Raw genomic sequence first — 56,493 nt, 5'->3', positions numbered from 1 at the left:
GTTCGATCTTCCACACATCGGCGCCCAGCGCCGCAAGGATCTGGCCGGCGAACGGCGCCGAGGCGCTGTCGCTCAGTTCCACGACCACCACGCCATCGAGGGGAAGGTCACGCATGGCTGCTTACTCCGGCTGATAGTTGAGTTCGGCGAAGAGGGCCTTCCAGACCGAGACCTCTTCGTTCAGTTGCTGGGCGAACGCGCCCGGCGACGACGCTACCATTCTGCCGCTCAGGCGCGACTCCACCAGGCTCTTGAATTGCTCATCTACCGTCAGCGCGCGAAGATCGCGCGCGATCCGGTCCACCACGGCCGGCGGCGTCGACTTCGGCACAAATATGCCAGACCACAGCAGCGGCAGGTAGCCCTTGTAGCCCACGGCCTCCGACAGCGTCGGCACGTTGGGCAGGTCCGCATACCGCTCGGCGCTGATGGCAGCCATCGGCCGCAGCTTGCCGGCCTCCATCTGCGACTTCATCGAGCTTGGCGTGTTCACGAGGAATTGCGCATCGTCTCGCATCACGGCCATGTTCATTGCCGTCACGCTGTTGAAGTCGAGCGGTGCGTATTTCATGCCCAGCGACTTGTTCAGCAGCGCCATCGTCAGGTTGAAGATCGACGTGCGGCCCGTTCCCGCAAAGAACAGGCCTCCCGGATCTCTCCGGCTCAGGTCGACCAGTCCGCGCATGGTCTTTGCCTTGCCGGCGGTGCCGTCATTGGTGGCCACCACCAACTGATAGTTGATGATCTTGTACACCGGGACCAGGTCGGTGGTCGGGTCGAACTTCAGGTTCTTGGTGGTGAACTTCGGCAGGATCGAGCTTTGCGTGCCCAGCAGCAACGTGTGCCCATCAGTGGCGTTGACCACGTACTCGGTGCCGATTACGCCGCCCGCGCCGGGCCGGTTCTCCACGATCACCGGCTGCTTCCACATGCCTTCGAGCCGTTGCGCCAGCAGGCGCGCGAGCACGTCGCCGCTGGAGCCGGCCGCCAGCGGAATGACGATGCGCACCGGGCGCGTCGGCCACGGCTCGGCCGCCGCCGGTGCCAGCCGCGGCAACAGCATCGCCGCACAGCCGGCCAGGCAGGCGGCACCAGCCTTGCGTAGCCAGCGCCGCCGGTGATCCCGTTCACGGGGGTCGGTCATGGGTCTCCTCCTTCTATCTCTTTATAGATGTCTTGCCGGATGCCTGGCGAGGGCGGCGAAGCGTCAGGCCGCGGCGAAGACCGGCAGGCGTTGCCCGCCCCGCTCGATCAGCCGCGCCGTCATGCGCACGCCAATGCGCAGCGTCTCGGCCGGTCCCTCGATCTGCGCAAACAGGTGGTAGCCCTCGTCCATCTCCACGAAGCCCACCGTGTAAGGGGCGATCGAGGCGAAGGCCGGCGTGGGCCCGCGCATCACGGTGCTGAACGAGTACAGCGTGCCGCTGCCTTTGGCCACCTGCCACACAAGTTCATCGGCATCGCAATGCGGGCAGAACGAATGTGCCGGCCAGACCGCTTCGCCGCAGCCAGTGCACCGCTGGTACTTCAACTGCCCCGCCGCCAGCCCTTCCCAGTAGGGTTGGGCGTCGAGCAGCGCGTAAGGCTGCGGCCAGCCGTCTTTCGTCTGGATCATGACTTGCTCCGTGCGAATCAGGTTGTCGAAGAAAGCAGCGTCACGCTGCCGGCCGCCAGCATGCCGCCCGCACCCTGCACGAGCGCGGTCTTGGGCCTGCGCTTCGGCGCGAGGCCCAGCGGCTGGCCGCGCAACTGGCGCACGGCCTCGACGAGGCTGTCCATGTTGCAGGAGATGCCGGGCTGGCCGAACGACAGCCAGCCGCCGTTGGTGTCGGTCGGCAGATCGCCATCGACGCCGGTGCGGCCCTCGCGGTACAGGTCGATCCCGCGGCCCTTCTTCGCGAAACCCAGGTCCTCCATGACGATGGGCCCCATGTGCGCGAAGTTCACGGAGATCTGCGCCAAGTCGATATCCCCGCGCGACAGTCCCGACATGCCGAATGCCTGGTTCGCCGCCGCGGCCGTGGCCGTGTGGGTCAGGTTGGGCATCGGACCCAGTTCAGGGAATTTGCACGATCGCATGTTCATGCGGTCCGTCAGGTATTCGTGCGTCGTGGCCGACCCGTAGCCGAGCAGGTAAATTGGATCAGCGTGCATCGCCCGCGCCCGTTCCGGCGACGTGACCACCAGCGCGCCGCCGGTGCCGCCACCCCACGTCGAGCACATCCAGCGCCGCAGCGGACTGGCGACGTAGGGCGACGCCAGCACCGTCTCGCGGTCCACTTCCCCGAAGCGCGCCTTGGCCGCGTGCGGATGGTGGACGCCCCAGCGCTGGTTCGACACCGCCACGTCAGCGAGGTCGGCCTCGGTCAGATCGTACTCGTGCAGATACCGGCAGGCGGCCTGCCCGTACAGTGCCGGGATGATGGGGCCGTACGGCACCTCGTACTGCGGGTCCGCGTCGGCTTCGGCGCCCATGGCGACGGCATCGACGAACAACTCCGTCGCATCGCTCTGCAGGCACAGCACGTACTCCGCCTGCCCCGCCGCGATCATCTCGGCAGCCACCGCCAGCGTCGCCGTGAGGCCGGCGCCGTGCATCGTGATCTCGGTGGTGCGCTTCACCGGCATCTGCATGTACGAAATGAAGATGTTGCTCCACTGCGAACGCTTGTCGGCCCAGGGCGAGCGGCCGGTGTAGACCGCATCGACCTGCTCCTTGCGGATGCCCGCGTCCCGCAGCGCGCGCCGCGTGGCTTCGGCGGCAAGCTGCAGAGGGTCCTTGCGATCCTGCCGGGAGGCGTAGGCATCCCCCATCCCGACGATCGCGGCGACTGGCTTGCTGGACATCGCCACGCCCCTCAGGCCGCCTTCAGTTCAGGCAGCGACGATGCGATCAGCGCGTCCAGGTCCTCACGCTTGCGCAGCATCAGCAGGCTCCATTCGCCCTGCTGGAGCAGGTCGCCATTCTGGTTGATCGCGCTGATGCGGAACTTGATCACGCCGTACTTCTCGTCCTTCTCCTTCTTGCCGATGACCTCGCATACCGCGTAGATGGTGTCGTTGATGTACACCGGGTTGCGAAAGCGCATGTTGTCGATACCGTAGTTGGCCTGGATGCCGAGGCCGAACTGGATCAGGCCGGTGACGATCGAGTACGTCAGCGAACCCTGCACCAGCCGCTGGCCGAAGCGCGTCTTCGAGGCGTAGTGCGTGTTGGAGTGGATCTCGATCCAGTTGCCCGTCAGCGCGCAGTAGTTGACCACGTCGGCCTCGGTGACGGTGCGCCCGCCCGAGCGGAAGACGTGGCCGACCTGGAGTTCGTCAAAGGTCTGGTCGATGCGGTTGTTGATGATGCGCTTGCTCGTGTCGCTCATGTCTGTGTCTCCGTGAATGTCGTCTGCTTCAGCCGAGCCGCATGGACTTGGCGATGATGGTCTTCTGGATCTGCGAGGTGCCGCCGCCAATGGTCGACTGCACGCTTTCGCGCAGGTAGCGCTCCATGTCGGCTTCAGGCAGGTTGGCGTAGCCGCCGAGCACCTGCATGCCGGTCAGCGCGCAGTGCTTGAGCGTTTCCGAGCCGTACAGCTTGGCCATCGACACCTCGCGGCTGCACGGCACGCCGGCTGCTGCCATCTGCGCGGCGCGGTAGCACAGCAGGCGCGCGGCATCGACTTGAGTCTGGCAATCGGCCAGCATGTGCTTGAGCACCTGGAAGTCCCACAGTTGCTTGCCGAACTGGATGCGCTCGTGGGCGTACTGCGTGGCCTTCGACACCGCCGTCTGCGCGTTGCCGACATAGGCGGCAGCCACGGCGCAGCGCTCCAGTTCGAGGTGCTTGGTGATGATTTCCCAGCCCTGGCCTTCCTCGCCCAGCAGGGCGTCGGCAGGGACGCGCACTTCGTCGAGGAAGATCTCGGTGGTGCCGGTGGCGTGGCGCGACAGCGTCGGCAGCTTGTTGATGACCAGCCCCGGCGTGGAGTTGGGGATCAGCAGCACCGAGAGGCCGCCGTGCTTGTTGTCGGCATCGGTGCGGACCAGCATGGCGATGACCGTGTCCTTCGCCGCCGCGCCGCTGCACCACAGCTTCTGGCCCGAGACGATCCAGTCGCCGTTCTCGTCGCGGCGGGCGCGGGTCTTGGTATTGGAGGCGTCGGAGCCGGCGTCGGGCTCGGAGATCGACACGGAGAAGCGGATCCTGCCGTCGATGAACGGCTGGATGTACCTGTCCTTCTGCGCGGCGGTGCCGTACTTGGCGATGTTCATCGCCGTGAAGGTCGGCACCAGCACCGCGGCCGCGAAGTCGAAGCCGAACTTGCCGAGACCCTCGGCCATCAGCGTGTAGTCGAAGATGTCGCCGCCAGCGCCGCCTTCTTCCTCGCTGAACAGCAGGCCCAGCCAGCCCTGTTTTGCGATCTTGTCGTAGGCCTCGTAAGGATAGTCGCGGTTCTGGTCGCATTTGCGCACGTACTCGACCGTCACCTCGTTGTCCATGAAGCGGTTCACGGTGTCGAGCCAGAGGGCCTGGGATTCGTTCAGGAAGTTCGGTTGCACTTCGTCTCTCCGTTGTTGGGTGGCGCCGGCTTGCATCGGTGCGGCGCGTGTTGGAAGAGTAGAGTCGCGCCACCGCGAGGCCAACTGGCCTTTTCTGAAGCGGCGCTTCGGTGCGATCGAAATGAAAAGGGCGGGCACGAATGCCCGCCCTGTCGGCGATCAGGGAAGCAGGAACGTCAGTCCTGCGCCGCCGCTGGCGCCTGTTCGCCGGGACGGTCGAGCAGTTGCTTCATCAGGGCGGCGGCGGCGGGACTCGGTACCCGTCCGCGTGGCGTGGCAATGTGGATACTGCGCACGGCCCACGGTTCGTCCAGCGGAATACAGCTCACGTCATCGAACAATTGATGGCTTACCAGGCACTCCGGCTGCACCGTCACGCCGAGTCCCGCCTGCACCAGGCTGATTGCCGTGCCTGCGCTGCGGACGCTGAACGCCGGCGCAAATTCCTTTCCCAGCCGCTTTGCCGCGACGCGAAAGGCGCCCAGCATCGCATCGACCGGAATCACGCGCTCGGGCAGCAGGTCGGCGAACGTGACGGTCTCATTCGCGCCCAGCGCATGGGACCGGGGCACTACGGCCACCAGCCGGTCGCGGCGGTATGGCGTGACGTCAACGCCGCCGAGCTCCAGTTCATGGGCCATGGCGAACACGCCGATGTCGGCATCGCTGCGCGACACCGCCTCCAGGATCTGGGCGTTTTCCACCTCGCGCACGGCCAGTTCCACCAGCGGAAAATCGCGGGCATAGTCGCCCAGTTCGCGGGCCAGGAACGGCGCAATGATCGAGCGCGCCGAGGCCACCACGACCTTGCCGCGCATCCCTTCGGTGAAGGCCGATATCTCGGAGCGCATGTCCTCCACGTTCTCGAAGATGCGGCGCGCGTAGTGGACCAGCACGGCGCCGGCCGGACTGGGCACCACGCCCTTCGGGCCGCGTTCAAGCAGCTTGACGCCCGCGATGTCCTCGAGGTCCTGGATGCGCTTGGTCGCTGTAGAGGCGGCGATATTTTCCCGCGCCGCAGCACGCTGAATCTGCTGCTCTTCAACGGCGGACAGGAACAGGCGCAGCGTGAACAGGTCGATTTGCCGGATCAGGTGCAGGCGGTTGAATGTGCCCATTTATGTACCCATTTTTGGGGTCGGGAGCGGTGCGGTGAGGCGGATATTATGCCTCGCCGCGGCACGCGCGTCGTTGCCGGGCCTACGCGCTTGCTGCCATACCTTTCCTGCAATGACAGCGCACCAGCCCACCGGAAATCCCGTTCGCGTCACAGGTAGCCGAGCGCGGCGTGCAAATCGGGCCACATCGCTGCCGGAATCCCGGCCGCCCCACGATATCGTGGTTACGCGGCGATGTGCGCGGGGGCTGAACGCCGCCAGTACGGTCAGTTCCCTTGCCAGCGGGCCAATTAGCGCGCCGGGCGTGCTGCGTTCGAGGCTTGCAGGCCGACAAAGCACCACCGGCCTCGGCTGCAGCGATGGCGCCAGCGGGGCTTGCACGGCTTGCAGCATCGCGGGTTTCCGTAGCGGACGGCACAGCGCGTTCGCTGCGTACGCATGCTTGGAATGCAAGGGGGCGGCCATGAATCCGAAGCGTAAAGCGTGCGGTCGCACAGGCCAACTGACCATTCTCGAAGCGGCGGTTCGTTGCGGTCGAAGCGAGCGCACGGCTCCCTGCTGCGGCCAAGGCAAGATGCGGTCGCGAACGGACGGCCGACCGCTCTAGCCCCCTGCCATCGCTTGCCGCCCACAAGTCGCCATTCTTCCGTATCGTCAGTCCAGTGCCTGGCGTCCATCCCAGGGCGTCACCCGAGCCGGAACGTCCGCACGACGCTGGCCAGCGTGGCCGCCTGCCCCTGCAGTGCCGCCGCGGCGGCCGTGGACTCTTCCACCAGCGCGGCGTTCTGCTGGACCATCTGATCGAGATGGGTGACGGCGAGATTCACTTCCTGAATGCCGCGCGTCTGCTCGCGGGCAGCCTGTGTGATCTCGGAAATGATCTGTGTCACGCGGCCGACGTTCCCGACAATCTCGTTCATCGTGTCGCCACTCAGCCGCACCTGGCCAGAACCGGTGCTTACGCTGCTGACAGTCGATTCGATCAGCGTCTTGATTTCCTTGGCGGCCTGCGAGCTGCGTTGCGCCAACGCGCGGACCTCGCCGGCCACCACGGCGAAGCCGCGGCCCTGCTCACCGGCGCGCGCCGCTTCCACGGCCGCGTTCAGTGCAAGGATGTTGGTCTGGAATGCGATGCCCTCGATTACGCCGATGATGTCGCATACCTTCACCGCCGCGCGCTCGATATCATTCATCGTCTCGATGGCGTTGGAGATTGCCGTCCCGCCGTCGGCAGCCACCTGCTGCGCCTGCACGGCAGTCTCGTCGGCCTGCCGGGCCGATGCCTCCGACTGGCCCACGGTGGCGGTGATCTCTTCCATCGATGCGGCGGTCTGTTCGAGGCTGGCGGCGGCCGACCCGGTCCGGCGCGACAGGTCGGCATTGCCTTCGGCAATCTCGCTGGCGGCCACGTGGACCGATTCGCTGGCATCGCGGATCTGCCGCATCACGTGTACGAGCTTGTCGGCAAAGGTGTTGAACGCGCGTGCGATCTGCGCAACTTCGTCGCGGCCCTGTTCAGGCAGGCGTCGCATCAGGTCGCCATCGCCGGAGCCGATCGCCACCATTGCATCGCGGATGTCCGACAGACGGCGGAACGAGACCGCCGTGACGCCGGCCATGATCGCAGCCGCTGCGCCGGCCACGAGCACGAGCGCGATCATCGAGGCAATCAGCACCGAACGCATGCCCGCCGTGGCTTCCGCCTTGTCCAGCGCGATCACCGCCAGCCAGTCGGTGCCGGGGATCTCGCGTCCGCGCAACAGTTTTTCCGCGCCGCCGACGTCCACTTGCATCGGCGTCGTGGCGCTGGCGAGCACGCCGAGTTGGTCGGCATCGAGCGCCGGCATCAGATCGGAGAGCGGCTTGAGCGTGAGCTTGTCGTCGAGGTGCGCAACGATCTTTCCGCTACGGGCCACCAGGACGCCAAAGCTCGCCGGTGTCGGGCGAATCGATCGGACATTGGCCACGACGCTGTCCATTGCCACGTCGCCGCCCACCACACCCTTGACGCTGCCGTCGCGCACGATCGGCACCGCGAACGTCACCACGAGCTTGCCACTGCTGGCCGCGATGTACGGAGGTGTCACGATGGGCTTGCCGGCTGCCACAGCCTGCTTGTACCAGGGACGTGCGGTCGGATCGTAGTCGGGCTTCAGGCCGGTGGCGTCAGAAAACCGATGGCTCTTGTCGGGATAGCCGACATAGGTCTTGATGAACCCCCCAGCAGCGGCAACGAGCTGGAGGGCGGGAACCGGGTCTTCCTGCAGGGCCACATCCTGCAGCGCGTTGACCATCTGCGTGTGGCTGGTCACCCATTCGGCGATGGCGTCGACATGGCCGATCTGCACAGCCGCGAGGTTATTGTCGATGGCTTCATTGTTATAGGTTCGTGCCACGAGGTGGTTGACGAGGGCATTGACGGCAAGCGCGGCAATGACGATGGCGACCGATAGGGCCACGATGCGCGCGCGGAACGAGGAAGGCATGTGCTTGACTCTTCTCATTGATTAACCCGGATAGGGCAAGGGGGTGCGAGCCCTTCTACGGCTTCCGGGCTGCCGCCCTTTATGGTGTCGCTTCAAAAAACGGAAAATATTCCGCGCCAGGCCACTGCGGGGCTTAGCTGCTGCGGCTGCCTGGCCCTCGAATGGAGCGAATGGACCGACTATCTCGGAGTTACGCGCTTTCCTTTCACGCGGCGCCAGGAGCGCTGAATGAGCGCGGTGACCATACTCCCGATCGAGTGGAAGTTGTGACGATATGTGCGGTGGCCAACATCCCGCGCGTTGCGGCGCCCGGAAGCCGGATTGTTGGCCGGCAGCGATATTGTTAGGCTGCATTGAAATGCCTGATCGAGGCTTATTTCATGTTCCGGAAGTCCGCCATGCGGCGCGCCATCGATGGGGAGAGCGAGATGGACAGCGAGAAGAAGCCCGAAGCCGCGCTGACTCGCCGCGATTTTCTTCGCGCCGCAGGCCTGGGCGTCGCGGCGTTGGGCCTTGGTGCGGGTGACAATGCGCAGGCTGCAACGCCCGGTACCGGCGGCGCCGCGACATCCACGGGCAGCCGCACGGCGGGCCCATATAACATCCTTCTTATCCTGGTTGATCAGGAGCGCTATTTCCGGCCGGGAGAACTACCAGCGGGATATAGCCTGCCTGCGCACGAGCGCCTGATGAAACGTGGCACGACGTTCGTGAACCATCAGATCAACTCGTGCGTCTGCACGCCATCGCGCTCCGTGCTCTATACGGGCCAACACATCCAGCATACGCGGATGTTCGACAACACGAATTTCCCCTGGATCACCAGCATGTCAACCGAAATACCGACGCTCGGTGACATGCTTCGCGACGCAGGCTACTACACCGCGTACAAAGGCAAATGGCATCTCACCAAGGAGTTCGAGACCGTCAACAAGCTTGGCACGCCAACCAAGATATTTACCGCGGAGATGGAAGCCTATGGCTTCTCCGATTACATCGGAATCGGCGATATCATTGCCCACACAAGCGGTGGCTACCTCCACGACGGAGTAATCGCCGCAATGGGCACGAGCTGGCTGCGCGGAACGGGTCGCAAGCTTGCGGCGGAGGGAAAACCGTGGTTCCTCGCAATGAACCTCGTCAACCCCCATGACGTGATGTTCTATGATACCGACGCTCCTGGCACCCCGGTCCAGGCAACGCGCGGCCTCGCGCAAGTCGCCCGGGATCCGGCCGACCCGCTGTACGCCAGGCAATGGAACTTCACGCTTCCCGCCAGCCACGCCCAGGCGCTCGACGCACCTGGGCGCCCGCCCGCTCACCGCGATTTCCTGCGCTCGCACGACGCGATGGTCGGCGCCATTCCCAACGAAGAGGCACGATGGCGCCGGCGGCACAACTATTATCTGAACTGCATGCGCGACGTCGACCGGAATATCGCATCCGTTCTGGCTGAACTCGACGCCGCGGGTCTGACCGACAAGACCATCGTCATCCTGACGTCCGACCACGGCGACATGGACGGCGCCCACCAGCTCCACGCCAAGGGCGCGGTCTCTTATCGCGAGCAAAACAACGTCCCCTTGATCATCGCTCACCCGGCCTATCAGGGCGGCAAGCAATGTCGCGCCGTCACGTCGCATCTGGACATCGCGCCGACACTGGTTGCCATGACTGGCGTGGGCGCCGACAAGCGTGCGCCCCTGGTCAAGGGCCTGGCAGGGAAGGACCTTTCGGGGCTGCTCAGCGCCCCGGATAAGGCAGACGCGAACGCCGTCCGCGACGGCGCGCTGTTCTGCTACAACATGCTCGCCTATATTGACGGCGACTTCCTTTACAAGGCCGTTGACTACCTGCAGAAGGGCGGCAAGCCAAACCAATTCAAAAGCACCGGCATCCGGCCCGACCTGATGAAGCGCGGCGCCGTTCGCTCGGTCTTCGATGGGCGCTACACCTTCGCCCGCTACTTTTCGCCCAAGCAGCATAACCGGCCCGGGACGCTGGAGGAGCTTAACCGGTTCAATGACGTGGAACTGTATGACCTGCAGACCGACCCGCTAGAGACGCATAACCTGGCGGCAAACAGCCGGCACCGCGAGCTTGTCGTCGCAATGAACGAGAAGCTGAACCGCCTGGTAGATGCCGAAGTCGGTGAAGACCGTGGGCAGATGCTTCCCGGCGGCATCGATGCAGGGTGGGAAGTCACGCCGGAGACCATGGCCGGCGCGTGATGCGTGAGTCGCCCCCATGCTGCATGGTCGGACGCCTACCGGCCAGTGGACTAAACCGCTCGCGCGGTAGGGGCTACGGCCATACCGCGTCGGTCAGGGAGAGGCCGGTCACACGGTTCTATGTTGGCGAATGAGGCAATCCGCCTCGTTCTTCAACAGGAGCCGAATCATGACCTCCTTACCGGCAAACGCCAGTCCTCTGCGCCAGCGTATGATCGACGACATGCGCATGCGCCAGCTCTCGCCGAAGACGCAGGACACTTATCTGCACATCGTGCGCGAATTTTCCCGGTTTCTCGGGCGCTCGCCTGACACCGCCACCGTCGAGGACCTGCGACGCTACCAACTGCATCTCGTCGATCTCGGCACATCACCTGTCTCACTGAACCACGCGATCACGGGCCTGAAGTTCTTCTTCGAGGTCACGATCGACAGGCCTGAGCTCATGGTCAGGATGCACCCAGTGCGCGTGCCCCGCACCTTGCCCGTCGTTCTCAGCCCCGATGAAGTGCGGCGGCTCATCGAGGCTGCCGGCAACCTCAAGCACCAGACCGCGCTCTCGGTCGCCTACGGCGCCGGTCTGCGCGCCAGCGAAGTGGTGGCCCTCAAGGTGACCGACATCGACAGCCAGCGCATGACGCTGCGCATCGAGCAGGGCAAGGGCCGCCGCGACCGCTACGCCATGCTTTCCCCAGTGCTGCTTGAGCGCCTGCGCGTCTGGTGGCACGTGGCCCGGGCCCAGGGCAAGATGCTGGATGGCGGGTGGCTGTTTCCCGGGCTCGATCCCGTCGACGCGCTCAGCTCTCGACAACTGAACCGCGCCATCCACGCCGCGGCCGAAGCTGCGCACATCGACAAGCGCGTATCCATGCACACCCTGCGGCATAGTTTTGCCACTCACCTGCTCGAACAGAAGGTGGACATCCGCGTCATCCAGGTGCTGCTCGGCCATGCGAAGCTCGAGAACACCGCGCTCTACGTGCAGGTGGCTACCGACCTGCTGCACGAAGTCACCAGCCCGCTGGACCGCCTGCCTCCCCAGTAAGCCCGCGCGCTGCAGCACCTCATGCTGGAGGTTGCGGACATCTTCCGCAGCCACGGGCCAGCGTGGCGAGCCACGACACCCCTGAGCCTGGGGCAGTTGAAGGTCATGTCGGCCATCGAACAGTGCCGCACGGCGGCGCTGGGCGGGCATGTGCTGCGCTGTTCAGGTTGCGAGCGCATCGAGGTCGCCTTCAACTCCTGCCGCAACCGCCATTGCACGAAGTGCCAGGCCAGTGCCGCCCACCGCTGGCTCGAGGCGCGCCAGGCCGACCTGCTGCCCGTTGAGTACTTCCACGTGGTGTTCACGCTGCCTGCACCGATCGGCGCAATCGCCTGGTACAACAAGACGGTGATCTACGGGCTGCTGTTCGACATTGCCGCCGAAACACTCCGCACCATCGCCGCGGATCCAAGGCACTTGGGTGCCCAGATTGGCGCCACGCTCGTGCTGCACACCTGGGGCTCGGCGCTTACGCATCATCCGCACGTGCACGGCATCATCCCAGGCGGGGGCCTGTCGCCTGATGGTGAGCGGTGGATCGCATGCCGGCCTGGCTTCTTCCTGCCCGTGCGCGTCCTGTCGCGTCTGTTCCGGCGCCGCTTCCTCGAAGCGCTCGCCTCCGCTCACCAGCGTGGCCAGTTGCAGTTCTTCGGCGAATACACCGAGCATTGCTAATGCGGCTACCTTTGCTCGCTGGCTGGCGCCGCTGCGCTCCTGTGAGTGGGTCGTCTACGCCAAGCGTCCCTTTGCCGGACCAGACACCGTACTCGAATACCTCTCACGCTACACGCACCGAGTAGCTATCTCCAACCAGCGCCTGGTCGCCTTCGATGAACGCCGTGTCACCTTCCGCTGGAAGGACTACCGCGCAAAGGGACGCACGCGCCACAAGATCATGACGCTCGAAACCGGCGAGTTCATACGCCGCTTCCTGCTCCATGTGCTGCCCTCCGGCTTCCATCGCATCCGTCACTACGGCTTGCTCGCCAATCCGGTGCGCCGCGCCAGTCTCGCGAAGGCACGTGAACTGCTGGACTTCATGCCCGAAGTCGACAACCAGCCCGACGATCCCGGGGTTGCTGCCCCTGCGGTCTTCGTCTGCCGGCACTGCGGAGCGCCGATGATCGTCATCGAGATCCTGGAACGCACTGCGCCCATTCGCGCACCACCCCAGCGGCGAGGCCAGACATGAGCACCACGCTTTCCGGACGTGCAACTCGACCGTCGGCTTTGCGGCAACGCGGTCTACGAGCGGACGTTTGCGCTTGCCGCTTCGCGCAGCCCCTCGCACGTCCGCTTCATCCTCACGATTGCGCGACTGGACCGCCTCGTCACCGCACCAGGCTCTATCCAGCATCCCGTCTGACCGCGCAAGCTCCAACACCGTTGGGCATCCCGGCCTATCAATCGCCATAGCCTCCAACGCTCCGACCGCCTCGGAGCACTCCGCGGTTTCCTCCATCGAGGCTTGTTCGACGCCTGCCAGCAGCGCGCGGTGGCACACTCACGTTCCTGCGGACGACGGCAGGCATCGAACAACCCTAAACGGCAGCAGTCCTTCGTCTGTATCAACACTCGGACATTCGTGCGACTGCTTCGCTCAGTAAGCAGCCGTTCGGCCGCAATCCTGTGCTGTGCGAAGGCTATCCGCCCCCGACCTGAGCGCGATGAACTTGTCGCCTCCCTGTGCCATTGAAGGCAAGGCGTTTGACGGCGCCGCCCGGTCCCACAAGGGCTATAAAGCGCGAAGGCGAGGAGGGGGCGAGTGAGCGATAACACGCCGCCCCGCCGATAAGGGCCTCGCCGGATGGCCCAAGAATTCCACGCGAAAGGCGGGCGGCCGCTATCGGGCGGAGTGCTACGCGGGGGGTTTTGATGTGGTGTGCATAAAAACGCACACGCAATGGCGTCTCGCCGACACGAGGTGGCTGGATCGCGCGCCGGCATGTTCAGGTTGGGAGCGTGGCATGCTGACGCGCGACGCGGCGCAGGCGACAAGACGACTCGGTTAGTCCTCCGCCTATTTATTTGCCGCTTGCACAGCCTGCTCCACGAGCTCGGCAAACAGCGCATGCAGATGCGTTGTCGGATGAACGTCATCCGCGAACATATAGGTCTGATCCGCGTCCGGCGCCGTGTAGGTCTTCGGTGAGCAGAACAGAGAGCTGATCTCTAACTCCTTAGACAAAAGCTGAAGGTTGCAGCCTGTGCCGGTATTGCTCACCTGGAAACCCTTTTCCTTGAAATGGGCAAGCACATCGTTGATGAAGGCGAACTGATCAATATTGATGACCCGGTTCTGAATCCCTGCGGCCTGCATCGCGGTCGTTAGCGCCGAATTGAACGTTGTCGTCAACACAGTGAGGACGGATCCGATGCTGGGGTCGCTGATGCCGAACGGAGAGACGCCGATATTGCCGACATTCGAGACGACAACATGCTTGGCCCCGGAGTCGAGAACCTTTCCGACGATCGCCGCCAATTGTTGCGCGGCGAGGGTCATGGCGAGCGTCGCGTCATCATTTGTCTCGCTTCCTCCTAATACCGCGGCGGCGTGGATAAGGATATCGCTGCCGCCACCCTGCACGAGGACAAGTTGGTTGTCATTGAAGTTACCGTGGGCTGAAAGATGGTTCTGAAGCTGCGTCGTAATCGGTACCGTCAGCGCGCCAAGTCCATTCGACTTGAATTTGATGCCATTGGGATCCGTTACTCGGGCACCACCCTGGGCGTAGCCCAACCCGTTAGGGTGATTTTCCACCGGGGCTCCATAGCCCCCGGTTTGCGCCGCAGTCAGGGTTCCGCCGAAGAAGTTCGCGACAACCTGGGTCCACACCTGCCCAGGGTTGGTGGTAAAGCGCCCGCCACCGACCAGTTGCGCAACTGGTGCGTAGGTTCCTACGTCAGAAATGCTGTCGCCAAACGACACGACCTGGAATGTGAGAGGCGGATTGGTTGCTGGCTTGTCGTCGTCGTTCGACCCGCCACATGCGGCGAACAGTGCAACAGCGAACAAGAGCATTGCTGTGCGTAGGCGATTAATAAGGAACGGTTGGCGTGCTTTCATACGAACCTCTGCAATGGTCAGTGCCCCGGTCGTTCGCGCCCAGCAGGGCGCACTGGAGTTGAAGCCTTTGTATTGCGCCGCGGACAAGCAAGCGCCGCTTTGCCTGTCCATCAGCCGAGTTCGTGCGCGCGCTTGCTCGACCTCCAGTTCCGAGGTCCATCAGCTCTTGTGGCCAGGGGCGATTGAACTCTGTGTAGTACAAACTATTGGGTTTCGCGAGAAATGCAAGGCGATCAAATCGGCATCGTCTTTTGGCATTTTTGGCAACTGCCACACCCGTTTCATTCTTGTAGCACTTCGCGCCAAGTCGCCTGCTCGTGAGCCGACGATGTCCTGGAAGCGCTGTAAGGGAAGGTTGGGGTGGGCTACGGCGCGACGCTTTTTGGCGTTTCCCGCCGCCACGGCGTTACGCGATGGATGCATGGAATGACCTCCTGGGAGCTCGCACAGGACATCCGCTACGATCTGCGCATCTCGAGCTCCCGCTCGCGTCGCGCGTCTTCCGCATGCACGTAGACCGAGGTGATGGCCAGCGACGCATGGCCGAGCTGGTGCTGGACCACATCGAGCGCCACGCCGCGCGCAATCGCGTGCGAGCCGAAGGTGTGCCGCAGCCAATGGGCGCTGGCCTGCGCCAGGCGTGCCGCGCCAGCGGGATCCTCCGTGGCCAGCAGCTCGGCCGCTTGGGCAAAGAACCCCTTCCAGATCGCATCGAGCTGCGCCACCGACAGCTTGCCGGCGTGGCCGTCGGTCTTGACGCGGCCGATCAGCGGCGTCCCGGGTGCAGGCGCTCGAACTCCCGGCCCAGGCCGCGTGCGGCCTGGTAGTCGCGCAGCGCCTCGCGGGCACGTGCACCTCCCCGGCCCCGGGTGCCCTTCCCCACGAACGACAAGGTCCACGCGCCGCGCTGGTCGGCGGCCAGATCCTGCTGCCGCAGGTCGCCGACCGTGACCTGAGCCTGCTCGGAGATCCGCAGGCCGGTGGCGTAGGCGAAGCGCAACAGGAACTGCATCCGCGCGGTGCGGGCGTCGTCGGGCGGGAGCCCCGCGGCGAAGCGGCGCAGGAACTGCCATTGCGCGTCGGTAAAGCTGCGCAGCGACCTGGATGCGGCCCTGCCCGGCCGCCTTGGGCTTGGGCAGCAGCGCGAACGGGTTGTAGCGCAGGTATTGGGCGCTGACCAGCCAGGCGCACAGGCTTTTCACGATGGTGAAGGCCTGCCGGACGCTGCCGGGCGACAGCAGCCCCTCGAACGGCCGCCAGTCGAAACGATAGCGCGGCGTGCCGCGCGCCCCGACCCACTGCGCCGCGGGCTGCGGATCGGCGAGGAAGGCCAGATACGCGCTGCAGTCCTCGACGGTCAGATCGGACAATCTTGCACGCTTTCCGGTTCCATCCTGGCCGCAATGAGAAGATCGGCTAAAAGAGCAAGCGACTCACTCGGCGAGGCCGAGATGAGCTGCGTGGGCCGCAACTCGACTGTCCGTAACAGGTTGGGACTCTGCCGTCTACCTACCCATTTTCCAATGCCCGAGAAGGGTCGATAAGCGACCTTGGGTTTCCCGGAAATCGGCGAAGTATTTTTTTTGACGTGCAGTGTCGCGACTGAAACAACTTCAGCGGGCTTACGCCTACTCGCGGCGGGTGCGCTGCTGTCGGACCCAATCAATCGGAGCCCCCAGGCGTCCCCTGATCACAGGTGGGTCGCCGAACGGGTCCGTGTTCTCATGTGACGCCCTTCGCGCATCCCCAAGTATCAGGGATTGATACGAATGTAGCAGGCGATTGTTCATTGAAGCCCTTCGCAACCAAAGGGGATGGGAGCCTGCGGCACCCAATTACACCGCAATTGCAGGCGTCGACTTTCTTAACGCGCTCCCAATCATGGGGCGAGTTATCGGCTTCAAAAATGTAACGCTTTCGGACGCGCAACAACCACAAAACCTTCCCACACGTTGCGGCGCAGCAGACAAACACAGCGCTTGTTGAATTAGGCACGCTTTTCGCAATGGCGTGGGATCGTCTTCTCGGAGGTGACGGTCATGACTGACACGATCCGCTGAAGAAAAGCCTCGTGGCCTCGGCCCACTGAGACGGTGGCGGCTCCGGACCGCCAAGCCGGGTGGCTATCGCCATATGCTCAAGCTGAATGGCCGCTGCGGCACTCGAACCCGGCTCTGGATGAAGATGGGCGCTGCCACATTGGGTCGCCGAACAGCCAAGGTGACAAGTGTCCATCTGGTGTGCGATGTGAAAAAAATGAAAGGGGGAATACCATGAAGCGTATCGCTAATGCTGTGATCAATCTAACGTTCGCAGCGGCAAGTCTGAGCGCGATCGGTGCCACGCCATCGCAAATCGATACGGCAATCACAAACGCCTATGGTTGGCTCGACGGCCAATATCTGGAGGGCTGCGTCCAATCGTACAAGAACGACATCAACGATCAGTACACCATCGAGAACGGGGTTTACAAGCTGATCGTTCCGCGCGCGCCCGACGACCACGGCTACACTTACGACCAGGCACTGGCGGTGATCGCGTACCTGCAGGATACGCGCCACGGTAATCGCAATCACAGCGCGACCAAAGCATGGACAATTCTGAACCGGTTGAATGCGCTCCAGAATGCGGAGGGATCATGGTTCACGGCCTATACCTGTTCGACCTCTGGCACCAACGGTGCCGTAGCCGAGCCGTTTACTGACGTCGGCCCGACGGCGTGGGTCGGCCTGGCAGCAATGGCCTTTAAGGCCCGCAATCCGGATGACACGACATTCGATGACATGATCATTGCCATCGCGGGCTACGTTTCGCGCATCCAGTGGAAGACCCAGTGGGGCGGCGACGGCGCCGTGAACTTTGCGTCAAATCGTCTACAGTGGGTGGCGGCCACGGAACACAACATCGACCTCTATGCCTTCCTGAAGGGCATCAGGGCGAACAGTGCACTGTACGCGAAGGCCAATTCGACACTGGCTGGCGACTACTCGATCGACTCCACGCTCGACAACATTTACTACTTCCTGACCAACCGCGTGTGGAACCAAGCCGAGTTGCATTTCAACGGCGGGCGTAACGATGGCAAGTTCCCCACCGATATGCTGACATTCGGTTCCGCGTCACTGGGCGACGACTTTAACAACGCGTACTATTCGCTGGTTCGCTGGGCGGTCGAGACGTCGCCTAGCCCGTTCGAATATAGCGGCGTCGTGGATTTCGTCCATAGTCGGGAGCGGGCCAATCAGGGTACCTACTTCAACGGCTGGTATGACTATTTTTCCGCCAGCGCGGGATCGAACGGCGACCTCGTCATTGTCAACGATAAGCTGCAGGACGCCTGGTACGAAGGCACAGGCCAGATGGTGGTGGCGCTCAAGATGGCGAGAGCCTTCTATGCGAGCCTAGGCTGGGGCACTTCGGCAATTCAGGAAAAGATCGACAAGTACCTCAGCAACTTGGTGGCCCGGCAGCAAGGAGACGGTGGCTTGAGCTACTCGGATCGCGGCAGCAGCAACACCTATTTCCGCATGAAGACGGCCTCCGCGGTCGCCGCTAGCACATGGTTGATCTTTGCTGCGCGCGGCTTCAACTGCTTCTACCCTTTTGTTCGGACCTATTGAGTCAGGATCCACCACTCGCGTCGAAAGACGGCTGATGGGGGAGATACAGGGTGCACTGGGCTCGCAGGCAGCAAGCCACATGCATCCCTCGCCCTTTGAATATGGGGCGCCTGCCATAGTGACAGGCACGCTAACAGGCTGTGCGATGGTGTGGGAATGGCTGAGATGAGCCAAGCCCGACAACCCTATGCGTTTGCCGAAGGCTGAACGATTCCATCAAGCTGTTGCGTTGACCGGTTGAATCCACACCCCAGTTCTGCCATAGGCGGGTGCCCCTCTGCTCGCGCATTGCCGTACGAATACGAATTCCCTGTGGGCCCTACTCGCATTCTTCACCATAATTGGAGTTAGGCTTCAGGGGGGGATGTGATGAACCAGGCACTGCAAATGATTGCCGCATTCGCTGCGATGCTCTTCGCCGGGGCCGCCTTGTATGTCAACGTGGTTGAGCATCCCGCAAGAATGGTGCTTGAGACAAGATCTGCGGCACAGCAGTGGGCGCCCAGCTATAAGCGCGCCACGCTCATGCAGGCTCCATTGGCGCTGGTCAGCTTACTGAGCGGAGTGATGGCGTGGCTTTTGGGTGCCAGCATCTGGTGGTTTGCTGCCGCGCTCCTGATCGGATCAGTCGTGCCGTATACCTTGCTCGTCGTAATGCCCATCAACCACAAGATTCTCGAGCCGGATCGCGATCTATCGTCGGTGGAGACCCGAGAACTCTTGCAGAAATGGGCCAGACTGCATGGAGTGCGCACAGCATTGAGTCTTGTCGCGTCCGCCATCGATATGTGGCAGTTGGGTGGAGTTGGAAATGGAGTCACTTGAACTGAAGATCCCGCCACCAGTCGTGGCGTTGCTGACCGGCTTCCTCATGTGGCTCGCATCCAAGTTAATTGCCCCGGTTGTAGTTCCGTTCCGTCGCGTAGGTGTCGCAGTTGCCATTGCTTGCGTTGGCGCAGTTATCGGGGTCTCGGCCATGGTTTCATTCCTGCGGGCGAAGACCACAATGAACCCGATCAAGCCCGGTACTGCGTCGTTGCTCGTAACTGACGGGGTGTTTTGCTTCACGCGCAATCCCATGTACCTGAGCCTGCTGCTGTACTTGTTCGCGTGGGCGGTGTACTTGTCAAACTGGCTGCCCCTGCTATTCCTGCCTCTGTTTGTGCTCTACATCAACCGGTTTCAGATTGCACCTGAGGAGCGCACGCTTTCATCGCTTTTCGAAGCACAGTACGTTGCATACAAAGGGAAAGTCCGCCGATGGCTGTGACGCATGACCATCGAGCTGGCAATGTCCATGTCCCTGTGAACAGGACAAAGGATTCGACCGTTCTGACTGGATAGCGCCTCCTAACCCTACTTCGTCAACAAGTCATCCGCCGGCGGCTGCCCGAAGATCAAATCGCCCGGGATGGGGCGGCAGCCTATTGCACGACTGCGCACCCCGCCCAACGTCAGTCAACCTGCAATGCCTGGCCATGTAGCGCGACCAGTTCACTCAACACCTGCGTCTCGTGCGCCAGCCGGGCCGCGAGGGAAAGCAAGCCCTCCCAGGTTCCTTGGTCGAGATCCACGGGTTCCAGACTCGAGGCCCCATGATCGCTCGCCATGAGCAAAAGCCCATGAAGCTGCGCAGCCCGTTGCACTGCGAGACTCAGCGGATTCTCCCCCGGGCTATGAGCGGTCACGAGCATGTCGACACCATTGTGTTCCGCTGTAATACCGTGATGACTATGGCTATACATGGCACAACTCCGCATACGCGTCTAGCGCGCGCTGCTGCATTGTGAAGGTACTGGAGATTGCCAATCGCCCAGAATGGGCAAGTAAGAACTGAAGCATGGGAATGCCCCCTATCCATACAGGTTCAGTCCCGCTCCCCGGGTGCTGATTGGGGTGGGCGGGCGCAAGGCAGGGTTAGCAGACCGGGAAAGAGCCGAAAGCCGGCGAGCCCGAAGGCTCCCCTGCCAGGGCCCGCCCAAAGAAGGGGCGTGCGCAGGCACAGCGGACGTAAGGGTACCGCCAGAAGACGAACGTTCGGCTCTCTCTCCGGGCTGCTAAACCCGGTCGCCACGACGCAGCGACGAACCCAGTATGAAGAGAGGCTACAAGCGCGAGTATGGGCAAACTCTTAAAAAGCAAGCCCATCCAGAACGTCAGAACCCCAGACTAGCCAACAAATCATCCACCTGCGCCTGGTCCGACACCACGTCCGGTTTGCCCTCCGGATTCACCTGCGGCCCGTTCATCAGCGTCGACGGCGCCTGAACTTCCACGCGCCGCTCGGACGGGACATTGTCGATCAGCACCTGCAGCAACTCCTGCTCCAGCGTGCGGATCATGTCCATCATCTTCTTGATCACCTGCCCGGTCAGGTCCTGGAAGTCCTGCGCCATCATGATGTCGAGCAGGTGGCTGTTGGTGGCGCGGGCCTGGCCTGGCACCTCGGACAGGAAGGCGCGCGTGTCGAGCACCAGCGAGCGGGCGTCGGCCAGCTCCACCGGCTTGTCGAACCACGCACCCCAGCGCTTGTCCAGGGTCTCGGCCTGCCGCTCGATGTCGGACTGGATCGGCTGCGCCAGTTCGACCGCGTTCAGCGTGCGCTCGGCGGCCTGCTCGGTCATTGCCGCGATGTAGTTGAGGCGGTCGCGCGCATCGGGAATGGCCTGCGCGGCGCGCTCGATCTCCTTGTCCAGGCCGAGCTCGCGCATATTGTCGCGCAGCATCCGCGTCAGGTTGCCGATGCGCAGGATCAGTTGCTCGGCGGAATCGTTGCTCAGCGTCGGAGTCATGGCAAAGGGCTCCTCTGGATCAACCGCCGAGCTTCTCGAAGATCTTGGTGATCTTCTCGTCCAGCGTGGCTGCAGTGAACGGCTTGACCACGTAGCCGTTGGCGCCGGCCTGGGCCGCGGCGATGATGTTTTCCTTCTTGGCCTCGGCGGTCACCATCAGCACCGGCATCTTGCCGATATTCGCGTCGGCGCGGATCGCCTGCAGCATCGACAGGCCGTCCATGTTGGGCATGTTCCAGTCCGAGATCACGAACTGGAAGCTGCCGTCCTTGGCCTTCTCCAGGCCGGCGGCGCCGTCCTCGGCTTCCTCGACGTTGACGAATCCCAGCTCCTTGAGCAGGTTGCGGATGATCCGGCGCATGGTCGGGAAATCGTCCACGACCAGGATCTTGATGCTCTTGTCCACTTTGAGGGCTCCAGGTAAATGCAATATTGACTAGTCGGTCCAGCTTGTTGTTTCAGCTTGTTGTCTGGGCTTGTTCAGGTTTCCGGGTCCGTTCAGACCCGTTGCGCGCGCGTGCCGTACGTGGCCAGGCGCGCCATCACGCGCTGGGTCATTGCCGGCAAGGGCACGATTTCATGCACGCCGCCGGTGGCGATCGCCTCCTTCGGCATGCCAAACACGATGCAGGTGTGCTCGTCCTGCGCCAGGTTATACGCGCCGGCGTCGCGCATGCGCAGCATGCCGCGCGCGCCGTCCTTGCCCATGCCGGTCAGAATCACGCCGATCACGTTCTTGCCGCCATGCTCGGCGGCCGAATCGAACAGCACGTCGACCGAGGGCCGGTGCCGGTTGACCGGCGCTTCCTGCGACAGGTGCGCGACATAGTTGGCGCCGCTGCGCGCCAGGCGCAGGTGCGAGTCGCCCGGCGCGATGTATGCATGGCCAGGCAGCACGCGTTCGCCATGCTCGGCTTCCTTCACTGTGATGCGGCACAGCCCGTCCAGGCGCTGCGCGAACGAGCGCGTGAAGCCGGCCGGCATATGCTGCACGATCATCACCGCGGGGCTGTCGGGCGGCAGCGGCATCAGGAATTCCTTGATCGCCTCGGTGCCGCCGGTGGAGGCGCCCAGGATGATCAGCTTCTCGGTCGACAGCAGCGGGCTGCGCAGTATCGGCGCCGGGGCACTGGCGCCAGGCGCCGGCTGTGCCGCGGCGCGAACGCGCGCGCGCGCTGCGGCACGCAGCTTGTCGGCGATGGTGTCGGTGTACTCGATCAGCCCGTCGCGGATGCCGAGCTTGGGCTTGGTGACGAAATCCACCGCGCCCAGTTCCAGCGCGCGCATGGTGATTTCCGAGCCGCGCTCGGTCAGCGACGACACCATCAGCACCGGCATCGGGCGCAGCCGCATCAGGCGCTCCAGGAAATCGAGGCCGTCCATGCGCGGCATTTCGACGTCCAGCGTCAGCACGTCCGGGTTCAGGCGCTTGATCAGGTCGCGCGCCACCAGCGGGTCGGGCGCGGTGCCAACCACTTCCATGTCGGGCTGGCTGTTGATGATCTCCGTCATCAGGCTGCGGATCAGCGCGGAATCGTCCACGCAGAGCACCTTGATCTTGGCGGCAGTCATAGGAATTCGTGCTCGGTTGGGTCAGGGAAGCTGGCGCGTGGAAGACTGCCGCGCAAACAGTTCGGGGGTGCGCTCCGGCGCGTGCGCCGGCGTCTTGGCGGAGGTGGCGATGGCCCGTGCCAGCGCGCGTTCGTCGCGCGCCACCGAGACCGCGTCGTCCTGCCGCGTCAGGCGACGCACCAGCGCCAGCCCGCCGATCGGGAAATAGCTGACGCGGCGCGCATGCGGGCCGCGCAGGTCCTGCGCCGCGACGCGGATCTCTTCGGCCTTGAGGTAGCGCAGCACAAAATCCGCATTGCGGTCGCCGATGTTCAGCGTGGTCATGTTGGCCAGCACCGCGCCGCCGCCGAAGACCTTGGCCTCCAGCCGCTCGCGCCGCGCGCCCATCTTGAGCAGCTCGTTGATCAGCACTTCGAGCGCGTAGCTGCCGTAGCGCATCGACGGTGACAGCATGCGGTCGGCGCTGCCGCCGCCCTCATCGTCGGGCAGCATGAAGTGGTTCATGCCGCCGACTCCGGCGACCTCGTCGCGGATGCACGCGGCCACGCACGAACCCAGCACGGTGGTCAGCACCACGTCCTCGCGCGTCACGTAGTACTCGTTGGGCAGCAGCTTGACCGCCTGCTTGCCGAACTCGCGGTCAAAGTAGGTGCGCGTGGCCAGCGCCTCGGGCAGATAGGGCGTGCGCATCAGGCCCTTCCCGCCCTGGCGGCATCGGGCGCCAGTTCGTAGATAGTCTGCCCGCGCAGCTGGAATGCGCGCGTGACGTAGGAGAAGTTCTCCGAGTGGCCGGCGAAGAGCAGGCCGTGCGGCTTGAGCAGCGGCACGAAGCGCTCCAGGATGCGGCCCTGCGTCGGCTTGTCGAAATAGATCATCACGTTGCGGCAGAAGATCGCATCGAACTGCTCGCGGATGCCCCAGTCGGGCGCGAGCAGGTTGAGCGGATCGAACGTGATGGTGGCGGCCAGCTCGGGCTTGACCTTGACCGAGCCCGTGCGCGGGCCGGTGCCCTTCAGGAAGAAGCGCTTGAGTCGTTCGGGCGACAGCCGCGCGACCTGGTCGGCCGAATACACGCCGCTGCGGGCCTTGGCCAGCACCTGCGTGTCGATATCGGTGGCCAGCACGGTGGCGGCGCGGTCGCCCAGCGCCTCGGCCAGCGTGATGGCGATCGAGTACGGTTCCTCGCCGGTGGACGCCGCGGAGCACCACACGCTGTACGGGCGGCCGATCTTCTTCGCATGCTCGGCCAGCAGCGGGAAATGGTGCGATTCGCGGAAGAACGAAGTCAGGTTGGTCGTCAGCGAGTTGGTGAAGAACTCCCACTCGGGCGAGCGGTCATCCGCTTCCAGGATCGCCAGGTACGAGGCAAAGTCGGCCAGCTGCAGCGTGCGCAGGCGGCGCGCCAGGCGGCTGTAGACCATTTCGCGCTTGTGGCTGCCCAGCGAAATGCCCGCTCGCTTGTGGATCAGCGCGCGGATCTTCTCGAAGTCACGCTCGGTCAGCAGGAAGTCGCGCATCTCGTCGCGCCGCGGGCTGGCGGCCGGCGCTGAGATTGCACCCGCTAGGCCCTGGAGGCTGGCGGGAGCGCTGGCGGCAGAGCGGAACGGCGTCATGGCTGGCGTGGCGATTCAGGTTGCGGCGGCGCCGCCGTCAGGCCAGCTCGGCCTCGACCAGCGCCATCTCGGGGCTGGTCATCAGCTTCTCGATATCGATCAGCACCAGCATGCGGCCGTCGACGGTGCCCAGGCCGGTGAGGTGCTCGGTCGAGATCGACACGCCGAACTCCGGCGCCGGCTTGATCGCCTCGCCGGTCAGTGTCAGCACGTCCGACACGCCATCCACCACGATGCCGACCACGCGGCCGGCCACGTTGAGGATGATGACCACGGTCTGGTGGTCGTAGCGCACGTTGCCCAGGCGGAACTTCAGGCGCAGGTCGACGATCGGCACGATCACGCCGCGCAGGTTGGTCACGCCCTTGATGAAATCGGGCGCGCTGGAGATGCGCGTGACGGTCTCGTAGCTGCGGATCTCCTGCACCTTGAGGATGTCGATGCCGTATTCCTCCGAGCCCAGCGTGAAGACCAGGAATTCCTGGCCCGAAGCGTCGCTTCCGGGGGTATCGATGTGTCCGATGCCGGCCATGATGTGTTTTCTCTTCCTGTAGTGGGTCGGTAGGTCAGGCGAACGACGAAGCCAGCGCCGGCTCCTGCCGGCGCACGCCGGTGCGCTGCAGCGCGCCGACATCGACGATCAGCGCCACGCTGCCGTCGCCGAGGATGGTCGCCGCCGAGATGCACGGCACCTTGCGGTAGTTGGTCTCCAGGTTCTTCAGCACAACCTGGTGCTGGCCGATCAGCTGGTCCACCAGCAGCGCGAAGCGCTTGCCCTCGGCCTGCAGGATCACGGCGATGCCCTGCGTCGGCTCCTGCAGCGCGTCGGCGACGTTGAAGACGCGGTGCATTTCCAGCAGCGGCAGGTATTCGCCGCGCACGTGCATGACGCGGTCGGAATTGGCGGCGGTATGCACGTCCTCGGCCTTGGGCTGCAGCGATTCCATCACGCAGTTCAGCGGCAGGATGAACGTCTCTTCGCCGACCTTGACCGACATGCCGTCCAGGATCGCCAGCGTCAGCGGCAGCACGATGCGGATGGTGGTGCCCAGGCCCGGGCGCGAGCTGATCTGTACATGGCCGCCCATCTCCTGGATGTTGCGCTTGACCACGTCCATGCCCACGCCACGGCCGGAGACGTCGGTGACGACTTCGGCAGTGGAGAAGCCCGGCGCGAAGATCAGCTGCCAGACTTCCTCGTCGCTGATGTTCTCGGATACCGGCAGGCCGTTCTGGATCGCCTTGGCCAGGATGCGCTCGCGGTTCAGGCCGCCGCCGTCGTCGCTGACCTCGATCACGATATTGCCGCCGTGGTGCTGCGCGGACAGGATCAGCTGGCCGGTGGGCTCCTTGCCGGCGGCGACACGCTTCTCGGGCGTCTCGATGCCGTGGTCCAGGCTGTTGCGCACCAGGTGCGTGAGCGGGTCGATGATGCGTTCGATCAGGCTCTTGTCGAGCTCGGTGGCCTTGCCGAAGGTGACCAGGTCGATCTGCTTGCCGAGCTTGCTGGCCAGGTCGCGCACCAGCCGCGGGAAGCGCGAGAACACGTAGTCCATCGGCATCATGCGGATCGACATCACCGCTTCCTGCAGGTCGCGCGCATTGCGCTCGAGCTGGCCCATGCCGGAGAACAGGCGGTCGAACAGCACCGGGTCGAGCGAGGACGCGGTCTGCGCCAGCATCGACTGGGTGATCACCAGTTCGCCAACCAGGTTGATGATCTGGTCGACTTTTTCGGTCGGCACGCGGATCGAGCCCTCGCCGTGCGCGGCGGCCGGGGCCGGCTTGGCTTTTTCCTTTTCTTTCTCGCGTGCGGAAGGCGCGGCAACCGCCGGGGCGACGGCAGCCGCAACCGGCGCCGGAGCCGGCGCGGCCACTGGCGCCGGTGCCGGTGCCGGTGCCGTTGCATCGGTCGCGGCCTCGATCACGATCTGGTCCATGTCGATCACGAAGCAGCACACCGCGATGATGTCGTCGGCGCTGCACTGGGTGTTGAGCCACACCACCAGTTCGCCGTTGGCCTCCTCCTGCCCGGTGATCTCGCCGAGGTTGGCGAGCTCTTCGCGCAGCAGCGCCTGGTCGTTGGCGGAGACCTTGATCAGCCGGATCTTCAGCGCGCCGCCGGCGACTGCAGCTGGTGCGGCAACGGGAGCGGCGGCCGGTGCGGCAGCGGGCGCGGGGGCCGGCGCCGCCGCGGGTGCGCCCGCCTCGCCGGCGGCTTCCTGCGCGAGCTGCTGCAGCACGGCGCAGATGCGCGCCAGCGTTTCCGGATCGGGTTCGGTGCCGTTGCGGTAGGCGTTGAGCTGGTCTTGCAACACGTCCTTGGTTTCCAGAAAGGTGTCGATGATGGTCCTGGTCAACGCCAGTTCCCGCCGGCGTGTACGGTCCAGCAGGTTCTCGAAGATGTGAGTGGTCTCGGTCAGCGCCGCGAACCCGAAGGTGGCGGCTCCGCCCTTGATCGAATGCGCCGCCCGGAAGATCGCATTCAGATGCTCCGGATCAGGAGACTCGATGTCCAGGCCGAGCAGCAGCTGCTCCATTTCCACGAGCAGTTCTTCCGCTTCCTCGAAGAAGGTCTGGTAAAACTGTGTGATATCGATATCGACAGACATGGCGTCCTGACTCACTAGGTTGCTGCGCTAGGCGCGGGCGCCGCCGGTGCGGCCGCGCCTGGTGGTTTGCTGTGTCATGGCTTGCTGCCCTGCGGTGCCGCTGCAGGCGCCGCCGGCGCCGCGGAGGCTGCCGCCAGCCCGGCCTGCATTTCCTGCGCCGCCTTGCCGGCCTGCACCGCCACCGAGACCTCGGCGGCGCTGGCGTTCTCGGCCTCGAAGCGCGCCTGCGCCTTCTGGTTGAGCACCACGATGCTGATGCGGCGGTTCACGGGGGCCAGCAGGTCGCCCTTGTCCAGCGGCATGGTCGCGGCCAGGCCCAGCACGCGCAGCACCTTGCCCTCCTGCATGCCGCCCGCGATCAGTTCGCGGCGCGAGGCATTGGCGCGGTCGCTGGACAGCTCCCAGTTGCTGTAGGTGCGCTCGCCGTTGGAATAGTTGGCCGCGTCGGTATGGCCGGACAGGCTGACCTTGTTCGGCAGTTCGTTCAGCACCGGGCCGATCTCGCGCAGGATGGCGCGCATATAGCTTTCGACGGCGGCGCTGCCGGTGCGGAACATCGGGCGGTTCTGCGTATCGAGGATCTGGATGCGCAGGCCTTCGCTGGTGATGTCGAGCAGCAGCTGCGGGCGGAACTGGCGCAGCACCGGGTTGTTCTCGATGATCTGCTCAAGGCGCTGCTTGAGCGCGCGCAGGCGCTGACCTTCCTGCAGCTCGTTGCGGCGCTGCTCCTCGCTCGGGTCGTTGTCGCGCGCGCGCATGATCTCGCCGTCCTTGCGCATGACGTCCATGCCGCCGCCCGGGATCACGCTGGGCGACTGGCTGCTTTTCTCGCCGCCGACGATGGCCACCTTGAGCGGCATGCGGAAATACTCCGCGATGCCTTCCAGCGTCTTCTTGTTGGCGCTGGACAGCAGCCACAGCACCAGGAACAGCGCCATCATCGCCGTCATGAAGTCGGCGTAGGCGATCTTCCAGCTGTGGTTGCCGTGCGGCCTGGCGTGCGATTTCGCCCGGCGGACGATGATCGGACGCATGTCATGTGCGCTGCTCATGGGGGTGCCTCCTGCCTTGCCGTGCTCAGTTCAGGCTCTTGACTTCGCGCACGTGGTCGTCGAGCTCGAGGAACGACGGCCGCACCGTGGAGTACAGCACCTTGCGGCCGAATTCCACCGCGACCAGCGGGGCGTAGCCGTTCAGGGAGGCGAGCAGCACCACCTTGATGCACTCGTAGACCTTGACGTTCTCGGACACCTGCAGCTCGATGCGTGCGGCCAGCGGCGAGATAAAGCCGTAGGCCAGCAGGATGCCCAGGAAGGTGCCGACCATGGCGTGCGCGATCAGCGCGCCCAGCTCCGCCGGCGGCAGGTCGGCCGAAGCCAGCGCATGCACCACGCCCATCACCGCGGCGACGATGCCGAAGGCGGGCAGCGCATCGCCGACGCGCGACAGCGCATGGGCGGGAATCTCGGCCTCGTGGCGGAAGGTCTCGATCTCGTGGTCCATCAGGGCCTCGATCTCGAAGGCGTTCATGTTGCCGTTGACCATCATGCGCAGGTAGTCGGTGAGGAATTCCATCACCACCGGGTCCGACAGGATGCGCGGGTACTGGCTGAAGACGCTGCTGGAGGCGGGGTCCGCGATTTCCTTTTCCAGGAACAGGATGCCCTCGCGGCGTGCCTTGGACAGCAGCACGTACAGCAGCGACATGACGTCGAGGTACAGCTCCTTCTTGTACTTGGAGCCCTTGAACAGGCCCGGCAGGGCCTTTGCGGTGGCCTTGATGGCCTTGGTGGTGTTGGTGGCGATGAAGGCACCGAAGGCGGCGCCCCCGATGATCACGAATTCCGCCGGTTGATATAGCGCGCCCATGTGGCCGCCGGTCATGGCGTAACCGCCAAGCACCGCGACAACCACGACGACATAGCCAAGAACTACTAGCACGATGGGATCCCCGTCAAAAAACGCGCGTCAATCACGCACAATGGCCCGCGCACGGGCGAACGGGGAGTGGTCCGTCCGCCAGCGCTGCAAGCTTGCCGGCCGACGGACCTCAACCAGGATCAGGCGTTGGTCTGCACGGCGGCGGCGTCTTTCGAGAGCTTTTTCACTTTCCCTGCGCGCGAGGGCGGACGGCACAGGCTGCACACGAAATTCGCGTGCGGCTCGTACGCGTGCGTGACGAACTGTCCGCCGCAACACGTGCAGCTGGACAGCTGCAGCATATTGCTCTCGAAGAACCGTACTAACGTCCAGGCACGCGTGAAACTTAAGACAATTTCGCCGCCAAGCAGCGAAACGTGCTCGAGGTACAGGCGATAGGCCGCCACCACGGCGCGGATCCCCACGGTCTCGCCTTCCTGCACCATGAACTGGTAGGCAGAGAAGAACAGCGACGAGTGGATATTCGGCAGCCAGGTGGTGAACCAGTCCGTCGAGAAGGGCAGCATGCCCTTGGGAGGCGAGACCCCGCGCAGTTCCTTGTACAGGCGGATGAGCCGGTCGCGCGACAGCGTGGTCTCGGCTTCAAGCACCTGCAGGCGCGCACCCAGGCCGATCAGCTCGATGGCGAGCTGGGTCTGGTTGGCATCCTGGAGAACGCTCTTGCGGGCGGCTGTGGAGGTGGCCGTGAAACTCCGGTTCGGCTCGGCCTTCAGCAGCGCGGTCAATTGAGTGACTCCACAGGCTGACGAGCAAGCAGGATCGCGGCGTGGATCTGCTGCATGTCATGGCTCTTGGCCGTGTGGGTGAGAGTGGACAGAAGCGCATGGTCGTCAAAGCGGAACCTGCACAGCACCATGTTGGATGCCGCGAGCTTGACGAGTTGCGCCGAAGTCAGCTTGCCAAGGATATCCGCGATTTCCTTGCTGACCCCGAGCCGGAACATGGCTTCGACCTGGTTTTCGCGCACGAGTCTTTGCGCGAGCAGCAGATAGGCGAGGTTAACCTCCCTGATCTCCTGGAGAACTTCACTGCTTTCCAATTTTTCCCCGCTACCAAAAACCCACCGTTGCCGCTTGTCCGGCGCTTACCGGGCCCCAAGGGGTCCGGCGACCAGATCGTTGGTTTGCGGCTGGGCGGGTACAACGTACGACTTAAAGGAACTGCGCCCGTGTCACACTGTTATCAGCCCCGTTACAAGTGTTACAGAGTGTAAGTGAGACTGGTACGTTTATATCGGCAATCTGCCCGCAATGCCAATCCCTACTTACGCGGGGGGTTCGTAATGTCGCACGAAACATACATGGCTCGGCGCGGTTTGTGACGTTTCACGGAACTGTCATTTGATTCCGATCAACGCTGCACCGCAATCGTCATAGCGGTCAAACGCGCGACGCTGAGGTCCGGGTGCCTGCTGGATTCCTCTATTGACGAAGTGAGTGCGGAGTGCTTATTGCGCACGTGGCTCCCTGCCCTGTCCGAAAACGGCATGTCCAGAATTCGCTGCCCGGGCACGCGCGCGTTCAGCCGCCGAACATGCGCCGCAGCCACGCCGCGAGGCGCGCAAAAACATCGTCGGGCGCGTCGCGGAACAACGCGGGGCGCGAGCGCTCGACCTGCTCGAGCACGCGCGCGGCTTCTTCCGGCTGCACCGAGCCATACTCGAGCGCCAGTCCCAGCATGCCGCGCAGCTCGCCGACGCGGGCACGGCCCGTGGCCTCGTTGTCTTCGGTCTGCAGCGCGTACATCAGGTCATAGGCGCGCTGGCGCAGGCTTTCGGCCAGTCGCCATGCCGGCGTGCGCATGCGCTCCTCCAGCGCGCGCACGTCTTCGGCCGAGGCCGCGACCTGAGTCGCAAGGGCTTCGGTGAAGCCGGCATCGGCCCCGCATTCGGTCAGCACCTTCGCGGCCCATTCGCGCGCATGCGCAAGGCGCTGCGCCGCGGTCCAGTCCGGCTGCACCGCAAGGCCAAAGCCGAAGCGCTGCGCGTCGCGCATCAGCGCCGCCAGCGCGTTGGGCAGTTGCTTGTCGAACACGCGCCGGGCCCAGCCGTACTCGCCGCCGGACAACAGCCGGTTCACGGCGCGCTCGGTCAGCGGGCCATCGTGCTGCAGCAGCCTGGCGCGCAGGAAGTCGTTGAACTCGGGCGGCAGGAACTCGCGGTCCAGGCCGGTCGAGACGCCGATGAACTGGTCGAATTCCTTGCGCAGCCTGGCCGCGTCATCAGGCGGCAGGGCCAGGGTGATCTCGCTCGTCATAGCATTGCCATCACGGGCCGCGCCGCGGCCCGTGGTTCGGGTAGAAGGCGCCGGTGGATCAGAATGCGCTCCAGTCGCCGTTGTCGGCGCCGGCCAGCGCGGGGCGCGACGCGCGTGCGGTGGTGGCCGGCTGCACCGGCTCGGCGGCGTGCGGCGTGTCGGCTTCAGCGGATGCCGCTGCGGTCACTGCCGCGGTTGCCGCAACCGGAACGGCCGCTGCCGCGCGCATGTACGAGGCCGGCGTGGGCATTTTCCCTGCGGCCTTGCCGGGCCCCGCGGCGGAGACCGGCTTCGTGGCGGGTAGCGAGAACGACGCCTGCGCATCCTCCGCCGACAGGCGGAACATCGCCACCGCGCCCTGCAGGCGGCCGGCCTGCTCTTCCATCGCGCCGGCTGCGGCCGCGGCCTGCTCGACCAGGGCCGCGTTCTGCTGCGTCACCTCGTCCATCTGCGCCACGGCCTGGTTGACCTGCTCGATGCCCGAGCTCTGCTCTGCCGAGGCCGCGCTGATCTCGCCCATGATGTCGGTCACGCGCTTCACCGCCTGCACGATCTCGTCCATGGTCTTGCCGGCCTGGCCCACCAGCGCCGAGCCGTTGTCGACCCGCTCGACGGTATCGCCGATCAGGCCCTTGATCTCCTTGGCCGCATTGGCGCTGCGCTGCGCCAGGCTGCGCACCTCGCCCGCGACCACGGCAAAGCCGCGGCCCTGCTCGCCGGCGCGCGCGGCTTCCACCGCGGCGTTCAGCGCCAGGATGTTGGTCTGGAAGGCAATGCCCTCGATCACGCCGATGATGTCGACGATCTTCTTGGACGCATCGTTGATTTCGTCCATGGTCTGCACCACGCGGCCGACCACTTCACCGCCGCGCAGCGCGGTCTCCGATGCATTGGCCGCCAGCCCGCTGGCCTGGCGCGCGTTGTCGGCGTTCTGGCGCACGGTGCCGGTCAGCTCTTCCATGCTGGACGCGGTCTCTTCCAGCGACGCCGCCTGCTGCTCGGTGCGCTGCGACAGGTCGTTGTTGCCGGCCGCGATTTCGCGCGAGGCGGTGCCGATCGATTCGGCCGACTCCTTGAAATCGCGGACCATGTGCGACAGCTGCTGCTGCATCTGCTGCATGGCATAGACCAGGCTGCTCTTGTCGCCGGCGCGCGTGGCCACCGGCGCGGAGAAGTCGCCGTCGGCGATGCGCTTCGCGATCTCGGCCGCGTAGCCCGGCTCGCCGCCGAGCTGGCGCGACAGCCCGCGCGCCAGGAACACGCCCAGCAGCACCGACAGCGCGACGCCGCCCAGCACCAGCGCCAGCATCCACACCCGGGTGGCGTCATAGACGCTGCGCGCTTCTTCGTTGTTGCTGCGGGCGCGGTCGTCGCGGCGCTTGACCATCTTCGCCATCACGTCTTCCAGCGCGTGGCTGTCCTTGAGCAGGTCGGCGCTCTCGGTGAACACCTGGCTCTCGAACTGCGAGGTATCGAGCGGCTGCTTGCTGACCAGCTCGACATACTTTTCCATGCGCGCGCGGAACGCCGGCGACAGGTCGTGGTACTGCTTGACCAGCGCCTTGCCCTCAGGCTGCTCGAAGGCCTTGGACACCTGGCGGATACGCTCGTCCATCACGCCCAGCGACTTGGCGATCAGCTCCTTCTCGGCGGCGCGCTCGCCCATGGTCGACGCCGACAGCAGGCCGATCTGCGCGCGGCTGGCGTAGACCAGGTTGATGTTGGCGTCCTGCACGGCCTTGAGCGCCTGCAGGTCGCCGTGATAGATCTTGTCGGTCCAGTCGGCCATGCGACCCATGTTGACGACGCCCAGCAGGCCCATGACGGCACCGATCACCGCGACGACCAGGAATCCGGCAACCAGCCTGGTCGTGACGCGCAATTGATTGAACCACTGCATAGCAACTCCCCCTTGTTACTGATAGCTTCGTACTAGGCCTGTGCCCGGGACCGGGCCGCCGCTTCGCGCTGCGCAGCCGGCAGGCGTTGCGGACGGACTTCGGCCTGCATGCTGACGCGGAAAGTGGCGACGGCATCGCGCAGCCGCAGCGCCTGCTCTTCCAGCGAGCCCGCCGCCGCTGCCGCCTGTTCCACCAGCGCGGCGTTCTGCTGCGTGCCTTCGTCCATCTGCGCCACGGCCTGGTTGACCTGCTCGATGCCGGCGCTCTGCTCGGCCGATGCCGCGGTGATCTCGCCCATGATGTCGGTCACGGACTTCACCGCCTGCACGATCTCGTCCATGGTCTTGCCGGCCTGGCCCACCAGCGCCGAGCCGTTGTCGACCCGCTCGACGGTATTGCCGATCAGGCCCTTGATCTCCTTGGCCGCATTGGCGCTGCGCTGCGCCAGGCTGCGCACTTCGCCCGCGACCACGGCAAAGCCGCGGCCCTGCTCGCCGGCGCGCGCGGCTTCCACCGCGGCGTTCAGCGCCAGGATGTTGGTCTGGAAGGCAATGCCCTCGATCACGCCGATGATGTCGACGATCTTCTTGGACGCATCGTTGATCTCGTCCATGGTCTGCACCACGCGGCCGACCACTTCACCGCCGCGCAGCGCGGTCTCCGATGCATTGGCCGCCAGCCCGCTGGCCTGGCGCGCGTTGTCGGCGTTCTGGCGCACGGTGCCGGTCAGCTGTTCCATGCTGGACGCGGTCTCTTCCAGCGACGCCGCCTGCTGCTCGGTACGTTGCGACAGGTCGTTGTTGCCGGCCGCGACCTGGTGCGTCGCCGTGGAAATGCTGGCCATGCCTTCCTGGATTTCATGCACCACCGACATCAGGCTGCGCTGCATGGTCTGCATCGCCTGCGCGAGCGCGCCGATCTCGTCGTTGCCGCGATGTTCGAAGCGCGTGGTCAGGTCGCCCGCGCCCAGGCGCAGCGCAAAGTCCAGCATGTCGCGCACCGGCCGGTGCACGCGCGCCAGCAGCATGGTGCCGGCCGCGAACGAGGTCGCCAGCGCCAGCGCGAAGCCGCCCCACAGCCACGGGCGCAGCGTCGCGGCGCCCGCCGGGTTCAGGATCTCGACCGCCGCCAGCGCCGCCAGGAACCACACCAGCCCGCCCGCCTGCGCCCACAGGATGCGGCGCTTCAGGTTTATGCGCAGCGCGCCTTGCGCCAGGCCGGCGAGCCCGGTGCGCATCACGGCGCCGTCGCGGATCGCCAGCCCCGCTGCGCGTCCCGCGCGGAAGCGCGCATACAGCGCACCGGCGGCTTCGACCTGCTCGCGCGAGGGCATCGAACGCACCGAGGTATAGCCCACCACGCGCCCGTCGATGCGCGTGGGCGTCACGGTGGCGGCGACCCAGTAGAAGTCGCCGTTCTTGCGGCGGTTCTTGACCACGCCCATCCAGGTGCGGCCGGCTTCGAGGTTTTGCCACAGATCGGCAAACGCCTCGGGCGGCATGTCGGGGTGGCGCACCAGGTTGTGCGGCGCGCCCAGCAGTTCCTCCGCCGCATAGCCGCTGGCCTCGATAAAGGTGCGGTTGGCGAAGGTGATACGGCCCTTGAGGTCCGTGCGCGAGATCAGGTAGTCAGATGGTGAGAGCTGGTATTCGCGCTGCGTAACGGGTTGGTTGTTTCGCATGGATGACATCGATACTGCTTGCCCGGGAAACCATGGCTGCCAGGCCTGGCGCAATTCCGGGCGGTACGATCCGGCAGGCGTGGGACGCCAGCGGGACGGCGGGGGCAAAAAATGGCAGGTGTGGCAGGGTCAGGCCACGGCGTCGAGCGCGGCCAGTTCTTCGGTATTGAGCAGCTTCTCGATATCGACCAGGATCAGCATGCGCTGCTCGACCGAGCCGAGGCCGCGGATGTAATCGGTAGCCAGCTCGCCGGAAAAATGCGGCGTGGGCTTGATCTGCGCGGGCGTCAGCGTCAGCACGTCAGAGACGCCGTCAACGACGATGCCGGTGGTGCGCTCGTTGAGATCGACGATGATGACCACGGTGTACTGGTCATAGCTGACGTTGGCCTGGCGGAACTTGATGCGCAGGTCGATGATCGGCACGATGATGCCGCGCAGGTTGATCACGCCCTTGATGTATTCGGGCGCATTGGCAAGCTGGGTGACCGACTCGTAGCCACGGATTTCCTGTACTTTCAGGATATCGATGCCGTACTCTTCGCGGCCCAGCGTGAAGGCCAGGAATTCCTCGCCCGCGCCTTCGTTCACGCCTGCGGCGCCGTTTGCCTTGTCGATATGCAGCATCGTCAGCCCCCATGTCTAGTCATGCCGGTTTCCTGGCGCAATGCGCCGGGGCGTGATTCCGCCCTCCAGTGTTTACGGCAGCAACCGGGGTGACTGAAGCCCGACGCGGCGCCTTCCTCACCCTTCCGACGAGGGGTGCGGAGGCGCCAGCACCGCTGCCACGGCCTGCATCAGCGCATCGGGATCGAAGGGCTTGGGCAGGAAGCCCGAGGCGCCCGCGGCGCGGGCCTGCTCGCGGATGCTGCCGTCATGCTCGGTGGTCAGCATCAGGATCGGGATGGCGGCGTAGCGCGCGCTGGCGCGCAGGCGGCGGATCAGGGTCAGTCCGTCCATGCCGGGCATGACCTGGTCGGTGACCAGCATGCCGAACGCGGCATCGTCCGCGGCCGCGGTGTCAGCCAGCGCATACGCCTGTTCGCCGTCGGCGGCCTCGGTGACGTCGAACCCGCCGGCACGCAGGCATGCGCCGATCATGCGGCGTAGCGAAGGGGAATCGTCGACGACGAGGATGCTGGGCAATGACATTGGCGCCTCCGTTGGCAGGGCTCGGTTGATCCGCCGAATGCTGAAGCAGTGCTTGGCGCGGGTGGCGCGCGGCCGGCGACGGACAGGCCGGCGCAGGGCCGCGCTGCAAGCGCGCGGGCCCTGCCAGCGTAGATATCGGCGCGGCAAGCGCGACGCTTTAGCGTTTTTGGCGTTTTTTCGGCCTGGTGTTTCCGCATGCGGCGCGGGTGCCGGGAGGCGGCGCTCAGGCTTGCTGCGGTCCGCGCAACGCCTCGGCAAACCCTCCCGCATCGAGCGGCAGCGACAGCAGGTAGCCCTGCACCTCGTCGCAGCCCATCTCGTTGAGGATTTCCAGCTGCGAGGCCGACTCGACGCCTTCGGCCACCACCTTCATGCGCAGCTCGTGCGCCAGCGCCACCATCGAGCCGACGATGGCGCGCCCTTGCGCGTCGGTGTCGAGCCCGCCGATCAGCGTGCGGTCGATCTTGAGCGTGCCCACGCGCAGGCGTTTGAGATAGCCCAGGCTGGAATAGCCGCTGCCGAAGTCGTCCAGCGCCACCTGGATGCCGAGCGACTGCAGCTCGGCCAGCGTCTCCAGCGACTTGCCGATGTCCTTCATGGCGGCGGTCTCGGTGATCTCCAGCGTGATCGCCGACGGCGGGATGTCGTGCTGGTGGATCTGCTCGAGCAGGTACTGCGGGAAATTACGGCTGGCGAAGCGCAGCCCCGACACGTTGATCGCCACCGGCACGGTCGGCAGGCCGGCGTCCTGCCACTGGCGCACCTGGCGGCAGACGCTGGTCAGCACCCAGTCGTCGAGCTTGTCGATCTGGCCGGACTGCTCGGCCACGGCGATGAACTCGGCCGGGCTGACCTGGCCCAGCGCGGGATGGCGCCAGCGGCACAGCGCCTCGGCGCCCACCACCGTGCCGCGGCGGGCGTCGTATTTGGGCTGGAACTGCAGCGACAGCGCATCATCCTGGATCGCCAGCCACAGGTCGCGGCGGATCACGCGGGTGCGGCGGGCGCGCTCGCCGGCGGCGCTGTTGAACAGGCGCACCTGGTTCGAGCCGCTTTCGCGGGCCTCGGCCAGGCTCACGCGCGCGGCCTGCATCAGCGCCTCGGACGTCTGCGCGTCGCGCGGATAGATGGCGATGCCGATATTGACGCCGATCTGCATCTGCAGCCCGCGCGCAGCGATGAATTCGGCCAGCGAGCCCAGCACGCGCGAGCCCAGCTCCTGCGCGCGGCCGTGGTGCACCAGCTCCGGCACGCCGACGGCAAACTCGTCGCGCGCCAGCCGGGCCAGGAAATCGTGCGGCTCCAGCACGGCCTGCGCGAGCGCGCCGGCGTCCTGCGCCAGGATATCGTCGGCGCGGATCTCGAAGACTTCGTCGACCTCGCGGTAGTCGGCAATATGGATCAGCAGCACGGCGCAGCCGGTGTCGGCCAGACGCGCCTGGGCCATGGCCTGGTCCAGCCAGCGGCCGAACGCGACGCGGTCGGGCATCACGGTGGCGACGCTGTACTCACCCACCGTGCCCTGCCCGCGCGCGGTGGCGCGCACCGTAAGCCGCCCGGGAATGCGGGCGCCGCGCCGCACCAGCCGCGGCTCGGGGCCGCGTACCAGGGCGGTGGCGGCATCGTCGGCAAGATCCTCGGCGGGGCTGGTCTCGGTGCGCGATACCGGCAGCCAGCCGCGCGACTGCGCCCGGTGCAGCGCTAACATCAGCGCGCACAGCGCGGTGAGTCCGCCTGCCAGCCAGGCGGGATGCGGCAGTCCGGCCGCGTCGATGCAGGCGCGCGCCGAGGGCGCGCCGGCGCCGCAGGCCCGCCCCAGGTGGGTGCCGGCCGCGGCCACCATGCCGGCGCCGGCGAGCACCGCCAGCACCGCCGCGCCGCGCCACAGGCGCGCGCCCTGGCGCAGCCACTGCAGCAGCAGCTTGGCGGCGCTGGTGGCGCCCGCGGCGGCAGCGAAGCTGGCGGCCATCTGGGCAGTGTCGTTGGCCGCCGGTACGCTGCCCGACAGCACCACCACCACCACCGGCAGGCTGACGGCCAGTTGCGACAACAGCGCCGCCGACCAGGTCAGCGTGCGCAGCGACCGGCTTCCGGCGCCCTGGTCCGCACGCCCGGCACGGGCGCCGAGAACGGCGGCCACGCCCAGCAGGGCGGCGAGCAGCAACAGGACGGTACTCAGGGAAATCATTGGGCTGCGCGGAGGGAAAGAAAATGCGCGAAGACAAACCCGACGCGGGGCAAACCTCGCATCATGGCATCTTGCGGTCGCCGTGTGAACAAAACAATACGGGGGTCCCCTGCCGGGGACAGTTGTTTAGAACGCACTCCAGTCATCGCCGCTGCCGGCAGCGGCCGCCGCCGGGCGCGGCACGGGGCGCGCTGCATGGCTCGGGGCCGCGGTTCGCGCCATGGCAACGCGAGGCGCGACCGGTACGAAAGCCGGTGCGGCGGCCGGGGCGGCAGCCCCGGAGCGGGCCACCGTAGCGCCTGCATGCACGGGCGCGATGCGCGAGGCCGGGGCCACGGCACCTCCTGCGAGGGTAAAGACCGAAACCACGTTCTTCAGCTTCTGCGCCTGTTCTTCCAGCGCCCCGGCAGCGGCCGCAGCCTCTTCCACCAGCGCGGCGTTCTGCTGCGTGACTTCGTCCATCTGCGTCACGGCCTGGTTGACCTGCTCGATGCCGGTGGTCTGCTCCAGCGAGGCCGCGCCGATCTCGTTCATGATGTCCGTCACGCGGCGCACCGCCTGCACGATCTCGCCCATGGTCTGGCCGGCTTCCGCCACCAGCCGGGTGCCGCTTTCCACGCGCTCGCCCGACTCGCCGATCAGCGCCTCGATCTCCTTGGCCGCCGAGGCCGAACGCTGCGCGAGGCTGCGCACCTCGCCCGCGACCACGGCAAAGCCGCGGCCCTGCTCGCCGGCACGCGCGGCTTCCACCGCGGCGTTCAGCGCCAGGATATTGGTCTGGAAGGCAATGCCCTCGATCACGCTGATGATCTCGACCACCTTGCGCGAGGCGCCGTTGATCTCGTTCATGGTGTCGACCACGCGGCCGACCACGTCGCCGCCCTTGAGCGCGATCTGCGACGCTTCGTTCGCCAGCACGCCGGCCTGGCGGGCATTGTCGGCGCTCTGGCGCACCACCGTGGTCAGCTCTTCCATGCTGGCGGCAGTCTGCTCCAGCGACGAGGCCTGTTCCTCTGTGCGCTGCGACAGGTCCTGGTTGCCGGTGGAAATCTGCTGCGTGGCCGACGCCATCGAGTCGGCACCGGTACGCACTTCGGCGACGATGCCCGACAGGCTGGCCTGCATCTCGGCCAGCGCCTGCATCATGCGTCCGATCTCGTTCTTCGAGATGCTGGTGATGCGTGAAGTCAGGTCGCCGCGCGCAATGCGCTCGAACACGGCCAGCGCTTCATGCACGGGCGCGACGATGGCGCGGTTCAGCGCCACCGTGCACAGCACCGCGACCGCAAGCCCAAGCACGACCAGCGCGATCGACAGCGTGCGGATGCTGGCAAAGCTGGCCTGTGCGGCGTCGAAATTCGCCTTGCCGGCGCTCAGCTGGAATTTCTGCAGCGCTTCATGCGCGGTGGACATGCTGCGTTGCAGGTCGGGCAGTACCTTGCGGGCCAGGCGCACCGCCTCATCCTGGTTGCCGGCCAGCGTCGCCTGCTGCAGCGGCAGCACGCCCTGCTCGAGGAAGGCCTGGCGCTGGCGGCCGAGTTCGGCGGCGAGCGCCTTTTCCTGGTCGTTCTGCGGCAGGCTGGTGTAGCGCTTCCAGGCCGCTTCGGACGCCTCCACGAACACCTTGGAGCGATCCACGTTGACCTTGGGATCATCGGGCTCGCCCTGCATCACGTTGCGGTCCAGCGCCAGGCGCATGCGGGTGGTGGCCAGCATGGCGTCGCTCAGTGCAATGGCAGAAGCCAGCCGGTTGGAATACGTGTCCTTGAGCGAGTCGTTGCTGGACGAAATACCGTGCAGGCCCGCGCCGCCGACCAGCAACAGCAGCACCGACAGCATTCCCATGGCGCCCCGCAACAGGGTCTTGATCTGGATATTGTTGTGGAAAGACATTGTTGAAAGGAAAACGTAAGCATTCCGCGAGGCACACCCCTGGCCTCGTTACGGCAAGACCAGACACCCGCTTGATCCGCCCTGCCCGGATAACGGCGCGGCCATCTGGTACTTGAGCAGAAGCGCCCGCGCGCGCGGCAAATGGTCGGAATCAAGCCAGATGTCGGATATACGGCACGCCGCGTGTCACGGCATGTAAGCAGACGCTTTATTCGCCGGGGCGGCGCCGATTATGGCAATTTGATTTCGAGCGGCGCCGGCGCAGCCCCGGCAGCGCTGGTTTGGGCGGATCGGTCCGGTCAGGGCGATTTATGTGCCGGCCCCGCAGTACAGGTGGTTCAGCGTCGCGTTCCGCTTCAAATCCGGCGGGGTGACCGGAATGGTTCACGAAAGTTCACGGCAATATCGGCGGCAAGAATTTTCGCAAAAACCATGCTGGAATAGCGCCCCGGCATTTGCAGCGGCTCGCTACCCCGTTATAATTGTTTTCAGCATTTCAGCACACCAACAATGCAGCACTGCGCAACCTTGCGCGACATCCGCTGTATCGACACCCACGCATATCACCCCACCGGAAACCGAGGACGCAATGGCGACTTATCAGGAAATCGTTCAGAAAATCAGTGAACTGCAGAAGCAAGCCGAGGAAATCAAGGCGCGCGAGCAGGCTACGGTGATCTCGGATATTCGCGAGAAAATCGAGCAATATGGCCTGACCGCTGAAGACCTGGGTTTTGGCGCGAAAGCACCGGCCGGCAAGAAGGCAGTCAACCGCAAGGTGCCGGTGCGCTATCGCGACAGTGCGGGCAATACCTGGACCGGCCGCGGCAAGCGTCCGGGCTGGCTGACCCAGGCCCTGGCCCAGGGCAAAACTGTCGAGGACTTCCTGATTCGCTGAAGCGCCACGCCGGCGGCTTGGCAAAACGCCACGGTTGCAAGCCGTGGCGTTTTTGTTTGGTGTGTTTTGCCGGAACTGCCGCTCAGGCGTCAAACCCCTGCGGGTTCATCGACTGCCAGCGCCAAGAGTCCTGGCACATGCGCTCGATGCCGTGCTGCGCGCGCCATCCCAGCAATTGGTTGGCCAGCGCGGGATCGGCATAGCAAGAGGCGATATCGCCCGGGCGGCGCGCCACGATCTCATACGGCACCGGCCGGCCACTGGCTCGCTGGTAGGACTCGACCACCTCCAGCACGCTGTAGCCGCGGCCGGTGCCCAGGTTGACGGTCATGCCCCGCTCCTGGTCGCGCAGGTAGACCAGCGCCGCCAGATGCCCGTCGGCGAGATCGCACACGTGGATATAGTCGCGCACGCCGGTACCGTCGGGCGTGGGATAGTCGCCACCGAATACCATCAGTTTCTCGCGGCGCCCGCCGGCCACCTGTGCCACGTAGGGCATCAGATTATTCGGAATTCCGCGCGGATCTTCGCCGATCAGCCCGCATTCGTGCGCGCCGACCGGATTGAAATAGCGCAAGTAGGCAATGCGCCATGCCGGATCCGATTTTTCCAGGTCGCGCAGGATTTGCTCGCCCATCAGCTTGGTCTGGCCATACGGATTGGTCGCCGACAGCGGGAAATCCTCAAGGATCGGCACAGTCGCGGGATTGCCATAAACCGTGGCCGAGGAACTGAACACCAGTTGTTTCACCCCGGCTGCACTCATGGCGGCGCAGACCGTCAGCAGGCCGTCGAGGTTGTTGCTGTAATACTGCAGCGGCTGGCTCACGGATTCGCCCACTGCCTTGAGCGCGGCAAAATGAATCACGCCGCTGATGCGGTGTTCGGCAAAAAGCCGGTCCAGCAAGGCGCGGTCGCGCACGTCGCCCTGGACAAAATGCGGGGTCTTGCCGGTAATGGCAGCAAGCCGCTCGATCACTATCGGACTGCTGTTGCACAGATTATCCAGTCCGATCACGTGGTAGCCGGCATTGAGCAGCGCGACCCAGGTATGCGAGGCGATATAGCCGGTGGCGCCGGTAAGTAGCAGGGTTTCGGGCATGGGAATTAGCGTCGGATTTCGATTCAGGGCGGCGTGGTCTCAAGCGCAATCGTGCAATGCCTGATGCCGCACATTGAGCCCGCGCAGGCGGTAGTGTCGCCTATTATCCACGAAGAGTCAGCCGTGCCCGGTCAGCTGGCACACACAGTTACAAGCACGGCGACGCAGCACTCAGGGCTGTCTGTCGCTTGCCGGGATCACCAACCCCGCTCGTGCCTGCCAGGCCTCGTACGCGCCGCGCAGTCGCCAGCCCGATTCCAGGTCGCGCATGCCCAGGCATTGCGCGACCTCGGCCGGTGTCGTGCCGGCCTCGAAATGCATGGCCGCGCAGGTATTGCGCAAGGTCTGCGGCGAGGCCCGCTCATGGCGGCCGGCTAGCACGCCGGCTTCGTCGAGCAGGATTTCCACGCGCCGGTAGACCGAAGCCGCGTGCATCGGCCGGCCCGCCGGCATCGCCGGGAACAGCAGGCTGCCGAGCGTGCCCGACGCCTCGCGCAGCGCCAGCCACGCCCGCAGCGGGGCATGCGCAAGCGCGAACAGCGGCGCGGTATAGGCGCGGCCATTGTCCGGACGCACCATGCGCAGCGCCATTCGGCCAGGGGCACCGTCGTCGATGGCCTCCAGGCGCAGGGCGCGCGCTTCGCCCACCTTCAGCCCGCCACCCAGCAGTACCGCCAGCAAGGCGACATCGCGCGCGCGCTTCCATTGCGTCGGCGATGCCGCACGGCATTCCTCCGCCGTCGGCGGCACGCTTGCCGGCCCCAGGATGCGGGCCACCAGCAGGTCGCGCTCGCCCGGCAGCAGGAAGGCAGTGGGGTCGTTCTCGCCCTCGGCCAGGTGCGCGCGCACCGCCTGGCTTCCGGGGTTGTGCATGCCCTCGCGCAACTGGGAGAGATGGTGGAAAACCCGTTCGATCAGCCGCGCATAGCGGTAGCGATGCGACTTGTGCAACTGCTGGGCGTCGAGGAATTCGCCGATCTGCTCCGCCGACCAGCTCAGCGGCGGCAGTCCGCGCTCGGCCGACCAGCGCAGCAGCTTGCCCCACATGGCGCGGTACACCACGCTGGTGCCGTGCCGGAAGCCGTGCCGCGCCAGCCAGCCGTCGAAGGCGCGTTCGGGATGGGCGCGCCACGCGGCGAGGTCGGCATCGAACAGTGCAGCCTGGCCGGGTTGATGGACGGTCGACTTAGTGGTCACTGACTTCTCCTGCAGTGGCTTGCGGTTGCGGTGAGATCCGCCGGGTCGATGCCGCCTATTGTAGTCAAGCCGTCACTGCGGAGCGCCTTCCACTCGCGCCAGTTCAAAGCGCCGGCTTGCGCAGGGCAGCATCGCGTGCTACCTTTCGATTCACTATGCAACTGGTTGCATAAGACGAGAGCGCAACAAGAACACAACGCAGCCGCGCATGCCACGACCGCCCGGCCTGCATGGACCGCCTGACCGCCCTGGCCAATTAAGGAGACCACAGTGACCACCCAGCTGATTCCCGCAGCGCAGGCCTCACTCGACACCTGGCACCAGTTGATTGCCACCAATTCGATGGCCGGGCTGGACGCCATCGTCGCCGACGAAGTCGTATTCCGCTCGCCGGTCGCGCATACCGCCTACCCCGGCCGTGCCGCGATCGCGCTGGTGCTGACCACGGTGAACCAGGTGTTCCGCGACTTCCGCTACCACCGCAGCTTTGTCAGCGAGGACGGCCACAGCGTGGTGCTCGAGTTCAGCGCCACGGTCGATGGCAAGGCGCTCAAGGGCATCGACATGATCCGCTTTAACGACGCCGGCCATATTGCCGAATTCGAAGTAATGGTGCGCCCGCGCTCGGGACTGGAGGCGCTGGCCGCCGCCATGGGCGCGCTCCTCGCCAGCCAGAAGGACGTGCTGACCGGTGCCGCGTAAGCGGCCAAGCTGCCGAGCGCGCCCGCCAGATTCTTTTTTGCCTCACCGTACTACCCAGGAGACTTCACCCATGGCCCTCCCCGCCCTGCTGCAGAACCGGCTGTCGCTGCCGGTGGTCTGCTCGCCGCTGTTCATCATTTCCAACCCCGACCTGGTGATTGCCCAGTGCAAGGCCGGCGTGGTGGGCTCGTTCCCGGCGCTGAACGCGCGCCCTGCACCCAAGCTCGAAGAATGGCTGGACCGCATCACCACCGAGCTGGCCGAGCACAACGAGAAGCATCCGGACCGCCCGGCGGCGCCGTTCGCGGTCAACCAGATCGTGCACAAGTCCAACGACCGGCTCGAGCATGACCTGGAGCTGTGCGTGCGCTACAAGGTGCCGATCGTGATCACCTCGCTGGGCGCGCGCAAGGAAGTCAACGACGCGGTGCATTCGTACGGCGGCATCGTGCTGCACGACGTGATCAACAACACCTTTGCGCGCAAGGCCATCGAGAAAGGCGCCGACGGGCTGGTGGCGGTGGCTGCCGGCGCCGGCGGCCATGCCGGCACGCTGTCGCCGTTCGCGCTCCTGCACGAGATCCGCGAATGGTTCGATGGCCCGCTGCTGCTGTCGGGCGCGATCTCCAGCGGCGACGCCATCCTGGCCGCGCAGGCCGCCGGCGCCGACCTGGCCTACATCGGCTCGGCCTTCATCGCCACGCAGGAAGCCAACGCGCAGGACGGCTACAAGCAGATGATCGTCGACAGCAGCGCCGGCGATATCGTCTACTCCAACCTCTTTACCGGCGTGCACGGCAACTACCTGCGCGGCAGCATCGAGCGCGCGGGCCTGGATCCGGAGGCGCTGCCGCAGTCGGATCCGTCCAAGATGAACTTCGGCTCGGCCAGCGCGAAGGCGTGGAAGGATATCTGGGGCGCCGGCCAGGGCGTGGGCGCGATCAAGCGCGTGGTGCCGGCGGGCGAGCTGGTGCGGCGCTTTGCCGAGGAATATGCGCTGGCGCGCCGGCGCCTGGGGTTGGGCGAAGCCAGCCAGGCGGGTGCCCGCGCGGTCGACGTGGCCTGAGCCTGAACAATCCGCAACAAAAAACGCCGGCAGGGCAGTCGCCCGGGCCGGCGTTTTGCTCTGGCGCTGCGCGCTACGCAGGCGGGCGCTCCAGCAGCGGCAGCAGGTCTTCTCCCCACGCCACCCAGTCCTGCTCGAAGCGGATACCCCGGCGCAGCAGCGTATAGCGCAACTGCTGCGCGCGGTCCATGTCGGGCGCGGAGAAATCCTTGCGCTCGATTGCGAGGTAGGTTTCGAGCCGCGCCTGGTGGAGCGCGATCAGCCGGCGCATTTCTTCGCCCAGCCCGAGCGGCCCGATCGCGGCATCGGCACGCAGCTTGACCAGGATTTCCTCGCGCTGGTCGAGGCCGGCGCCGGGTGCCAGCACCCAGCGCACCAGTTCGTCGCGCCCGGCCGGCAGCACCCGGTAGACCTTCTTGCGATTCTTGCGGTCGGTGGCGCCCTCGTTTTCCGCCGTCTCGCTCTCGTCGGCCGCGATCCAGCCGCTGTCAGCCATGCGCCCCAGCTCGCGGTAGATCTGCTGGTGGGTGGCATGCCAGAAATAGCCGATGGAGCGGTCGAACCGGCGCGCCAGGTCATAACCGGACGACGGCTTTTCAAGCAGGGAAATCAACAAGGCGTGCTGGGTCGACATGCTTCTGGGCATTGGCCCGTCGGGGGCGGTTGAGGGTTCGGGAAATGCCATGCGGCCGAAGCGCCGGTCGTGCCGTGCCATGGGCCGCAAAAACTGGCGCTATGTTAGCGCAATGCCCCACGCTGCCGGCAAAGCGTGTATGCAAGCATCGCCGCAATCCGGCAATACTTGCAAGTGCGGACATATATTCGGCAAATCTGGCAGTTTCGAAATTTCTCGGCAGACAGAATTAAATAATGCTGAATGGCATTTTTGCGTTACCTGCCATACATTCCATACATTGAAACCCTGTGCGAGCAAGAAAGACCCGTCCCCGGCCGCACCATGCACCGAATCTGGAGTATGTCCATGACCGGAAAACCCATGCTTGCCGAAGAGCGCGACGTCGCCTGGGAGGCCGATGCCTGCGACCGCCGGCTCGGCCTGCTTCAGCCGCTGCGCGACAAGGCCCCGATCTACTACCGGCTGCCCGATACGCCTGACGGGCACCACATCAAGGAATACGCCAGCGGCCTGCGCCAGCTGGTACGTTTTGTCGGCGTCGAAGAACAGGTCGTCAAGTACAACCTGAGCTGACCGGACGCCGCGGTTTTTCCTGTGGTTGTCTCCTCCGAGCCCGATCCTGCGGGCAGGGACTTGAACCCGCGATTTCCGCGGGTTTTTTCTTGCCGTGGCGGTATCCGGGTGCTCCCGCCTCAGAGCTGCGGCGCACGACAGGCCGCGCCACCGGCATTGGCGGCTTCAGGCATGCCGAACACGGCCAGCGCCCCGCACTGCGAACCGAACATGCGCGCCTGGTCGTGCCCCACGCCCACCACTTCATGCGCCTGGTGCCGGATCACCAGGCCCGGGCTGGCCAGGTAGCGCTCGTAGCGCAGGTAGCCACGCGCCCGCTGCAGCCGCGTCGGGCCCTCGGCCTCGGCGCCGCAGGCCTTGTCGAGCACGCGGTGGTTGGGATCGTTGTCCTCGGTGCCGGCGAGATAGGTCACCTGGCGCCCGGCATAGCGCTTGTACAGCGCCATGCCGTCGGCACCTTTCGCGTACGGCACCATGTCCTGCACGCCGTAGCGGTACTTGTCGTAGTCCGGGCAAAGGGCCTTGTCATACGGCGCGAACGACTTGCCATCGGCGCCGGCCGGCCGCACCGGCGTGAAATACAGATAGGACGACGGGTTGGCCACGACGTAGCGCAGGTCGATGCCGCCCGCGCGGATGCGCTCGTCGACATTGTTCAGCACCGCGTAGCGGTGCACGATCTGGGCGCCGCCGGAATGGCCGGCCACCGTCACCTTGCCGACCAGCGGCAGCCGCGCCTTGTCGGTGACGAAGGCAAGCAGGTCGTCCAGCACCTGCAGCGAACTGACGCGCGCCGGGCCGTCGACCGCGTCCTCGCCGCTGAGCCAGCCCTGCACCGACCAGTGCGGCATGCCGGTGAATCCCTTCTTCTGATCGGGCGTGCCGGGGAAATTCGGCGCGAGCAGCAGCACTTCGTCGGGCTTGCGGCCGCTGGCCTTCAGCAGCTCGGCGCCGGCGGCATAGTAGTCATCGCCGTTGCGCTGCAGGCCATGCTGGACGAACACGACTTCGCGGATGCGCGACAGGTCGCCGTCGAGCCGGTGGCTGGCATAGACCGGGAAGTCATAGCCGGCGCCTGCGCCAAGATGCACGCGCTGCCAGTGCGCGGCCGCCGCGGCATCGGCAGGCTTGGCCGCGGCGGGCGGCACTGCGGTCGTGCCGGCGCAGCCGGCCAGGACCACAGCCATCGCGGCTGCGGCCAGGGCCCGGGACAGGCGCGAACAGGCGGGTTGCGGCAAGCTGGCGGTCGACAGGATCATGGCTGGGCGTCTCCGGTTGGCATGCCGGCGATGGTAGGCCAGTGGCAAGCGGTTCGGCAATGCCTGCCGCGCCCGCCATATAGCGTTACGCCAGCCGCCTGGCCAGCGCCGCCACGTCGGGCCAGGTCACGCGCCGCACCATGACGCGCAGGCCAGGCCCGTGGAAGTCGTCCTCGAACGGTTCCGATGCCTCGCCGCCCAGCCGCTGATAGAACTCGCGCGCCTGCGTATTGGCCTCGAGCACATAGAGGAACAGCGGCTGCCCCGGCCAGCGCTGCGCCACGCGCTGCACGCAATGCGCCAGCAGCCGCTTGCCCACTCCCTGGCCATGGAAGGCCGGCAGGACATGCAGATTGTCCAGGTAGATGCCGAATTGGGGCTCGGCCTCGGGCAACAGGCAGGCAAAGCCGGCGGCCACGCCATCGACCAGCGCCAGCGTGGCCTCCACGGGGCCATCCGCGCCCTCATGCAGGCGCGCCCGCCAGGCCGCCAGCCGCTCCGGATAGGCCTGCTCGCGCAGGTACGCGTCTGGCAGCATGCCGGGATAGGTGTGCTGCCAGCTGGCGGTGTGCATGGCTGCGAGCCGGTCGGCATCGGCGGCGGTGGCGGGAATCAGCGCGATATCAGGCATGGGGAGGCGAGACGGGACGGGAAAGGCACAGCGGAATCAGCATCGAGCGGCAAGGCGCGAGGCGCCCGAAGCCCGACCGTACGAGTAGCGCCCATTGTGCCTGCGCCATGCCAAAGCTTGCAAAAGGCGGAGGAAGGGATTGCAATCGTGGACCCCGGACACTCCGCCTCCCACTGCCTGCAGCCGCGGCAGCGGGAACGAAGGTTGCAGCAACCAGGCACAACCCGGCGCACGCAAAAGGAAGTCTTATGTACATGGTCTACTGGTCCGAAGCCCACGGCACCGGACTTACGCCGCACGCGCAGTCGTTTCCGAGCGACGCGATGCGCGAGGCGCTGCACTTCACCGAAGCGCTGCGCCAGCGCCAGCATGCGGGCGAGCCGGTGAGCTTTGTCACGCTGTGCTCGGAAAACCCCGACTCGGTCGGCCGCGCCGGCGCGGCGGACCCGCCGCCCGACTATGAGTGGAAGAAGCGGCGGCCGTGACGCCGGCGCTCAGGCACCGGCCTGCGCTGCACTGCCGATGGCCATGCCCTGCCATATGGACGACTTCGGCCTGATCACGCCGACCGACCGGCTGATGTCGCCCGCCGCGCTGCTGGTCGCGGCAGCACATCTACGGCCAGTAGTGCGATTGTCAGGTCATCCGTGGCCCGTCTGGCGCGCCGCGATCCGGCGGGTCACGGCCTCGTCGAACCAGCGGTCCATCATGGCCTTTTCGTAGCGCAGCCTGTCGGTGGGATCGTAGATGTTGACGCCGAAATTGAAAGTCTGGTCGGCGATACGCTGTTCGCCGCTGCCGATCACGGCACCGTCGCTGCCGCGCAGTTCGTAGCGCAGCGTCATGTGCGGCCAGGTGACATCGCGCACGATGCGCACGTCGTAGGCTTGCCTGCGCCACGGCTCGAAATGCCCGGCGAGGTCGACGTCGAGCACTTCAATGCTCAGCGCATAGCCCTGCGGCAGGTAGCGGGCCGCCAGCTTGTCGAAATGGCGGCGGATATCGTTCATCACCTGCGCCCGCTCCTTGTCGCTGCCGTAGTCGCTGCGGTACGCGGCGTCGGTATAGGTCTCCGGATGGACGAAGGTAAGTGACAGGGTGCCGGCGGGCGGCGCGGCAAGGGCGCTCAGGGCGAGCGGCGCCGCGCAGACGGCCAGCAGACGGAGGGATCTGGCCATGGCGAACTCCAGGACGAGCTTTTTCGCCTCTTGATTCTAGTCCGGCAAATGCCAGCGGGCGTGGGTTGCCATGGTCGGCAGATGCCGCATCCGGTACAAACGGGCGCCGGCGTGATCGGCGCCCGTTGCCGCCCCATCAGCCGATGATGTTGAACTGGCTGAAATATTCCTCGTTCAGTTCCAGCCCCAGTCCCGGCAGGTTGTCGTCAAGCTGCAGGTAGCCGTTGTCCGGCGCCGGGTCGCCCTTGAAGATGTAGTAGAACAGCTCGTTGCCGACCTCGACGTCGTGCACCGGGAAGTACTCCGACATCGGCGAAGCGGTCGACGCCATGGTCAGGTGGTAGTTGTGCATCTGCCCGGCGTGCGGGATCACCGGCACCGACCAGGCCTCGGCCATCGCGTTGATCTTCTGCGCCGCGGTGATGCCGCCGACGCGGTTGGTGTCGTACTGGATCACATCGACAGCGCGGCGCTCCAGCAGGTCCTTGAAGCCGTACGAAGTGAACTCGTGCTCGCCGCCGGAGATCGGGAACGGGCTCGCCTTCTTCAGTTCGACATAGCCTTCGATATCGTCGGCGATCACCGGCTCTTCCAGCCAGCGGGGGTTGAACTCCGCCAGGCGCGGCAGCATGCGGCGCGCGTATTCCAGCGTCCAGCCCATGTAGCACTCCAGCATGATGTCGACGCCGTCGCCGACCAGCTCGCGCAGCAACCGCACCTGCTCGATGTTCTTCCGCATGCCGGCGGGGCCGTCCTTGGGGCCGTAGCCGAAGCGCATCTTCATCGCGGTAAAGCCCTGGTCAAGGTAGCCTTGCGCTTCGGCCAGGAAGGCATCGCGGTCGTCGTTCTTGTACAGCTTGGAGGCATAGCACCAGATCTTTTCCTTGGTGCGCCCGCCCAGCAGCTTGAACACCGGCTTGCCCACGGCCTTGCCCATCAGGTCCCACAGCGCGATATCGACCGCCGAGATCGCCGCCATGCCGATGCCCTTGCGGCCCCAGGCGTGGGTGCGGCGGTACATCTTCTGCCACAGGTATTCGTTGTCGAAGGGATCCCGGCCGATCACCACCGGCGCCAGGTACTCGTCGACGATCTGCTTGGCCACGCGCGGGGCCAGCGCGCAGTTGCCGATGCCGACCAGGCCGGTATCGGTCTCGATCTCGACCACCATCCAGCCGTGAAAGCGGAACGAGCCCATGGCGTCGCCGCGCTCGAACAGGATGTCGGTGGCGTTGGTGCAGAAGTGCGCCTGCGGCGGCACGGTCTTGCCCTTCCATTCGAAGACGCGGGCGCGGACGTTGGTGATCTTCATGTTCAGCTCCTGATGGCAATGCGTTGGCGCGAACGCTCCCCGGCCGCGCCGGGGGCGGTCATGCTGGATCCGGTATGGATGGACGAGTGGCTAGGCGTTGGCGGCGGCGCGCCGTTGCGCACCCATGCGGCAGGCGATCTGGAACGCCTGCTGCGTGGCGCCGGGATCGGCGCGGCCCTGCTGCGCGATATCGAACGCGGTGCCGTGCGCCGGTGTGGTGATTGGCACCGGCAGCCCGCCCTGCACCGTCACGCCGCGCGAGAAGCCCATCAGCTTGATGCCGATCTGCCCCTGGTCGTGGTACATGGTGACGATGGCGTCGAACTGCCGCTGCGACGGGCCGCCCTGCACCTTCAGGAAGATGGTGTCGGCCGGGAACGGGCCTTCGGCATTCACGCCGCGCCCGCGCGCCGCAGCGACGGCCGGGGCGATCACGTCAATCTCCTCGCGGCCGAAGGCGCCGTTGTCGCCGTTGTGCGGGTTCAGGCCGCACACGGCGATACGCGGGCTCGCCATGCCGGCGCGGCGCAGCGCCTGGTCGATCAGGTCGATGGCGGCGCCGACGCGTTCCGGCGTGATCATCGCCGGCACGTCCTTGAGCGCCACGTGCGAGGTCACACGCGAAGTCCACAGGCCGTCGAGCACGTTGAATTCGCAGAAATTGCCGTGGTAGCCGAGTTGCTCGGCAAACCAGTGCAGCTCGTCGCTGTGGTCCATGCCCGCGGCGTGCAGCGAGCTCTTGTTGAGCGGCCCGAACAGGATCGAGTCTGCCTGGCCCGACTGCGCCAGCCCCAGCGCCAGCGACAGCGTGCCCAGGCTGTAGCGGCCGCCCTCGGCGCTGGACGCGCCGCGCGGATAGGCGGGCTTGCCGTCCAGTTCCCAGTGGTAGAGGCGCGGCGCGCCTGGCGCGAACGCGAGGGTATCGGTCTCGGCCAGCGCCAGCTCGACGCCTGCCACCTGCATGCCGCGGCGCCATTCGTCGCGGTCGGCGATCAGCAGGATGTCGGCCTGTTCGCTGGTGGCCGGGTCGGCCAGCAGGCACGCGATCAGTTCGGGGCCGATGCCGGCGGGATCGCCCAGCACCATCGCGATTCGTGGACGTGAAGTCATGAAATTCTCTTGAAATGCAGGCTCAGTCGAGCTTGACGCCAAGCTCGACGATCAGCTTGCCATAGCGCGCGTACTCGGCGCGCGAGAAGGCATCAAACTGCGCGGCGGTCAGCGTGCCGGGTACGGCGCCAACGTCCGCCAGCTTGCGCACGGTATCCGGATCCTTGATCACGGTCGACAGCGCGGTGCCCAGCTTCTGCAGCGTGGCCGGCGGCGTGCCGGCCGGCGCGTAGACGCCGTACCAGGCATTCATCTGGATGCCTGGTACGCCAGCCTCGGCCAGTGTCGGCACGTTCGGCAGCAGCGCCGAGCGCTTGTCCGCGGTCACCGCCAGCGCGCGCAGCTTGCCGGCCTTGATATGGTTGATCACCGACGGCATGGTCTCGAAGCTCATGTCCACCTGGCCGCCCATCAGGTCGACCAGCGCACTGCTGCTGCTCTTGTACGGCACGTGCAGCAGCTTGCCCTGGATCTGGCGCGCAAACGCGGCGCCGGCCAGGTGCTGGGTGCTGCCGACGCCCGACGAGCTGAAGCGGAACTTGTCCGGGCTGGCCTGGATCTGTGCCACCAACGCCTTGACGTCGCGCGCCTGCACCTGGTTGTTGACCACCAGCACATTGGGCACCGACGACACCAGCGCCACCGGCGCCAGGTCCTTGAGCGGATCGAACTGCAGCTTGAGCAGGTGCGGCGCGATCGCCTGCGAGGTGACCACGCCCATCAGCAGCGTGTTACCGTCCGGTGCGGCCTTGGCGGTGATGTCCGCGGCGATGGTATTGGACGCGCCGGGGCGGTTGTCGACCATGACGGGCTGCTTCAACTGTGCGGCGAGCTTGTCGGAGACGATGCGCGCCATCACGTCGGTGCCGCCGCCGGGCGCGGCGCCCACCATCAGACGCACCGGCCGGGTGTCCTGCGCCCAGGCGCTGGTCGTCACTGCAGCGGCCACCGTGGCCAGGCCGGCAAGTGCGCCGGCAAATGCGCCGGCAATCCGTGTCTTCATCGCTGTCTCCGTTTTGCTGTCCGGCTCTGGTGGCGCGGATGAGCAGACTATATGGGCAGCAGCGATTCGCCACTACTGACGTTTTTTGAACTGGCGATCACCTGGGGTTATACCTTGGTTATTCCGATAATGCCGGTCTCCCCGCCTGCGCTTTCAGGATCGCCACCAGCTGCCGCGCGGAAGCCGACAAGGCGCCGCCGCGCCGCGTGACGATGCCGAAGGTCTGCTGGCGCGATTGCAGGTGCACGGGCAGGATGCGCAGCATCTTCTGGCGCACGAACAGCTGCGCCACGCTGGTCGGCAGCAGCGACACCAGCCCGGGATCGCGCTGGAGCATCGCCACGGTGATCAGCGCCGACGATGTGGAGATTGCATTGGCGGGAAAGCTGACGCCCGCATGGTCCAGTTCGCGCTGCAGCAGCGCATGCATCGGCATGTGCCCCGCGTAAGTGATCCAGCGATAACCGGCTAGATCAGCAAAGTCCATCGCCCGCGCCCGCGACGCGGGATGGAGGTGGCCAACCACCACGGACACCTGCTCGTCGCCCAGCGGGTGGTAGTGGTACTTGCCGGGTTCGTCGCTGACCAGCGAGCGGCCGAGCACGAGGTCAAGATGTCCGTCGTCGAGCTGGCCGAGCAGGCGCAGGCTGATGTCCTCGATGATCTCGAGCGCGAGCCCCGGATGCGCCTGCCGCAATTGCTCGAGCGCCGGCACCAGCACATCCGGCACCGCGCCCATGATCACGCCGACGGCGACGCGCCCGCCGCTGCCCGCACGGATTCCGGCCACTTCCTCGCACATCGCGCCCAGGTCCGTCACCAGCTGCCGTGCATGGCGGATCACGCAATGGCCGAAGGCGTTGGGGCGCATGCCGCGTCTGGAGCGCTCGAACAGCGGCGCTTCCAGCATGCTTTCGAGCTCCTGCAGCGACTTGCTGGCGGCCGACTGGGTCATTGCCATTGCGGCCGCGGCCTGGTGCAGCGACTGGTGCTCGTCCAGCGCGATCAGCAGTTGCAGCTGCTTCATGCGCAGGCGGCCGGTGAGAGTGTCCAGGGTGGATTTCATGCTGGGACGTAGTGAGTCGTAAAAGCGATCACCAGATGGAAAGGTTTCAATATACAGCCCCGCTGCCCGGCTCGTATATTGGCCCGACCCGATTGACTGCCCAGAACCCAGGCTGGCCGCGTGCCAGTTGCAAGGAGGAGACCATGACCCGATCCCAGGCGCCCGTCTACCGCGGCGTATTCCCGGTCGCGCCGACCATTTTCGACGAGCACGGCGGCCTCGACCTCGACGGCCAGCGCCGCTGCATCGATTTCATGATCGATGCCGGCTCGCACGGCCTCTGCATCCTGGCCAACTTCTCCGAGCAGTTCGTGCTGACCGACGACGAGCGCAACGTGCTGATGAAGACCGTGCTCGAGCACGTGGACGGCCGCGTGCCGGTGATCGTCACCACCACGCATTTCAGTTCGCGCATCTGCGCCGAGCGCAGCCGCGCCGCGCAGGACGCCGGCGCCGCCATGGTGATGGTGATGCCGCCTTACCACGGCGCCACCATCCGTGTGCCCGAGCGCGGCATCTACGACTTCTTCGCCACGGTCTCCGATGCCATCGATATCCCCATCATGATCCAGGACGCGCCGGTGAGCGGCACCACGCTGTCCGCGCCCTTCCTCGCCCGCATGGCGCGCGAACTGGCCAATGTCTCGTACTTCAAGATCGAAGTGCCGCAGGCCGCGGCCAAGCTGCGCGAACTGATCGAGCTGGGCGGCGACGCCATCGTCGGCCCGTGGGACGGCGAAGAGGCCATCACGCTGATGGCAGACCTGGAAGCCGGCGCCACCGGCGCGATGACCGGCGCGGGCTTCCCGGACGGCATCCGCCAGATCCTGGATGCGTGGCAGGCCGGCGACGCCGAGCTGGCGGCGCAGCGCTATCAGCAGTGGCTGCCGCTGATCAACTACGAGAACCGGCAAGGGTGGCTGGCGACCAGCAAGGTGTTGATGAAGGAAGGCGGGGTGATTGCGTCGGACGCGGTAAGGCATCCGCTGCAGCCGATGCATCCGGCCACGCGCGAGGGGCTGCTGAAGGTGGCACGGCGAGTGGATCCGCTGGTGTTGCGGTGGGGGCGCTGAAAGCGCGCATTGATTTGGCAGCGCCTCGCATCGAGAAGCGCTTGCCCTCACCCCCGGCCCCTCTCCCGCAAGCGGGAGAGGGGCGCAAACCAGCGAGCGTTGTGTTGCCAGCTGTGTGCCCCCTCTCCCGCTTGCGGGAGAGGGCCGGGGTGAGGGCCGGAGCCTCCACGAAGTCGCGACATTTCGCCATGGCACTACTCCTGCAAACGCCATGACCAACCACTCTTTCCCAAGTCCCAACATGGCCCTCACCGGCAACCTCCTGATCGGCCGCCAATCCATCCGCGGCACGCACGGCACCCTGCACGCCATCGACGCCGCTACCGGCGCCACGCTTGAACCCGCGTTCGGCGGGGCCACGCCGGCACAGCTCGACCAAGCCTGCGCGCTGGCATGGCAGGCCTTCGACTCCTATCGCGAAATCGCACCGGCCCGGCGCGCCGACTTCCTCGAGGCCATCGCCGGCAACATCCTGGCACTGGGCGACGCGCTGATCGAGCGCTGCGCCAGCGAATCGGGCCTGCCGCGCGTCCGCATCGAAGGCGAGCGCGGGCGCACCGTGGGCCAGCTGCGGCTGTTCGCCGGCATGCTGCGCCAAGGCGATTTCCTGGAGCTGCGCGTCGACCCGGGACAGCCCGAACGCCAGCCGCTGCCGCGCCCCGACCTGCGCCTGCGCCATATCCCGCTGGGCCCGGTCGCGGTGTTCGGCGCCAGCAACTTTCCGCTGGCGTTCTCGGTGGCGGGCGGCGATACCGCATCGGCGCTGGCCGCCGGCTGCCCCGTCATTGTCAAGGCGCATCCGGCGCACCCCGGCACCTCCGAACTGGTCGGCCGCGCCATCCAGAAGGCCGTGGCGGACCTGGGCCTGCCCGAAGGCACGTTCTCGCTGCTCTTCGACACCGGGTTGGAAATCGGCCAGGGCCTGGTGGCGGACCGGCGCATCAAGGCCGTCGGCTTCACCGGCTCGCGCGCCGGCGGCCAGGCGCTGATGGCGATCGCCGCGGCGCGCCCGGAGCCGATTCCCGTGTATGCGGAGATGAGCAGCATCAATCCGGTGCTGCTGTTCCCGCATGCGCTGGCCAGCCGCGCGCAAGCCATCGGCACGGCGTTCGCCAGCTCGCTGACGCTCGGCGCCGGACAGTTCTGCACCAATCCCGGACTGGTTCTGGCGATGGAAAGCGCAGGCCTGGACCAGTTCCTGGAAGCCGCGGCGGCAAGCCTGGCGGACATCGGCGCACAGAGCATGCTGACCGCCGGCATCCTGCGCGCCTACTGCAACGGCGTCGGCACGCTCGCGCAGCATCCGCAGGTACAGCTGGTGGCGCGCGGCAAGGCAGGCAGCGCGCGGCAAGGGCAGGCGGCGCTGTTCAGCACCAGCGCCGAGGCCTTCCTGGCCGACCAGACGCTGCGCCACGAAGTCTTTGGCGCGTCGTCGCTGGTGGTGCGCTGCCGCGATGCGGCGGAAATGCGGCGCGTGGTCGAATCGCTTGAGGGCCAGCTTACCGCGGCGCTGCATATCGATCCCGCCGACCATGACACCGCGCGCGCGCTGCTGCCCGCGCTGGAGCGCCTGGCGGGCCGGATCCTGGTCAATGGCTTCGGCACCGGCGTGGAAGTCGGACACGCCATGGTCCACGGCGGCCCCTGGCCGGCCACGTCGGATGGCCGCTCGACTTCGGTCGGCAGCCTCGCCATCGCGCGCTTCGTGCGACCGGTCAGCTACCAGGACATGCCGGCTGAACTGCTGCCCGCGTCGCTGCGCCCCGACGGCGAGCAGCGCCACGCCTGGCGCCTCGACGGCAAGCCGCAGCGCTAGCGCGACAGCGCCCGCAGCGCATCGATCAGCAGGCTCATCGATGCGGTCGGCGGGCGCCCGCGCCGCGTGACGATGCCGTACGGTCCCAGCTTGCGCGGCAGCGGCAACGGCAGCACCGCCAGCGCGCCGAGGCGGCCGTAATACGCCGCCAC

At 65.9% G+C, this 56,493-nt stretch carries 53 protein-coding genes and 2 pseudogenes (2 of these 55 only partly in view); 14 read left to right on the top strand and 41 right to left on the bottom strand.

What is annotated here, in order from left to right:
• The 8 genes from VSR71_RS21485 to VSR71_RS21450 form a co-directional block, all read right to left on the bottom strand.
• Positions 1-115: the start of a CoA transferase gene (locus VSR71_RS21485; protein ID WP_342915863.1), read on the bottom strand. 1,091 nt of this gene lie to the left of the window's left edge; only the first 115 of its 1,206 coding nucleotides appear in the window; it begins with the start codon at positions 113-115; its stop codon lies beyond the left edge, outside the window.
• Positions 116-121: 6 nt separating this feature from the next.
• Complete coding sequence (locus tag VSR71_RS21480) at positions 122-1,144, bottom strand: tripartite tricarboxylate transporter substrate binding protein (RefSeq protein ID WP_342915862.1); 1,023 nt, start codon at positions 1,142-1,144, stop codon at positions 122-124.
• Between the two features lie 63 nt (positions 1,145-1,207).
• Positions 1,208-1,615: a Zn-ribbon domain-containing OB-fold protein gene (locus VSR71_RS21475; protein ID WP_342915861.1), complete on the bottom strand. Its 408-nt coding sequence runs from the start codon at positions 1,613-1,615 to the stop codon at positions 1,208-1,210.
• Between the two features lie 17 nt (positions 1,616-1,632).
• Complete coding sequence (locus VSR71_RS21470; protein ID WP_342915860.1) at positions 1,633-2,847, bottom strand: thiolase family protein; 1,215 nt, start codon at positions 2,845-2,847, stop codon at positions 1,633-1,635.
• Positions 2,848-2,858: 11 nt separating this feature from the next.
• Positions 2,859-3,374: a MaoC/PaaZ C-terminal domain-containing protein gene (locus tag VSR71_RS21465; protein ID WP_342915859.1), complete on the bottom strand. Its 516-nt coding sequence runs from the start codon at positions 3,372-3,374 to the stop codon at positions 2,859-2,861.
• Positions 3,375-3,402: 28 nt separating this feature from the next.
• On the bottom strand, positions 3,403-4,551 hold the full coding sequence (locus VSR71_RS21460) for an acyl-CoA dehydrogenase family protein (RefSeq protein ID WP_342915858.1): 1,149 nt from the start codon (positions 4,549-4,551) through the stop codon (positions 3,403-3,405).
• 176 nt (positions 4,552-4,727) lie between these two features.
• Positions 4,728-5,669, bottom strand: coding sequence for a LysR family transcriptional regulator (locus tag VSR71_RS21455; protein ID WP_342915857.1), 942 nt, complete (start codon positions 5,667-5,669; stop codon positions 4,728-4,730).
• A gap of 686 nt (positions 5,670-6,355) precedes the next feature.
• The gene (locus VSR71_RS21450; RefSeq protein ID WP_342915856.1) at positions 6,356-8,155 is read right to left on the bottom strand and encodes a methyl-accepting chemotaxis protein; all 1,800 of its coding nucleotides are present in this window, start codon (positions 8,153-8,155) and stop codon (positions 6,356-6,358) included.
• A 380-nt stretch (positions 8,156-8,535) separates the two neighbouring features.
• Between VSR71_RS21450 and VSR71_RS21445 the strand changes: the two genes are divergently transcribed.
• The 3 genes and pseudogenes from VSR71_RS21445 to VSR71_RS21435 all read left to right on the top strand — a co-directional run bounded on the left by VSR71_RS21445 (position 8,536) and on the right by VSR71_RS21435 (position 12,623).
• A complete protein-coding gene (locus VSR71_RS21445; RefSeq protein WP_342915855.1) occupies positions 8,536-10,386 on the top strand; it encodes a sulfatase-like hydrolase/transferase in 1,851 nt (616 codons plus the stop codon).
• A gap of 169 nt (positions 10,387-10,555) precedes the next feature.
• Positions 10,556-11,431: a site-specific integrase gene (locus tag VSR71_RS21440; protein WP_342915854.1), complete on the top strand. Its 876-nt coding sequence runs from the start codon at positions 10,556-10,558 to the stop codon at positions 11,429-11,431.
• 21 nt (positions 11,432-11,452) lie between these two features.
• A pseudogene (locus VSR71_RS21435) lies at positions 11,453-12,623 on the top strand (IS91 family transposase).
• Between the two features lie 828 nt (positions 12,624-13,451).
• Here VSR71_RS21435 and VSR71_RS21430 read toward each other — a convergent pair.
• The 3 genes from VSR71_RS21430 to VSR71_RS21420 all read right to left on the bottom strand — a co-directional run bounded on the left by VSR71_RS21430 (position 13,452) and on the right by VSR71_RS21420 (position 15,510).
• Complete coding sequence (locus VSR71_RS21430) at positions 13,452-14,498, bottom strand: SGNH/GDSL hydrolase family protein (RefSeq protein ID WP_342915853.1); 1,047 nt, start codon at positions 14,496-14,498, stop codon at positions 13,452-13,454.
• 458 nt (positions 14,499-14,956) lie between these two features.
• Positions 14,957-15,223, bottom strand: coding sequence for a site-specific integrase (locus VSR71_RS21425; RefSeq protein ID WP_342915852.1), 267 nt, complete (start codon positions 15,221-15,223; stop codon positions 14,957-14,959).
• Between the two features lie 41 nt (positions 15,224-15,264).
• Positions 15,265-15,510: a hypothetical protein gene (locus VSR71_RS21420; protein WP_342915851.1), complete on the bottom strand. Its 246-nt coding sequence runs from the start codon at positions 15,508-15,510 to the stop codon at positions 15,265-15,267.
• 1,261 nt (positions 15,511-16,771) lie between these two features.
• Between VSR71_RS21420 and VSR71_RS21415 the strand changes: the two genes are divergently transcribed.
• The 3 genes from VSR71_RS21415 to VSR71_RS21405 all read left to right on the top strand — a co-directional run bounded on the left by VSR71_RS21415 (position 16,772) and on the right by VSR71_RS21405 (position 19,388).
• Entirely contained in the window at positions 16,772-18,118 is a 1,347-nt protein-coding gene (locus VSR71_RS21415; protein ID WP_342915850.1) for a hypothetical protein, read from the top strand.
• Positions 18,119-18,487: 369 nt separating this feature from the next.
• Positions 18,488-18,943 (top strand): DUF1772 domain-containing protein, encoded by a 456-nt coding sequence (locus VSR71_RS21410; protein ID WP_342915849.1) that lies wholly within the window; start codon positions 18,488-18,490, stop codon positions 18,941-18,943.
• Positions 18,930-19,388, top strand: a complete 459-nt coding sequence (locus VSR71_RS21405; RefSeq protein ID WP_342915848.1) for an isoprenylcysteine carboxylmethyltransferase family protein — start codon at positions 18,930-18,932, stop codon at positions 19,386-19,388. Before VSR71_RS21410 ends, VSR71_RS21405 begins: the two co-directional genes overlap by 14 nt.
• A gap of 184 nt (positions 19,389-19,572) precedes the next feature.
• Here VSR71_RS21405 and VSR71_RS21400 read toward each other — a convergent pair whose 3' ends face one another.
• From VSR71_RS21400 to VSR71_RS21310, 19 genes are all read right to left on the bottom strand, one after another.
• The gene (locus VSR71_RS21400; RefSeq protein ID WP_342915847.1) at positions 19,573-19,863 is read right to left on the bottom strand and encodes a hypothetical protein; all 291 of its coding nucleotides are present in this window, start codon (positions 19,861-19,863) and stop codon (positions 19,573-19,575) included.
• A 411-nt stretch (positions 19,864-20,274) separates the two neighbouring features.
• Positions 20,275-20,910 carry a protein phosphatase CheZ gene (gene cheZ / locus VSR71_RS21395; protein ID WP_342915846.1) on the bottom strand — a complete coding sequence of 212 codons (636 nt, stop codon included), beginning with the start codon at positions 20,908-20,910 and terminating at the stop codon, positions 20,275-20,277.
• A gap of 19 nt (positions 20,911-20,929) precedes the next feature.
• Complete coding sequence (gene cheY, locus VSR71_RS21390) at positions 20,930-21,316, bottom strand: chemotaxis response regulator CheY (RefSeq protein WP_342915845.1); 387 nt, start codon at positions 21,314-21,316, stop codon at positions 20,930-20,932.
• 92 nt (positions 21,317-21,408) lie between these two features.
• The gene (locus VSR71_RS21385; RefSeq protein WP_342915844.1) at positions 21,409-22,482 is read right to left on the bottom strand and encodes a chemotaxis response regulator protein-glutamate methylesterase; all 1,074 of its coding nucleotides are present in this window, start codon (positions 22,480-22,482) and stop codon (positions 21,409-21,411) included.
• 21 nt (positions 22,483-22,503) lie between these two features.
• Entirely contained in the window at positions 22,504-23,172 is a 669-nt protein-coding gene (gene cheD / locus VSR71_RS21380; protein WP_342915843.1) for a chemoreceptor glutamine deamidase CheD, read from the bottom strand.
• A complete protein-coding gene (locus VSR71_RS21375) occupies positions 23,172-24,095 on the bottom strand; it encodes a CheR family methyltransferase (protein ID WP_342915842.1) in 924 nt (307 codons plus the stop codon). The genes cheD and VSR71_RS21375 overlap by 1 nt, the downstream gene beginning before the upstream one ends.
• Before the next feature lie 37 nt (positions 24,096-24,132).
• Positions 24,133-24,627 (bottom strand): chemotaxis protein CheW, encoded by a 495-nt coding sequence (locus tag VSR71_RS21370; protein ID WP_029049986.1) that lies wholly within the window; start codon positions 24,625-24,627, stop codon positions 24,133-24,135.
• Positions 24,628-24,661: 34 nt separating this feature from the next.
• Positions 24,662-26,707 (bottom strand): chemotaxis protein CheA, encoded by a 2,046-nt coding sequence (gene cheA / locus VSR71_RS21365; RefSeq protein ID WP_342915841.1) that lies wholly within the window; start codon positions 26,705-26,707, stop codon positions 24,662-24,664.
• Positions 26,708-26,781: 74 nt separating this feature from the next.
• On the bottom strand, positions 26,782-27,759 hold the full coding sequence (gene motB, locus VSR71_RS21360) for a flagellar motor protein MotB (protein WP_342915840.1): 978 nt from the start codon (positions 27,757-27,759) through the stop codon (positions 26,782-26,784).
• A gap of 25 nt (positions 27,760-27,784) precedes the next feature.
• Complete coding sequence (gene motA, locus VSR71_RS21355; protein ID WP_342915839.1) at positions 27,785-28,648, bottom strand: flagellar motor stator protein MotA; 864 nt, start codon at positions 28,646-28,648, stop codon at positions 27,785-27,787.
• A 119-nt stretch (positions 28,649-28,767) separates the two neighbouring features.
• Positions 28,768-29,373, bottom strand: coding sequence for a flagellar transcriptional regulator FlhC (flhC, locus tag VSR71_RS21350; protein WP_342915838.1), 606 nt, complete (start codon positions 29,371-29,373; stop codon positions 28,768-28,770).
• Positions 29,370-29,687, bottom strand: a complete 318-nt coding sequence (gene flhD, locus VSR71_RS21345; RefSeq protein WP_022537455.1) for a flagellar transcriptional regulator FlhD — start codon at positions 29,685-29,687, stop codon at positions 29,370-29,372. Before flhD ends, flhC begins: the two co-directional genes overlap by 4 nt.
• Before the next feature lie 481 nt (positions 29,688-30,168).
• On the bottom strand, positions 30,169-30,903 hold the full coding sequence (locus VSR71_RS21340) for a DUF4088 family protein (protein WP_342915837.1): 735 nt from the start codon (positions 30,901-30,903) through the stop codon (positions 30,169-30,171).
• A 58-nt stretch (positions 30,904-30,961) separates the two neighbouring features.
• Complete coding sequence (locus tag VSR71_RS21335) at positions 30,962-32,803, bottom strand: methyl-accepting chemotaxis protein (RefSeq protein WP_342915836.1); 1,842 nt, start codon at positions 32,801-32,803, stop codon at positions 30,962-30,964.
• Between the two features lie 32 nt (positions 32,804-32,835).
• Positions 32,836-34,485 carry a methyl-accepting chemotaxis protein gene (locus VSR71_RS21330; protein WP_342915925.1) on the bottom strand — a complete coding sequence of 550 codons (1,650 nt, stop codon included), beginning with the start codon at positions 34,483-34,485 and terminating at the stop codon, positions 32,836-32,838.
• A 129-nt stretch (positions 34,486-34,614) separates the two neighbouring features.
• On the bottom strand, positions 34,615-35,112 hold the full coding sequence (locus tag VSR71_RS21325; RefSeq protein ID WP_342915835.1) for a chemotaxis protein CheW: 498 nt from the start codon (positions 35,110-35,112) through the stop codon (positions 34,615-34,617).
• A 117-nt stretch (positions 35,113-35,229) separates the two neighbouring features.
• A complete protein-coding gene (locus VSR71_RS21320; RefSeq protein ID WP_342915834.1) occupies positions 35,230-35,637 on the bottom strand; it encodes a response regulator in 408 nt (135 codons plus the stop codon).
• A gap of 223 nt (positions 35,638-35,860) precedes the next feature.
• A complete protein-coding gene (locus tag VSR71_RS21315) occupies positions 35,861-37,825 on the bottom strand; it encodes a bifunctional diguanylate cyclase/phosphodiesterase (protein WP_342915833.1) in 1,965 nt (654 codons plus the stop codon).
• Between the two features lie 126 nt (positions 37,826-37,951).
• Complete coding sequence (locus tag VSR71_RS21310) at positions 37,952-39,718, bottom strand: methyl-accepting chemotaxis protein (RefSeq protein ID WP_342915832.1); 1,767 nt, start codon at positions 39,716-39,718, stop codon at positions 37,952-37,954.
• Between the two features lie 589 nt (positions 39,719-40,307).
• Here VSR71_RS21310 and VSR71_RS21305 point away from each other — a divergent pair.
• Positions 40,308-40,616 (top strand): H-NS histone family protein, encoded by a 309-nt coding sequence (locus VSR71_RS21305; RefSeq protein ID WP_342915924.1) that lies wholly within the window; start codon positions 40,308-40,310, stop codon positions 40,614-40,616.
• An 82-nt stretch (positions 40,617-40,698) separates the two neighbouring features.
• Here VSR71_RS21305 and galE read toward each other — a convergent pair whose 3' ends face one another.
• Together galE and VSR71_RS21295 are read right to left on the bottom strand one after the other, a co-directional pair.
• Positions 40,699-41,718 carry a UDP-glucose 4-epimerase GalE gene (gene galE, locus VSR71_RS21300; RefSeq protein WP_342915831.1) on the bottom strand — a complete coding sequence of 340 codons (1,020 nt, stop codon included), beginning with the start codon at positions 41,716-41,718 and terminating at the stop codon, positions 40,699-40,701.
• Positions 41,719-41,889: 171 nt separating this feature from the next.
• Positions 41,890-42,915, bottom strand: coding sequence for a tyrosine-type recombinase/integrase (locus tag VSR71_RS21295; RefSeq protein ID WP_342915830.1), 1,026 nt, complete (start codon positions 42,913-42,915; stop codon positions 41,890-41,892).
• 270 nt (positions 42,916-43,185) lie between these two features.
• Here VSR71_RS21295 and VSR71_RS21290 point away from each other — a divergent pair, with 270 nt between their 5' ends.
• Together VSR71_RS21290 and VSR71_RS21285 are read left to right on the top strand one after the other, a co-directional pair.
• A complete protein-coding gene (locus VSR71_RS21290; RefSeq protein ID WP_342915829.1) occupies positions 43,186-43,617 on the top strand; it encodes a nuclear transport factor 2 family protein in 432 nt (143 codons plus the stop codon).
• A gap of 70 nt (positions 43,618-43,687) precedes the next feature.
• A complete protein-coding gene (locus tag VSR71_RS21285; protein WP_342915828.1) occupies positions 43,688-44,683 on the top strand; it encodes a nitronate monooxygenase family protein in 996 nt (331 codons plus the stop codon).
• A 73-nt stretch (positions 44,684-44,756) separates the two neighbouring features.
• Here the strand turns inward: VSR71_RS21285 and VSR71_RS21280 are convergent, their stop codons facing one another.
• A complete protein-coding gene (locus tag VSR71_RS21280; protein ID WP_342915827.1) occupies positions 44,757-45,317 on the bottom strand; it encodes a PadR family transcriptional regulator in 561 nt (186 codons plus the stop codon).
• 348 nt (positions 45,318-45,665) lie between these two features.
• Here VSR71_RS21280 and VSR71_RS21275 point away from each other — a divergent pair, with 348 nt between their 5' ends.
• Entirely contained in the window at positions 45,666-45,893 is a 228-nt protein-coding gene (locus VSR71_RS21275) for a hypothetical protein (protein WP_342915826.1), read from the top strand.
• A gap of 119 nt (positions 45,894-46,012) precedes the next feature.
• On the opposite strand, the gene VSR71_RS21270 is transcribed toward VSR71_RS21275, so the two are convergent.
• The gene (locus VSR71_RS21270) at positions 46,013-47,152 is read right to left on the bottom strand and encodes a hypothetical protein (RefSeq protein ID WP_342915825.1); all 1,140 of its coding nucleotides are present in this window, start codon (positions 47,150-47,152) and stop codon (positions 46,013-46,015) included.
• An 85-nt stretch (positions 47,153-47,237) separates the two neighbouring features.
• On the bottom strand, positions 47,238-47,783 hold the full coding sequence (locus VSR71_RS21265; protein WP_342915824.1) for a GNAT family N-acetyltransferase: 546 nt from the start codon (positions 47,781-47,783) through the stop codon (positions 47,238-47,240).
• A 248-nt stretch (positions 47,784-48,031) separates the two neighbouring features.
• Between VSR71_RS21265 and VSR71_RS21260 the strand changes: the two genes are divergently transcribed.
• Positions 48,032-48,268, top strand: a complete 237-nt coding sequence (locus VSR71_RS21260) for a hypothetical protein (protein ID WP_342915823.1) — start codon at positions 48,032-48,034, stop codon at positions 48,266-48,268.
• Positions 48,269-48,299: 31 nt separating this feature from the next.
• Positions 48,300-48,395, top strand: a pseudogene (locus VSR71_RS21255) (LysR family transcriptional regulator); the annotation flags it as partial.
• Between the two features lie 29 nt (positions 48,396-48,424).
• Here the strand turns inward: VSR71_RS21255 and VSR71_RS21250 are convergent.
• The 5 genes from VSR71_RS21250 to VSR71_RS21230 form a co-directional block, all read right to left on the bottom strand.
• A complete protein-coding gene (locus VSR71_RS21250; RefSeq protein WP_342915822.1) occupies positions 48,425-48,961 on the bottom strand; it encodes a DUF3016 domain-containing protein in 537 nt (178 codons plus the stop codon).
• A gap of 136 nt (positions 48,962-49,097) precedes the next feature.
• The gene (locus tag VSR71_RS21245) at positions 49,098-50,273 is read right to left on the bottom strand and encodes an L-rhamnonate dehydratase (protein ID WP_342915821.1); all 1,176 of its coding nucleotides are present in this window, start codon (positions 50,271-50,273) and stop codon (positions 49,098-49,100) included.
• 90 nt (positions 50,274-50,363) lie between these two features.
• Positions 50,364-51,383 carry a 4-hydroxythreonine-4-phosphate dehydrogenase PdxA gene (locus VSR71_RS21240; RefSeq protein WP_342915820.1) on the bottom strand — a complete coding sequence of 340 codons (1,020 nt, stop codon included), beginning with the start codon at positions 51,381-51,383 and terminating at the stop codon, positions 50,364-50,366.
• 22 nt (positions 51,384-51,405) lie between these two features.
• The gene (locus VSR71_RS21235) at positions 51,406-52,386 is read right to left on the bottom strand and encodes a tripartite tricarboxylate transporter substrate binding protein (protein WP_342915819.1); all 981 of its coding nucleotides are present in this window, start codon (positions 52,384-52,386) and stop codon (positions 51,406-51,408) included.
• Positions 52,387-52,504: 118 nt separating this feature from the next.
• Positions 52,505-53,452, bottom strand: coding sequence for a LysR substrate-binding domain-containing protein (locus VSR71_RS21230; RefSeq protein ID WP_342915818.1), 948 nt, complete (start codon positions 53,450-53,452; stop codon positions 52,505-52,507).
• 143 nt (positions 53,453-53,595) lie between these two features.
• Between VSR71_RS21230 and VSR71_RS21225 the strand changes: the two genes are divergently transcribed.
• Together VSR71_RS21225 and VSR71_RS21220 are read left to right on the top strand one after the other, a co-directional pair.
• The gene (locus VSR71_RS21225) at positions 53,596-54,525 is read left to right on the top strand and encodes a dihydrodipicolinate synthase family protein (protein WP_342915817.1); all 930 of its coding nucleotides are present in this window, start codon (positions 53,596-53,598) and stop codon (positions 54,523-54,525) included.
• 241 nt (positions 54,526-54,766) lie between these two features.
• A complete protein-coding gene (locus tag VSR71_RS21220; RefSeq protein WP_342915923.1) occupies positions 54,767-56,341 on the top strand; it encodes an aldehyde dehydrogenase (NADP(+)) in 1,575 nt (524 codons plus the stop codon).
• On the opposite strand, the gene VSR71_RS21215 is transcribed toward VSR71_RS21220, so the two are convergent.
• A protein-coding gene (locus tag VSR71_RS21215) for a LysR family transcriptional regulator (protein ID WP_342915816.1) crosses the window boundary here: on the bottom strand, positions 56,338-56,493 show its 3' end. It continues 771 nt past the right edge of the window; the window shows 156 of its 927 coding nt (coding positions 772-927); its start codon lies off the right edge, out of view; it ends in the stop codon at positions 56,338-56,340. The two genes, VSR71_RS21220 and VSR71_RS21215, sit on opposite strands and share 4 nt — an antisense overlap.

It is taken from the genome of Cupriavidus oxalaticus, from assembly GCF_038900635.1.
GTDB lineage: Bacteria > Pseudomonadota > Gammaproteobacteria > Burkholderiales > Burkholderiaceae > Cupriavidus > Cupriavidus oxalaticus_B.
The sequence above is the reverse complement of the archived record's forward strand: the minus strand, read 5'-3'. Positions and strand labels throughout refer to the sequence as shown.

Bases quoted from the DNA above. Each gene is read 5' to 3' on its own strand.
- VSR71_RS21480 (WP_342915862.1), bottom strand. From the start codon at position 1,144: ATGACCGACCCCCGTGAACGGGATCACCGGCGGCGCTGGCTACGCAAG.
- VSR71_RS21475 (WP_342915861.1), bottom strand. From the start codon at position 1,615: ATGATCCAGACGAAAGACGGCTGGCCGCAGCCTTACGCGCTGCTCGAC.
- VSR71_RS21470 (WP_342915860.1), bottom strand. From the start codon at position 2,847: ATGTCCAGCAAGCCAGTCGCCGCGATCGTCGGGATGGGGGATGCCTAC.
- VSR71_RS21465 (WP_342915859.1), bottom strand. From the start codon at position 3,374: ATGAGCGACACGAGCAAGCGCATCATCAACAACCGCATCGACCAGACC.
- VSR71_RS21455 (WP_342915857.1), bottom strand. From the start codon at position 5,669: ATGGGCACATTCAACCGCCTGCACCTGATCCGGCAAATCGACCTGTTC.
- VSR71_RS21450 (WP_342915856.1), bottom strand. From the start codon at position 8,155: ATGCCTTCCTCGTTCCGCGCGCGCATCGTGGCCCTATCGGTCGCCATC.
- VSR71_RS21445 (WP_342915855.1), top strand. From the start codon at position 8,536: ATGTTCCGGAAGTCCGCCATGCGGCGCGCCATCGATGGGGAGAGCGAG.
- VSR71_RS21440 (WP_342915854.1), top strand. From the start codon at position 10,556: ATGACCTCCTTACCGGCAAACGCCAGTCCTCTGCGCCAGCGTATGATC.
- VSR71_RS21430 (WP_342915853.1), bottom strand. From the start codon at position 14,498: ATGAAAGCACGCCAACCGTTCCTTATTAATCGCCTACGCACAGCAATG.
- VSR71_RS21420 (WP_342915851.1), bottom strand. From the start codon at position 15,510: ATGCAGTTCCTGTTGCGCTTCGCCTACGCCACCGGCCTGCGGATCTCC.
- VSR71_RS21415 (WP_342915850.1), top strand. From the start codon at position 16,772: ATGAAGCGTATCGCTAATGCTGTGATCAATCTAACGTTCGCAGCGGCA.
- VSR71_RS21410 (WP_342915849.1), top strand. From the start codon at position 18,488: ATGAACCAGGCACTGCAAATGATTGCCGCATTCGCTGCGATGCTCTTC.
- VSR71_RS21405 (WP_342915848.1), top strand. From the start codon at position 18,930: ATGGAGTCACTTGAACTGAAGATCCCGCCACCAGTCGTGGCGTTGCTG.
- VSR71_RS21400 (WP_342915847.1), bottom strand. From the start codon at position 19,863: ATGTATAGCCATAGTCATCACGGTATTACAGCGGAACACAATGGTGTC.
- cheZ (WP_342915846.1), bottom strand. From the start codon at position 20,910: ATGACTCCGACGCTGAGCAACGATTCCGCCGAGCAACTGATCCTGCGC.
- VSR71_RS21385 (WP_342915844.1), bottom strand. From the start codon at position 22,482: ATGACTGCCGCCAAGATCAAGGTGCTCTGCGTGGACGATTCCGCGCTG.
- cheD (WP_342915843.1), bottom strand. From the start codon at position 23,172: ATGCGCACGCCCTATCTGCCCGAGGCGCTGGCCACGCGCACCTACTTT.
- VSR71_RS21375 (WP_342915842.1), bottom strand. From the start codon at position 24,095: ATGACGCCGTTCCGCTCTGCCGCCAGCGCTCCCGCCAGCCTCCAGGGC.
- VSR71_RS21370 (WP_029049986.1), bottom strand. From the start codon at position 24,627: ATGGCCGGCATCGGACACATCGATACCCCCGGAAGCGACGCTTCGGGC.
- cheA (WP_342915841.1), bottom strand. From the start codon at position 26,707: ATGTCTGTCGATATCGATATCACACAGTTTTACCAGACCTTCTTCGAG.
- motB (WP_342915840.1), bottom strand. From the start codon at position 27,759: ATGAGCAGCGCACATGACATGCGTCCGATCATCGTCCGCCGGGCGAAA.
- VSR71_RS21340 (WP_342915837.1), bottom strand. From the start codon at position 30,903: ATGACGAGCGAGATCACCCTGGCCCTGCCGCCTGATGACGCGGCCAGG.
- VSR71_RS21335 (WP_342915836.1), bottom strand. From the start codon at position 32,803: ATGCAGTGGTTCAATCAATTGCGCGTCACGACCAGGCTGGTTGCCGGA.
- VSR71_RS21330 (WP_342915925.1), bottom strand. From the start codon at position 34,485: ATGCGAAACAACCAACCCGTTACGCAGCGCGAATACCAGCTCTCACCA.
- VSR71_RS21325 (WP_342915835.1), bottom strand. From the start codon at position 35,112: ATGCTGCATATCGACAAGGCAAACGGCGCCGCAGGCGTGAACGAAGGC.
- VSR71_RS21320 (WP_342915834.1), bottom strand. From the start codon at position 35,637: ATGTCATTGCCCAGCATCCTCGTCGTCGACGATTCCCCTTCGCTACGC.
- VSR71_RS21315 (WP_342915833.1), bottom strand. From the start codon at position 37,825: ATGATTTCCCTGAGTACCGTCCTGTTGCTGCTCGCCGCCCTGCTGGGC.
- VSR71_RS21310 (WP_342915832.1), bottom strand. From the start codon at position 39,718: ATGTCTTTCCACAACAATATCCAGATCAAGACCCTGTTGCGGGGCGCC.
- VSR71_RS21305 (WP_342915924.1), top strand. From the start codon at position 40,308: ATGGCGACTTATCAGGAAATCGTTCAGAAAATCAGTGAACTGCAGAAG.
- galE (WP_342915831.1), bottom strand. From the start codon at position 41,718: ATGCCCGAAACCCTGCTACTTACCGGCGCCACCGGCTATATCGCCTCG.
- VSR71_RS21285 (WP_342915828.1), top strand. From the start codon at position 43,688: ATGGCCCTCCCCGCCCTGCTGCAGAACCGGCTGTCGCTGCCGGTGGTC.
- VSR71_RS21280 (WP_342915827.1), bottom strand. From the start codon at position 45,317: ATGTCGACCCAGCACGCCTTGTTGATTTCCCTGCTTGAAAAGCCGTCG.
- VSR71_RS21275 (WP_342915826.1), top strand. From the start codon at position 45,666: ATGACCGGAAAACCCATGCTTGCCGAAGAGCGCGACGTCGCCTGGGAG.
- VSR71_RS21270 (WP_342915825.1), bottom strand. From the start codon at position 47,152: ATGATCCTGTCGACCGCCAGCTTGCCGCAACCCGCCTGTTCGCGCCTG.
- VSR71_RS21265 (WP_342915824.1), bottom strand. From the start codon at position 47,783: ATGCCTGATATCGCGCTGATTCCCGCCACCGCCGCCGATGCCGACCGG.
- VSR71_RS21260 (WP_342915823.1), top strand. From the start codon at position 48,032: ATGTACATGGTCTACTGGTCCGAAGCCCACGGCACCGGACTTACGCCG.
- VSR71_RS21250 (WP_342915822.1), bottom strand. From the start codon at position 48,961: ATGGCCAGATCCCTCCGTCTGCTGGCCGTCTGCGCGGCGCCGCTCGCC.
- VSR71_RS21245 (WP_342915821.1), bottom strand. From the start codon at position 50,273: ATGAAGATCACCAACGTCCGCGCCCGCGTCTTCGAATGGAAGGGCAAG.
- VSR71_RS21240 (WP_342915820.1), bottom strand. From the start codon at position 51,383: ATGACTTCACGTCCACGAATCGCGATGGTGCTGGGCGATCCCGCCGGC.
- VSR71_RS21235 (WP_342915819.1), bottom strand. From the start codon at position 52,386: ATGAAGACACGGATTGCCGGCGCATTTGCCGGCGCACTTGCCGGCCTG.
- VSR71_RS21230 (WP_342915818.1), bottom strand. From the start codon at position 53,452: ATGAAATCCACCCTGGACACTCTCACCGGCCGCCTGCGCATGAAGCAG.
- VSR71_RS21225 (WP_342915817.1), top strand. From the start codon at position 53,596: ATGACCCGATCCCAGGCGCCCGTCTACCGCGGCGTATTCCCGGTCGCG.
- VSR71_RS21220 (WP_342915923.1), top strand. From the start codon at position 54,767: ATGGCCCTCACCGGCAACCTCCTGATCGGCCGCCAATCCATCCGCGGC.